The following is a 57,671-nucleotide window of genomic DNA, read 5'->3' as shown; positions in this document are numbered from 1 at the left end:
GAGGCAGTATTGTCGAAGTCGATTATTATAAATGGGTTACCGCTGATGACCCAAGAAGGTATGGGGAGTCAGTGGCACTTCGACGATCTTGACGTCTACTACCAGAACTGTGTGACAGGCGGACCTGGTTCATTCGTAATCCCGGTGCTTGACTAGCAGGGCTTTGCGGAGGCCGTACGACGAAAATTGGTACTGGAAATTGCGTCAGCGCCAGCAACAGGAGAGGTTATGAAGGCGCAATACACCTCACCCTCAGACTATGACTGCCTGATTGGCGAGAAGATCTGGGAACGGAACCAACAAATCTGGAGCGAACCCTAGAAGCGGCCTTTGCATCAACCACCCGAGGCTCGATACAAAAAGCCAGCAGCAATTATCTGAGGAAAACTAGTGTTCTGCGCTTTCAATAGAAATGCACAGATGGTGGTAGATCTTCGACGCAGTGTGAGTAGACAAACTTATTGACATCGATTTGCACGAACCGAGTGAAATTTGCACGCTTATGGTTAATTCGCAATCATAGAACGACAACAGGCTCTTGGGGCTAAACCCTCCGAGAAACTGGGGAGGTTTCGGGGGCATTTTGCGAAGCGCGAAACGAGGACAAAGGACGAGTGAGCACGGGGCATTTCTGACCGCTAGAGAGGCCGCTGCGAGACCACTAGAGACCCGCCCACTGGTGCTGAGACGACCGCTGGCGAGTCTCGTTCCGGGGGCTGACGGGGGTCGCTGGTGCTGGCGGGTTGGGGGTGTCCGCTACTCAAAAATAGACCCGACGCTTGGCCGGGTCAGTTGGTGACGGCGAGGATCGTCACTCCGTAATGTGGTGGTCAATAGTATTCTAGAAAGCGCCTCATTCTGCTTGTTGGGGCTTGCGCCTGACAAAGCGGGAGAAAAGCCGGCCGTCGGTTACAGCAAAGCCAAGGGCAATGATGGCGAACCCGACCCAAGCCTCTGGCTCCATCTTTTCACCCAGGAATGAAACGCCAAGGCCGATAGCGAACGGTGGAATCAGTAAGGTTACCAAAAGAAGGTTGGCAGCACCTGCGCGCGCAAGGATTGCGAAATAGAGAACATAGGCCAGTGCTGTTGATAGTGCGGCCATCCCAAGAAGCGCAGCCCATACGCCAGAAGACAGAGCCAAGTTTGGGGGGCCATCCATCACGAGAACAATCGGGATCATAAGCACTGTGCTGCCGATCAGCATACCAAGCGCATTCACCAGCGGTGGTTGGTCCGAAAGAGCAGTCCTGCCCCATACACCGGCAAATGCATAAGAGAGCGTCGCCCCAAGAATAGCCAGCTGTGCCAGATTGCTCGGATTGAACTCGGTCAATGCGCTTGGCCCCATAATGAAGGCCACCCCCAAAATACCCAGTGCAGCACCTGCTATCTTCTTCGGAGTCAAGGGCTCGTCCTTAAGAAGCAAACCCGCCACGACCGCTGCAAACATTGCTGTCGTTGCATTTAGGATTGAAGCCAGCCCGCTGTCGATTTGCGTTTGCCCCCGGAAGATCAGCGAGAACGGAATGGCATTATTGAGCGCCCCCATTACGAGGTAAGCGCCCCATGCCCGAGGGGTGCGTGGAACACTCAGTCCTTTGAATATGACGATTAGCGCAAGAATAGGAACCGCCCAAAAAACCCTGTGCAATGTAATTGTAAGTGGTGGCACCTCTGACAGGGCTACTTCACCAAAAAAGAACGACCCGCCCCAAACCGCGGCGAGCAAAAGCAGCATGACGCCGGCTGTTAAATCCATTGCTGGCATGGGTTGGTTTGTCATGTCTTCTGAATCCGTCACTAACTATTACCTAACGGATTAGCTTACGTGACCGCGACACCGCGACCCGTTTCTTGCGGAAATCCAATACAAAGCCAACTTTCATCTATCCAATTGTGAACGGCTGCGTTCGCCTATCGGTGGAGTGCCTCAGCAATCATTTCCGCAAGCCTTTTGGGCTGATCTACGCTCGCCCAGTGAGTGGCGTTTTCGAGAATAATCCGATCCATCTTGTTTTCTTCCAGCCACCGGACGGTGCTGTCCGGACAGTTGTCAGGATTGTAGAGATAAATCACATTTGCCGCGCTTTGCAAAAGCTCGCCGGGCACGCAGCCTGCTGAAAAATGCCGTGCGTCGGTGCCGAGTTGCCACAGCGCCAGAGTATCGGCCTTCGATACTTCATTACGATACCGTCGGATGATTGGTGCCGTTTTCGCCATTTCATCAAGCCGCTCAAGAAAAGCTGCACGAAACGCAACCGGATCACTGTAGTCCGCGGCAGTTCCAGAAAAATAGGCATCCTCGGCGGTGATATTACCCTCTAGAGAAATAATGGTTGTCAAAGGACAGTAGGCCCTTTTGGCGGCCAGGGAGGCTATGATTGAAGCAACCGAATGAGCGACAATGATCTCAGCTCCGTGCTTGATCGCTTTGTCGGCGACGGTTTGTGCAAGTGCTTCAAGAGTTGTTGCCTTTGCCAGAGGCTGAGCGCCAAATCCCGGAAGATTGATGGGTAGCAAACGATAGCTGTTGGCGAGGTGGGTGTCAGCCAAACCTTCAAACATGCTCGCATTGTCACCAAAGCCTGCAACACAGAGAATGGCGGGTCTTTCATCGTTCACTTGACTGGGTTGTTTGGTCATTTTGGCTTCCAGAGCATCGTATGCAGACATTAACACGGCTCCGCAGTATTCGACAATTTGGGCTCACTCCCTGGTTTCGCCGCCTGAAGCGCGAACTATGGCTCCTGATTTCCCAACGTCCGTGCATTGAACGACATGACACAAGATCAAAGACTTGCCCCGATCCTCCTATGGCCGGTCTCGATCAGCCGATCACAACGGTATTGCCGCGCGAGCAACGGGCCGAGCTGAGCCCAAAGCGGACTGAAATGTGCTCGCAAAAAATGAAGTGCGGCGATCGACATTCTCTTGAGTGGTCCAACCCATCACTAAATGCATTCACCGCCATCGATAACCAAGGCTTGCCCAGTCATAAAAGCGGATTCATCTGAAGCTAGATAGACGATCCCATGGCCAATCTCTTCAACTGTCGCCCACCGGCTCATAGGGATCGCCTGCTCGATGTAGCTTTCCAGTTTGGCACGGCCACCCATCTGCTTCTCGAAGCCTGCATTGAAGGGGGTGTCCACAAATCCTGGACAAAGGGCATTGAAACGGATTGCATGGACAGCGTAATCGGCTGCCATCTGCCGGACCATCGCAACAGCTGCGTGCTTTGTGGTCGCATAGGCGATCATACCCCGGTCGTATTGAACGCCAGAATTGGAAGCAGTGACGATCACGCTGCCTCCACCTTGTGATTTCATATGGGGGACGGCTGCACGCGCGGCAATGAAGTGGGCGCGGACGTTCAATGCCCAAGAAGCATCCATTCCAACCGGTTCCACTTCTTCCAGCGTTCCTTCGATCTGTAACCCAGCATGAGAGTGCAACACGTCAAGCCGACCGAAGTTTTTAACTGCTTCGTCTATGGTTTTGGTAAGGGCATCGTCATCGGTTACATCAAGCTGTAAGGCAGATGCTTGATTTCCCTGTGCAATGATCTCGGCCACAGTGGCGTCAGCAAGTGTTGCATCGCGATCCGTTACCATGACATGCGCACCCTCTTGCGCCATTGCCATTGAACCCGCCCGACCAATTCCTGATCCCGCGCCCGTCACGAGCGCGACTTTACCTGCAAGCCGCATGTCACTTGGCTCCTTTATTTAACTATTCGATTTTGAGGCGCCTCGGCGCAAAAGAAGTTGCGCTGTAACGAGAAGCAAGAGCGACGCGCCCATAACCATAGTGCCTATGGCATTGATCTCGGGCGTTACGCCGCGCCGGATGGATGAGAATATGTAGATTGGCAGGGTTGTTTCTGAGCCAGCTACGAAGAACGCGATGATGAAATCATCAAATGAGAAAGTGAAGCTGAGCAGGAAGCCCGCCAAAATTGCCGGGGCTATCAACGGCAGTGTCACCTGCCGAAAGGTGCCCCAGGGCGTCGCAAAGAGGTCCGCCGAAGCTTCCATGAGCGCGCGGTCCATACCCGATAGCCTTGCACGTACGATGATTATGACCAGCGCCATTGTGAACATGGTGTGCGCAGCGACAAGCGTGGGCATCCCCATGGAAAGTTGCGGGGGATTTGCTCCATCGGGCCATAGGCTGGCAAGAACTGGGTTAAGCCAGCCGAATACGGTAACCAAGGCAATGAGCGTCGCGATACCGATGACGATACCGGGTATCATTATCGCAACATAAATCATCGCGTCGAACAAAGTTCGGAGCCATCCCTTAACCCCTTGTAAAGCGATGGCAGCCATGGTTCCGAGAGTGGATGCGAGGCAAGCAGTTATGAATGCTGCAAGCAGACTGGTCTCGAGCGCGTCCATAACAAATGGGTTGTTGAGCGCTTTGCCATACCATTGGGTCGAGAAACCCATGAACTGGCTTGCGTGTCGTCCGGCATTGAAGCTGAAAAGCGCGATGATGCCGATGGGAATATAGAGAAAAAGGTAGACGCAAATCGCGTATAAGCGCATCGGATCCTCACATCAGCGAGACATCTTCGCGCTGGCCACCCAGACGCGAGATGAATTTCATGTAAATTGAGACAGTGACAAGCATTACGACAACCAGAGTCATTGCGACCGCCGATCCGTACGCCCAGTTTCGAGACTGCAGGAACAGGTCCACCAGCGCATTTCCGACGAAAAAGACCTTTCCGCCACCTAAGATCGCTGGGATCAGAAACTCGCCCATCAGCAAGATGAAGACCAGCATGCAGCCAGTTGCGATACCAGGTACCGACAAAGGAAGTGTCACCTGACGGAACGTACGCCATGGGGTAGAGCCGAGATCAGCCGAGGCTTCCAGAAGGCGTTTATCCAGTTTGTCCAAGCTTACAAAAATTGGGAAAACCATCAAAGGTAGATACCCATAGACAATCCCCACAAGCACGGCGAACGGCGTATTTATCAGGCGGACATCATCGATGCCGATCGACTCCAGTAAAGCGGGCAAGCCACGCCCCCCAAGGATGAAAATCCATGCGTATGACCGGATCAGGATCGATGTCCAGAACGGCACGATCACCAGGATCAACAGCGAAGTTCTCCACTTTGGTGAACAACGCACCGCAAGAAAGTAGGCGAGCGGGTAGGCAATTACCAACGCAGCGATAGTCCCCAGAGGTGCAAGGATCAAAGTGTTCTTAAACGCCGTCCATCGCGCAGGAAGGTTGGCATATTGTTCCAACGTGAACGCTGGAACATAGCCTCCGGCGGCACCCCGTTCGCCAAAGGAAAAGACGAAGACGACCAGCAGAGGAAGGGCAAGCATTACCAAAAGCCATATTCCTGCCGGTGCCAGCAACAGTGCTTTTCTGCCTCGTTCGGTCATATTGTCCTCGTCTTTTCCGATATTGGCGGCCTTGCCGCTTAGGCCGACTTGAAGCGGGCGAGCAACTCGGCACGGTTTGGATCGGTTAGCGTAGCCGCCGCGCCGAACTCGAGCGCACTCAGAAGGTCAGCTGCCGGATAAAGGATCGGATCTTCCAGCAATTCCTTCGGCAGCAACGCATTGGTGCGAGCATCAGCCGATGGATAGCCATGAGCGAGGACTTCTTTCGCATTAACTTCCGGGTTCAGCAGGAAGTCGATCAAGGCATAAGCGGCATCCATATGGGGTGCGCCCTTAGGAATAGCGTAGTAGTCGGACCAGAGTTCACCGCCCTCAGCTCCCAGAACGTAGGCGATTTCAGGCATGTCGACATTCATCTGCTTGCCGTCACCTGTCCAGCACATCGTCATCCAGGCGTCACCGTTACGCATCGGTGGCTGATAGTCCGACGAGATTGCAAACAGATGCGGTTTAGCATCCAGCAACAATTTCTCGGCATCGGCCAGTTCCTTCTCATCGACCGAGTTGAAGGAGTAGCCGAAGTATTTCAGGGCATTACCGATGGTGGTGAGTTGGTAATCATGCACCATTGTCCGACCTGAGTAACCTTCCATAGTAAGGTCCCAGAACTCTTTCCATGTGGTTGGAGTCGGAGCGCCGTCAAGCTTGCTAGTATTCACTGCAAAGCCGGTCGTGCCCCAGTTTTTCGGCACCGCGTAAAGTTGGCCATCGACAGAGCCGGCATCCGAAAAGCGTTGTTCGAATGAACCTGCGTCGTAGTTTGGCAGTTTGGACGTATCGAGCGGGATGATCAGATCTTCGCCCACATACGTAGTGATCGTGTAGTTCGTCGGTACGAAAACGTCCCAACCAGACCCACCTGCCTGCAGTTTTGCCAACATCTCTTCGTTCGAGCCAAAAACATTGACCTGAACATGAGCGCCAGTGGCTTCCGTGAAGGCTTCGAAGTTCATCTCGTCATGGTAGTTCGGCCACGTGGCGAGGATCACTCGGTCGCCAATGTCTCCGGCAGCAAATGCCGGGCGTGGACGCAACCCAGGCATAGCCGTGCCCAGAACGGCCGTTGCCATCCCAAGACCTGTCACGCCCAAAAAATGTCGCCGTGTGACCGAACCCTTTTGGTACCGGCGAAGCTCTTCCATGAACTTTTGCTTGGAAATAGTCCCATTATCCTTGGTCATTGTGAACCTCTCTGTTGTTGGATTGCGGGATTTGTTAATTTTCCAGGATCAGCAGTGCGCCTTCGCCCCATGAAACAAAGGCCTGCTCTCCCGCATTGAACGTCCCCTCGTTCAATTCCGCTTGCCTTGGCACAAGTACGTGGAAATCACCCAGTGCTTCGTTGCGCGCAAGGTATTCTGTGTGCTCCCCAAGGAAGATCCGATTTTGAATGGTAACTGGCAGAGCGATTTCAGCTGCGGGTAGCGCGCGGGTCAGCGTGATCTGTTCAGGACGGATACTGACGCACACTACCTGCCCTACATCGATTGGGATCTCCGGAGTTCCGTGCACCTTTTGGCCACTCGCTAAACGCACAGTGATTTGCTCGGCTGCTGCGTCAGTTACGGTTGCATCAAAGAAATTCGAGGTGCCTACAAATCCTGCCACATAGCGGCTGCGGGGCATGTCATAGAGTTCACGTGGGCTGCCTACCTGCACAATACTGCCGCCTTCCATCACACAAATTCGGTCGGACATTGAAAGCGCTTCTTCTTGGTCGTGCGTGACGAGGACAAAAGTTATTCCTAGTTGTCGTTGCAGGTTCTGAAGTTCAAACTGCATTTCTTTTCGAAGCTTTCGATCCAGAGCAGCCATTGGTTCATCGAGCAGCAAAAGCTTGGGCTCGTTTACGATCGCACGCGCCAAAGCGACGCGTTGCTGCTGACCACCAGACATCTCCCAGATGCGACGTGGGCCAAATCCACCAAGACGGACAGTTTCCAGCGCTTGCTCAACCTTTGTCGCGATTGTTTGTTTGTCTACGCGTGGTCGTTGTTGGCGCAGGCCGTACGCGATGTTGTCGAACACACTCAGGTGAGGAAAAAGAGCGTAGTGCTGAAACACCATGTTGACTGGGCGATGGTGCGCATCCAAGTCGTTGACGACTTCTCCATCGAGCAACACCTGACCTTCGGTTGGCTTCTCGAAACCTGCCAGCATTCTAAGTGCAGTGGTTTTGCCGCAACCAGATGGGCCTAAGAATGACAGGAACTCTCCTTTCCCAATGGAAAGATTCAGGTCTTTGGCAGCGACCACATTCCCGAAGGTCTTGGTCACTCCTCGGAGTTCCGCAATCGTCTGCATGGTGACGCTCATGTCAAAGCTCATATACTGCCGTTTTCCTTTTGCTTGATTTTTTGGCATTTACTGGCATACCACTCAAACAAGGAAAAAGTAACAATAACTCGGAATAACTGTATATACCACAATTGGGGTATAGGGGTGCTTTTCGAAAATCTGGAGCTGCGTGTGTACGATTGGATGGAGGAGGCCGGCAGGGTCGTGGAGAAGATCGGAACCCCAGAGTTTCCCTGTGTTTTAGCAGATGGCTTACGGCAGGTCGCGCCATTCGATTTTACTGTAGTGTTTGGCCATGTCGGAACCGAAGCACCAATAGACCTTCACGACGATTTCCCCAAAAGCAAACGGCGTATTTTTGTTGAGGACTACCAAGCCGGGCCCTACGTACTTGATCCATTTTTTTTGGCCGCGACAAAACCGATAACACCGGGTCTGTACCGCATGCGCGATATCGCACCGGACAGGTTCTATCAGGGCGAATACTATCGCAGCTATTACAAAAGGACTGGGTTAGCAGAGGAAATTGGCTACTTTATCGATATCCCAGGCGCTGGGATGGTTGTGGTCTCGCTCATGCGAGCAGAGAAGCCTTTTTCCGCCAAGGAAATTCGCCATTTGCACGCTCTATGGCCGCTCGTTCGGGCAGCCTGTTGCAAACATTGGAGTGACTTTCCATCGATGGCCCGCGGCGCCGCAGCGAATGGCGTTAGTCGTCGCGTCGATCTAGCATTCCAGGCATTTGGCGATGGCGTTCTGACACCACGAGAACGAGAAGTTGTTGAGTTCACATTGAAGGGCCATTCGGCAGAAGCTGTCGGCACAATTCTCGGCATCTCTCCAGGCACAGTCCGCATCCACAGACGCAACATTTACGCGAAACTTAGGATCAATTCGCAGGGTGAGCTTTTTTCAAAGTTCATTGAAAAGGCACTTTAAAAGGTTCCTTGAACACCCACTTTGTCCGTATTGTCGACCTTGCTACCGTGTGATCCGGAACGCCCCAACTCTACCTGAGGCGGCAACTGATATCGAAAAGGACGTGGCATTACTTGCTCGGCAGATCAGCAAGTGGGTTGTCCGCTATAAAAATCAGTTCTATCTACCTGAACGTCCCTCACATCCTCTGTCGCAGGCGGAGGCCAAACGTATCTGCTTGGGTAGGATGCGGAGCAACTACCCCACGATGGAGTTTACTCCAGGCCATGTGCGAGCGGTGTTTCAGCGGGCTTTCGAAGAAATCCACGATGATCCTAGCCAGAATGTTCGGATATGGAACGGAACTACGAAATGCCGCCCCGACATCAAAGAGCCGATCATACCTGAGGGCGATACAGTTGCTCTCAACGCTTGGAATGAACCGGCCTATCGCGACCTTGCAGTGGCCGACGCTGACACGACTATGTTCGATCGGTTTCTTGAGCGTATCTTCGGCCACGAGGCTGACCGCCGCGTCGTCAAGGATTGGGTTTCGTGGGGTCTTCAGAATGAGGCTGAGAAACTAGCTTGGGCTTTGTTCTTTTACTCCCGATATAAAGGGACAGGTAAATGCACCCTCTGCACCCTGATCACCAAGCTGTTCGGGGAAGAAAACTCGATCACGCAAAACAGCGTTGCCAAGCTGACCGGGAAGTTCAACAAGCCGATTCTGGACAGTAAGCTTGTGGTATCAGAGGAACTTCAACTGAAGCCGGATTCAGGTCGCTGGTGGACGGGTGAGAGGTTCGGTTGGTTATGACCGCCGTGATAACCTTGAGGATGAGAGTGACCGGCAGGCGAACGGGGTCGATTGGGATATGCTATAGACCCGTGGCTATGCAGAAACCTCGACTTCGGAACAGCTAACCCGTTCCTCCCGCAACGTGGGAGGGGCACCCCCGCAGAACCCGCTATGATTGTTAACGGGTGGTTCGGGTGGCTGGGGCATAAACGGGGGCATTTCTCGGAGGGTTTAGCCCCAAGAGCCTGTTGTCGTTTTATGATCTGATGAACTGGCTGGGGTGGTAGGATTCGAACCTACGATACACAGTACCAAAAACTGCTGCCTTACCACTTGGCTACACCCCAACGGTGAGGCGCTATCTACGATTGTTGTTGGTAGGGTTCAAGAGCTTTCAGGCAAAAAAATTAGGCCAGTTATAAAAAAAATTCAGAGCATCTTTCACGGGTCATGTTAGCAGCACCTCTTCCTGCCCGAAGGTGTTGAACATGGTTTGACGGCAACGGCTGTGAATTGGCTCTTCCGCCAAAGAAGCATGACTCTGCGGACAGATGTTGAACGGCTGGGCCGGGCGAGGATTCGTCTGGCAGGCGGACAGGAAGCAGGTTTTCGATTGGTTTAACGAGGGCGAGTGGCAGTCGCGAATGTGGTCTTTCTGGCGCTGCACCCCTTTGTTGCGCCTCCTGCTTACGTAGGGCCGCCCAATGCCGAAGCAGATAACAAGAATAAGCAAGTTCGAGAGTGGCGGATCGGGAACTTCATTGCCGGTTGCTCTGAGATCAGCGCTACTCGCGAATCTCTGAGGGATCGACGCCCCAAAGGTTGGATTTCAGGGCCCAGCCACGATATCCACCTGCAGAGATGCGACACCACTCGATCGTGCAGGTTCCAAGCCGCGCGACAACGCCGGTTTCAAACCGCGCACTGACCTGCGAGTTTGGGTCCGGGTTGGAATAGACCGGCAGCAAGTCGGATTCGATTAGTACTGTGCGAACGCCAGACAACAAGGCGTAATGGACCCAACCCCCTGCGCCATCGCGGTCCTGAACCTTTCTCCAGTTGCCATATTCCGCCGTCACCTGCAAAGGCATCCCGCGCCGTTTGAACACCCAGTCGATTCGATGCGACAGGGATGGTCCTCTGCGCACGTTTCCCTCGGCCGCTTTCATGGAAACATACCGTGGCAAAGGCAGATTCGTGACTTGGCCGCGCTTATCCTGTGCGCTGGCCACAAAGGGACCAAGCACAAGCAAAATTACTGAAAAAAGCGCGAGAATCCGGCGATTTACTGGTAGGAGAACACTCACTGACAGTCTGCTCTTATGCCTGTTAATTTTGCTTCGAAAAAAGGTTGGATCAATGCCCAGGGGTTCTTGTGCCCCGCCTTATCCTGCGCCACGATGCCATGACGCGCGAAAGTTTGCAAAGCAGTGGGAGTACACAGGTGCCTAGAGAACGTCTGAGTGTTGTCGTTACGCGACGGTTGCCCGAGGCTGTTGAAACCCGATTGAGCGAGCTTTTCGATGTCCGGTTGCGTGCGGACGACGCACCCATGACCCGAGAAGAGCTTGTAGCGGCCGTACAAGAAGCGGATGTACTTGTACCAACGGTTACAGACTCGATTGATGGCGGATTGCTGGGGCGGGCGGGTGAAAGGCTGCGACTGATCGCTAACTATGGGGCAGGGGTTGACAATATCGATGTCGCAACCGCCCGTCAGCGCGGCATCCTTGTGTCGAATACGCCCGGAGTGCTGACCGACGATACTGCGGATATGACCATGGCGCTGATATTGGCCGTGACCCGCCGCATCCCCGAGGGGCTGTCCGTCATGCAAAAAGGGGACTGGCAAGGATGGTCACCCAACGCGTTGCTGGGTGGGCGGATCGGTGGGCGGCGTCTTGGCATTTTGGGGATGGGCCGGATTGGTCAGGCGGTTGCCCGTCGTGCCAGTGCCTTCGGAATGCAGATACATTACCACAACCGTCGTAGGTTGAGACCGGAGACAGAGCAAGAGCTTGAGGCGACCTATTGGGAAAGCCTTGATCAGATGGTCGCACGGATGGATGTGATCTCGGTCAACTGCCCGTCTACGCCTTCGACTTTCCACCTGATGAATGCCCGGCGGCTAAAGCTGATGAAGCCGAGTGCAGTGCTCGTCAATACGTCACGTGGCGAAGTGGTCGATGAAAACGCGCTAACCCGCCAAATCCGGTCAGGCGATATCGCAGGTGCAGGTCTTGACGTTTATGAACACGGAACGAAGGTGAACCCTCGCCTACGGCAGTTGCCGAACGTGGTTCTGTTGCCGCATATGGGATCTGCCACGCTTGAGGGGCGGATCGAAATGGGCGAAAAAGTTATCATAAATATCAAGACATTCGAAGACGGCCACCGACCACCGGACCAGGTTGTTCCGTCCATGTTATAGTACGCGGCTTGGTGGCCGGACGATACAAAGTCAATTTTTCAGGAGGATACTATGAAACGAAGTCTGATTTCGGGATTGCTTTTGGCAACCATGACCTTTGCCGGGCCGTTGGCCTCTCAGGAAGCTGCGGATGCGGTTGCACCTGAGGGTGGTACTGACGGGCAGGTTCAAGGCCTGACCGCAGAAGTCATAGCCTCACTCGAAGCGAAATTGGCCGGTGAACCCGTGACGTCGCAGAACTGGATGGTGGCCGCGGCCAACCCTCTGGCGGTTGAGGCCGGGGCCAAGGTGCTGCGGGCAGGCGGTTCGGCGGCTGATGCGATGGTTGCCGTGCAGGTTGTACTTGGTTTGGTCGAGCCGCAATCCTCAGGCCTTGGTGGTGGTGCATTTCTGGTCTGGTATGATGCGGCCTCTGGCAAACTGACAACACTGGACGGACGTGAATCCGCCCCGCTTGAGGCCACTCATCGTCTGTTTCAGGACGAGAATGGCGAACCGCTGAAATTCTTTGATGCGGTTGTCGGGGGACTTTCTGTCGGCACACCCGGCACCCCGGCTTTGTTGGAAGAGGCGCATCGCCGCTGGGGCCGCAGTCCGTGGCCCGGCCTGTTTTCTGACGGCATTACGTTGGCTGATGAGGGTTTTTTGGTTTCCCCTCGATTGGCCAGCCTTGTTGAGAATGACGCGGAACGCCTGTCGCGATTTCCCGAGACAGCCGCGTATTTCCTGCCGGAAGGACAGCCGCTTGCACAGGGGCAGCGGTTGACGAACCCGGCCTATGCGGAAACGCTGCGCATCATGGCTGCGGAAGGATCAGCTGGATTCTACGGAGGAGAGATTGCCGCCGGGATCGTCAGCGCGGTTCGCAGCGCGCCTGGGAATCCGGGCGTGCTGTCTGGTACAGATCTGGCGCTTTATCAGGTCATCGAACGTGACCCCGTCTGCGCCACCTACCGCGTTTATGAAGTCTGCGGAATGGGCCCGCCATCCTCAGGGGCGCTGACGGTCGGGCAGATTCTGGGCATGTTGAACGGCTATGATCTGGCAGCGTCAGGCCCCGAAGATATCAGATCCTGGCGGCTGATCGGGGATGCTTCGCGTTTGGCTTTTGCCGACCGTGGGCGCTATATGGCTGACCATGATTTTGTCCCGATGCCGACACAGGGGCTGGTCGATCCTGCCTATTTGTCCGAACGGGGCGCGTTGCTGAGCGGTGAGGCCGCATTGATCGACGCCGTTCCGGGGAATCCCGAATTTGACCATGCCTCGAACTGGGCGGATGATATCTCGCTGGAACTTCCGTCGACCTCGCATATTTCGATCGTGGACCAGTTTGGCAATGTGCTGTCCATGACCACGACGATCGAAAACGGCTTTGGATCGCGGCTGATGACCAACGGGTTCTTGCTGAACAATGAGCTGACGGATTTCTCGTTCAAAACCCACAGTGATGGCGTTCCGATTGCCAACCGTCTGGAACCGGGCAAGCGTCCGCGCTCATCCATGAGCCCGACCATTGTGATGCAGGACGGTGCACCGGTTCTGGCCATCGGGTCGCCGGGCGGAAGCCGGATTATCGGCTATGTTGCCAAGTCGATCATCGCCTGGGCAGATTGGGATATGGATGTGCAACAGGCCTTGGCACTGCCGCATCTGGTCAATCGTTTCGGCACGTTCGACGTGGAACAGGGCACCGGGGCCGAAGGGCTTTCGGATGCGCTGACCGAGCTTGGCTATGAGGTCAACGCGCGTGATTTGACATCAGGTCTTCATGCCATCGAGATCGGGGACATGCTGACAGGCGGTGCCGATCCGCGACGTGAGGGCATTGCGCTGGGCGAGTAGTCTAGCGGCCAGTCAGAAAGGGAAAGCATGGTGCAAGCAAAGTCGCTTCGGCGAAACGAGGCGGGGATTGAAACGGTCGTCGGCATTCTGAAACAGAAATTCGGCGACCGTTTGCAAGCGGGTCAGGCGATCCGCGAGCAGCACGGGCATACGACCACATGGATCGAAAACCAGCCCCCTGATGCAGTGGTGTTTCCGCATTCGACCCAGGAAGTCTCGGAAATCGTCAAGGCCTGCGCCACGCATAAGGTCCCTGTGATTGCCTTTGGCACCGGAACCTCGCTGGAAGGGCATGTGAACGCGCCAGCCGGTGGCATTTCGGTCGATCTGTCTCAGATGAACAAGGTACTGGCCGTTCATTCCGGTGATTTGGATTGTGTCGTGCAACCAGGTGTAACGCGAGAGGAGCTGAACACTCATCTGCGTGATCAGGGTCTGTTCTTTCCGATTGATCCCGGTGCGAACGCCTCGCTGGGCGGTATGGCGGCGACCCGTGCCTCGGGAACCAATGCGGTGCGCTATGGCACGATGAAGGACAATATCCTTAGCCTTGAGGCCGTGATGCCGGACGGGCAAATCATCCGGACCGGGCAGCGGGCCAGAAAGTCGTCGGCCGGGTATGACTTGACCCGCCTGATGGTAGGCGCAGAGGGCACGCTGGGCATCATCACAGAACTCACTCTGCGTCTGCAAGGCATCCCCGAAGCGATCACCTCGGCGCGTTGTGTTTTTCCTTCTGTCGACGCGGCATGTCAGGCTGTAATGATGACGATCCAGTACGGCGTTCCCGTGGCCCGGATCGAGTTGTTGGACGAGGTGTCGGTGAAGGCCGCAAACGCCTATTCGGGACTGGCCTTACCGGAAACCCCGCTTTTGCTATTGGAGTTTCATGGATCGACTGGTGGTGCGGTCGAGCAGGCTGAGACATTTGGTCAGATCGCCGAAGAGTTCGGCGGCACAGATTTCGCGGCCACTTCGACAACCGAAGAACGCAACAAACTCTGGCAGGCACGCCATGATATGTATTGGGCCAGCTTGCAGTTGCGCCCCGGTGCGCGGGGCATATCAACCGATGTTTGCGTACCGATCTCGCGACTGGCAGAATGCGTGACTGCGACCCGGAACAAGGCCAAGGAACTTGAGCTTTTGGCGCCGATTGTCGGGCATGTAGGGGACGGTAATTTTCACACCTTGCTGTTGATCGATATGGAAAACGCCGACGAAGTGGCCAAGGCGGACGGGTTTGTTGGGTGGTTGAATGACCTTGCGATCGAGATGGAGGGAACCTGTACCGGGGAACATGGGATCGGGCAAGGAAAGCGGTCATACCTGGCCAAGGAGCTAGGGGCAGCGCTGACCTTTATGGAGGCGGTGAAAAAGGCGCTTGATCCCGACAATATCATGAACCCGGGAAAAATATTTCCGGCTCGGGACGGGTAAAAACCGCGCGGATTATTCCGTATCTAAGCCACAAGGATGCCTCAATTTTCAAAGATTCTGCGCGAAATAAGCAGTGAATGAATATTGAGGTAATTTGATGGACGCGTTGCGGCTGATCGGGTTTGCGCTGATTGTTGGATTGGTTGTCGCCGGGCTGGATTACTACCAGCAGGATAAGAAACACCAAGGTACGCTGTCGGCAAACGGCTATGTGGAAACGCTCAAAACGCGGTTCGCCCTTTATCATGAAGAACTGGATGCCGAAGCGGCAGAACGCGACCGCCAGAAGCGTTGGCGCGCAGGGGGCAAGCCCTATATGCCGGTCCCGGATTCAGAGCTTTCGCGTCGGGCAATAATGGACAGTGACTTCACGCTCGATGCGCGTGAAGGGGGGGGCTTGAAATCAGTCAGTGAGGCCGCGCGCCCGCTTGCCAGTAAGGTGGCTGTTCAAAAAGCTGAAATACAGGCCAAAAAACTGGATAAGGTAAGCTGGGTTTATGAAAAGGCTGGTCACACTTACTGGATTGAGATCAAACTGCGGCAGGAGGCTTCCGCGGATTCACTTGCGGGCAATATCGCAAGATCGATCGACTCGATGGATTTCGGCGCCAGCAACTATGCTCCGTTCGGTGTGATCGGGGGCGTTGCCTATTTTCAGTTCGTCGAAGCAGAGTACAGCCCGATCCATCTCGATGTCCGTAAAGTCTGGTCGATGATCACTGCCAAAGTGACGGATCTGACACAGCCGGTTGGGTTCCAGATCTATACGGGCACCCTGGGTCTTGGTGAGGAAATCCGTGTTGAGATGTACACGGATGCCCCGGAGCAGGATGTGCGCATATTCCTCAGCCAGCTTGACTATGATGGGATGAACGCGTTGCTTAGCCGGCCGGTGCCTGGTGTAGGAAACGAGGCGGTTACCGACCCGGATGGCGGCATTGAGCGCGCCTTGCAAATGGCCGAAGTCCGGGCCGAGTTCACCCGGCTGCGCAGCGAGATTGCTCAGTTGCGGATCGAAAACATCAACGGGTTGGCCTTGCTTGCCAATACAATGGCGGCACAACACGGGTTGCCATCTGATGCTTTCGATCTGACGGCAAACAATATCCAATCCCCGGATGATTTGATCCAGATCGGGTATCGCAAAGGGTTGGCTGGCCTGGAAATTGAAAACGCAGATGCGGATGGATCTGGCGGCAGTGTTTTTGGGCGACTTTTCGGGAAGCTAACGGGTGGGTCGGAAGAAAAAGAGGTCGAACCGAAAAGCTCGAGCGGTTTGTTCGGCGGCCTGAAGTCGTTTTTTAAAGGTTCAGAAACTGCCGATGCTTCTGGGAAACGTGTGAACGAAGCATCCGAGATTCGTGTGAACAAGGGTGGAGCAGGGTCTTCGGGCAAATGCGCCTTCAAAGATGCGCGCAAGACCTGCTCGCTGTCTGGCGGCTGAGAAAGTTCAAAACTTTTAGGAAAAACGACCCCCAGATGTCTGAGGGTCGTTTTTTTTATATCACTGGTCGGATGAATGTCGCGCGGTGGGCGCTGATTGCGCCATATGGTGGCAACAGATTCCAAGGGGAGACACCCGGCTATGAAAACCCAAGTCAAAGCACTGGTCGTTGGCGGCGGCGCCGTCGGCACTTCGATTGCCTATCATCTGGCCAAGGCAGGCTGGGACGATGTCATGCTGATCGAGCGGGATGAACTGACATCAGGCTCGACCTGGCATGCGGCGGGTTTGCTGCCGCTGTTCAACATGTCCTATGCGACCACGCATATCCACAAATACTCGGTCGATTTCTACAAGCAGCTTGAGGATGAGACCGGCCTGAACGCGGGTTTCGCCGTGGTTGGTAACCTGCGCATGGCGCAGACCCAGGAGCGCATGGACGAATACATGCTGTACGCGTCGACCGCCGAAACCTGTGACGTTGCCTATGAATGGTTGACTCCGGACCAGATTAAAGAACGCTGGCCGCTGATCGAGACCTCGGACCTGAAGGGCGCGATATATCACACCGAGGACGGCTATATTAACCCAGCAGACGTGACACAGGCGATGGCCAAGGGTGCGCGTCAACGCGGTGTTGAGATCGTTCGCAAGCTGCAGGCCGATGCCTTCCATTGGACCGGCACTCATTGGGAAGTCACCTGCACCAAAATGGTCGAGAAGGGCGGTAACCTCATTCCGTCGGATGAGCAGGTGGTTATCACCGCCGAGCATGTCGTGACCGCATCGGGCAACCACGCACAGCGGACCGCGAAAATGCTGGGCATCAAGATGCCTGCGATCCCGGTCGAACACACCTTTATCGTCATGGACAAAGACCCCGAGTTGGTCAAATGGCGCGAGGCGGGCAACCCGGAACACCCTGTTGTGCGTGATGCCGACAACGAATCCTATGCCCGCGAAGAACGCGGTGGCTGGATTTTGGGGATCTATGAACATGGTGCGCCGGCGCAGTTCGAACACGGCGTGCCCGATAGTTTCCGCGCAGACTTATTCCCGCTCGATCTGGACCGGATTGCGGATCAGTACATGGCGATGGCCGAGCGTGTGCCGTCCTGTGCTGAATCCGGTCTGAAAGACGATTTCAACGGCCCGATCTGCTACACACCCGACGGTAACCCGCTGGTTGGACCCGCGCCGGGTCTGCGCAATATGTGGCTGGCCGAGGGGTTCTCGTTCGGTATCACCGCTGCGGGTGGCACCGGTTATTATCTGGCCCAGATGATGGTCGATGGCGAAGCCGAGATCGACATGGCCTCTCTGGACCCCAAACGCTATAGCAGCAACTGGATGACCACCGAGTTCGCGGCACGCAAGAATGAAGAGTGCTATGAGCACGTCTATATCCTGCACCACCCCGATGAAGAACGTGCTGCCTGCCGCCCGCTGCGGACTGTTCCGGCCTATGACCGTCAGAAAGCGCGTGGCGCACAGTTTGGCTGGGTTAACGGCTGGGAGCGCCCGAACTACTTCGGTCCGCTGGATGCACCCGAAAACTTCGACCATGATGCCCGCTCGTTCCGCCGCGGTGGCTGGTGGCAGCATGCCGTTGACGAAGCAAAGGCGATCCGCGAAGGCGTTGGCCTGATCGACGCATCGGCCTTCACCAAACATGTCGTCAAAGGCCCTGGTGCGACCCAGTTCCTGGATTGGTTCACCTGTAACAAGCTGCCCAAGGTCGGTCGTATCAACCTGACCTACGCGCTGACATCGCACGGCACCACCCGCACTGAATACACCATCGTTCGCAATGGCGAGAACAACTACTATATCGTCTCTGCCGGCGCATGGACCGAGTATGACGCCGACTTCCTGCGCAAGGCGGCCGAGGACAAGATGGAGGAGTTCGGCTATATCGAGATCCAGGACGTGACCACTCAGTGGGGTGTCTTCGCCATCGCCGGACCCAAGTCGCGGGACGTTCTGAAAGAGGTCATCAAAGACGCCGATCCGGAAACCGCGCTGTCCAACAAGCGTTTCCCATGGCTGTCGGCCCGTCAGATCGAACTGGGCATGTGCCCGGTCAACGCGATCCGCGTGGCCTATACCGGTGAGCTGGGTTGGGAACTTCACCACCCGATCGAAATGCAGAACTACCTGTTCGACCTGCTGGAAAAAGCCGGTGAGAAGCATGGCATGAAGCTGGTCGGTGCCCGCGCCCAGAACTGGCTGCGTCAGGAGAAATCCTATCGCGCCTTCGGCACTGAGCTGGGCCGCGACGCGACCCCGCTGGAAGCCGACCTACCGCGCTTTGTCGACCTGTCCAAAGACTTCTATGGCAAGGCCAAGCTGGAAGAGACTGGCGTGCGCGTGAAATGCTGCACCCTGCTGATCGACGGACCGGAGGATGCCGATCCGTGGGGCCGTGAAGTGTTGTATACGCCGGAAGGTGAACGCGTCGGTCGTCTGACCTCGGGCGGTTATTCGGTGGCGTTCGAGAAATCCATCGGCATGGGCTATGTGAAACCCGACCTGGCGGTCGAAGGCACCAAGCTGAAGGTCAAGCTTCAGGACAAATTGTGGGATGCGGTCGTCACCTGCGACAGCCCCTATGATCCGAAAAACGAGGTCATCCGCAAGGACGGCTGATCTGGATAAGAACGGCGGCACCTTTTTGGTGCCGCCTTCAAATGCCCGCAGCACGCGGGCTTTTTTCATGCACTCAGCTCGTCGAAACAGTCCAGCGCCTTAGAGGCGTACATCATCGACGGCCCGCCCCCCATCTGAACCGCCATGGACAGAACGTCCGAAATCTCGTCACGTGACGCGCCGGCTTTGATCAAAGCTTCGGTGTGCAGCATGATACAGGGTTCGCATCGGTCCGCTACGGATATGCCAAGAGCGATGAATTCTTTGGTCTTGTAGTCCAGCGTTCCGCCTTGCTTGACCGCCGCGCCAAGCGCACCGAAGGCGCGGGCGGTATCAGGGATTGCGCCGTTCAAATTGCGAAGACCTTTTCGCGTGTCGTTGATCTTTTCCTGCCAGGGCATGCTACATTCCATTTAACATCGTGTATTTGGAATATGTTTAGTTGGCCTCGGTCGGGCTTTGATCTGGATCAGGTGTTAGATTTTTCCACGATGAAGGCCAGGTTATTTGCAGGCATCTCCGCGACTTCCAGGATTTTCAGGTCGTGATTGGCCAAAAGCTCAGAAACGTCTCCGTCGTTTTTATATCCGATTTCAGCATCCTGCTGGACCAGAGCCGTATGAAATCGTTGATCCCCTGCGCTGGTCAGGCGATTGTTTCGCATGAAGGGACCATAGAGGACCAACCGACCATTCGCGTTCAGTGCTTGCGCCGCCTCGCCGACAAGCGTTTCCACTTCGGCCCAGCTGATCAGGTGCAAGAGATTGATCAGAACGATCAGATCCCTGCCGCCAAACGGCTGATGCCAACCCTCGATGGTTGCATCCAGAGCGACTGCTTTAGACACATTCGGCAGGCCCGCGGTGTAGGCATTGATGCTGGCCCGCCGTTCGGATTCAACCTCACTGGGTTGCCAATGCATGCCGGGGCGGCACTCGGCAAAGGCTGCGATGTGCTGACCGGTGCCACTTGCCAGTTCCAGCGCTTGTCCGGTCAAAGGGGCGAACTGGTCCAGAAGATCGCACAAAGCCCCGACGTTACGGCTGGCTGCCGGAGCGACCAACTGACCGTTCTCTCCTACAGTCGCGACGCTGGCGTTGGAGGGTAACGGGCGCTTGTTCATCTGTGCAACCTGTCTGGTCTCAGAGAGGCGATGGTCGCCGTGTCCAGACTTGATTGGTTGTCGACTGTCAGATCCGCTACCAGTTGGGATGCAGCAGGGGCCGTCTGAAACCCGTAACCACCCTGACCGGCAGACCAGATAAACGTAGGATCGGTCGGATCGGGCCCCAAAACCAGGCTGCCATCCGGTGCGAAACTGCGCAAGCCCGCCCAGTTGGTTTCGACCCGTGTCACAGGCTCGGTGACCATTGCCTCGTACCGGGCCAAGCCCTCGGCCAGAACCATGTCATCGGCAAATGCATCATGGGCAGCGGTCGGATCGGCATCGGCAGGTGAGACCAGCAATTTGCCCGCGTCGGGTTTAGCATACCAGCTTTCGCCCGCACCCAACATCATGGGCCAGGCGCGCAAGTCATGCCCGCCGGGGGCCGGGATACGGGCCATTGAGCGGCGGCGCGGCTGGATACCAATCGGCGCGATACCGGCCATCGCCGCGATTTCGTCAACCCAGGCGCCGGCTGCATTGACGATGTGTCGTGCCTCAAAGCTCTCGGTGGCCTTGACGATCCAGTGCCTATGTTTGCGAATTGCCGTGACGCTTTGCCGGGTCAGAACGGATCCACCATTCCCACGGATCGTCCGGGCGAAATCCTGCATCATGCGGTCGGTATCTATATCTTGTTCACTGTCGCTGTGCGCCGCGAACCCGACGGTTTCGGGGTTCAGGATCGGGATAAGGGATTGTGCCGCGTCAAAGGAAATCTGTCGGCCGCCAAGTTGATCGGCATCCCGGTGAAACACATCGTGTTGGTCTTTCCCGCCGATCAGAACCCAGCCGCGTGGCGACAGATAGTCATTCGTCTCAAAATGCGCTGCGCTGGCAAGGTTGAGGGCAATAACAGCAGGCGGACCATAGGCGGGTGCAAACATAGCCGCGGACCGGCCTGATGCGTGATAGCCCAGCGCCTCTTCGCCTTCGAGCACGGTGACCTGGCCGCGCTCTGACAACCGCGCGCCCACGCTAAGCCCGGCAATACCGCCGCCGATAATCAGGAAATCTATCATGTCGCCCCTTTGCTGGCCGCAGTCGTGATTTTCTGACGTCGAATGCGTCGTGCACGACCGTAGAATTCTAATTGAGACTTTAAGCAGGGTTGAATTTGCGCATCAACCCATCCAAAGAAGTGGAAAGCAATTAGAGGAGGGCAGGGTGAGCACAGCAGATTTACACCCATTGGCCACGGGGCACATTCCGTCTTACGTGACCCAGGCGGATGGCAGCGATTTTCTTTTGACGGTCATGTTCATTTTCACGGTTGTGGTAATCATCCTGATCGGCGTTGGCTATTTCACCCTGCATTCGATCCCCGAAAAGCTCGCGCATGAATCCAACCACCCGCAGTTTCAGCTTGTGGGAATTCTTGCGCTGCTGGCTTTGTTCACTCATAATGGATTGTTCTGGATTGCAGCCATTCTGGTCGCCGGATTCCAGTTTCCCGACATAGGTGCGCCCTTGCGTGCCATTGCCGATGCGATCCGATCTTTGGCGCCGCAACCGCCTGCTGATCCCGATCCCGTTCCATCCCCCGAACCCGTCGCGCAGCAGGAGCAATAGGACATGCTTGAAACACTGATGTGCGCGCTGGTTACAGTGCTGCCTGATTATCTGTTCCGCCGCTTTGTGCAGGGAAAACGTATCGGGCACGAGATCACATTATTCACCATGTGGTACGAGTTGCGCTGGGGTCTGACAACCTGTGCCATTATGGCGCTGACCGTGATCACCACTCTGTTCTATTTTCACCCGGCCAGCAAAACTGCGGCGTCGTATTTCCGCACGGTAACGATCTTGCCGCAACTGGGTGGGCGAGTGTCCGAGGTCTATGTCTCCAACAACCAACAGGTCGTTGCTGGGCAGCCAATCTTCCGGATCGAGGACTTTACTCAGACTGCAATGGTTGAGGCAGCGCATGCGCAGATCGCGCAAGTTCAGGCGTCACTGAAAGTCGCGGAGACCGATCTGGCCGAGGCCGCCGCCGGGATCGCGGGCGCAAAAGCGGCGCTGGATCAGGCGCTGGAGGACTTGCAACGCAATACGACCCTGCGGGACGAAGGGTCAAGCGCCGTCCGCCTGGCCGAGATTGACCGGCTGGAAAACCTTGTCGCTGAACGAGAGGCCAAGCTGGTTGCGGCTGAATCGCAACGCGCTGCCGTCGTACAGCAAATCGAAGAGCTGATCCCGGCCCAACTGGCCAGCGCCAATGCGAACCTGGATGCTGCTTTGACCGAGCTGGATAAGACTGTGATCAACGCGGGTGTGACGGGGAGGATTGAACAGTTCGGCCTTCAGGTTGGCGATTACGTCAGTCCTTTGCTGCGTCCAGCAGGTATTCTTGTGCCGTCAAATTCCGGGCATGACCGCTTTCAGGCTGCGTTCAATCAGATGTCGGCGCAGGTTATCAAGCCCGGCATGGTCGGAGAGCTGGGCTGCATGACCAAGCCGTTCACGGTTATTCCGGTTGTGGTGGTCGAAGTTCAGGATGTGATCCCATCGGGACAAATTCGCCCGTCAGACGAGCTGAGAGACGTGCAGTCCAACAAGGTGCCGGGCTCGATCCTGGTTTATTTTGAACCGCTTTATAAGGGCATGGCGGATGATATCCCGCCCGGCAGCAACTGTCTGGCGAATGTCTACACCGATAACCACGAGCGGCTGGAGCATGAAGATTTGGGCTTTTGGCACTCTGCTTTCCTGCATGTGGTCGACACGATCGGCGTGGTTCATGCGGCGGGTCTGCGCCTGCGTTTGATCCTGATGCCGGTGAACACGCTGGTTCTGACCGGGCATTAACGGCCCTTACTTAGATCAGAATTTGCCGTTGTCATTCTTCCACTCGCTACGGGGCGCTATGGTTTCCATAGTGCCCCACTGCTCGACGATCACTCCGTCTGCGACCCGAAACAGATCATAAAAGCTGGTATGTTTTCCGTGACTGGCACCTTCGCTCATGCACAGGACGAAATTCCCTTCTGCCAGCACACGATGGACGCGGTGATACTGAACGATCAACTCCGCGTCTGATCTAGCTTCAAGCACCATGCGATAGGCGTCGATGCCGTCAACACCATCGGGATCGTGTTGTATCAGGTTCGCATCAACAAACGCCTTCATCCGCTCGGTTTTCCGGTCTATCAGGACCGTTTGCGAGAAGTTGTCGACCAATTCCCGGTTCTGTTCGGTTCTGTCAATATCCGTGATTTCAGTTGGCCCATCAAGCATGCCGCGTCCCGAAGCGTTTGGGCCGCGCAGGGGCTGAATGTTATCCCAGTGCTCAACAGCTTTGCTGTCTTCAAACCGAAAGACCTCGAACGCGGCCTTAACTTCGGCAAAATCATATTCGTTATGGGCAAAAGCGAATTCGCCATCTTCAAAAACGCGAACAAATTTAACCTTGGGATTTGTTTTCGACAGGCGGGCAAACAACGTGGCCAGCCCCTCGCTGCCTTCATGGGTCTGGGGATTGTGCTGGATGTATTTTTCTTCGTTGACGACGGCTGCGGCCTCGGCATCCCCGGTTTCGATACCTTTCAACAGTTTCTGCAGCAATTCGCGTTTTGAATTCATCTGGTCCTCGTTGATCGGTAGAGCCGCGGATCAATGTGCTTGGCGCTGGTTTCGGGCTATCGAAGATCAAGAGTGGCATAAAACAGGTGGCAAAATCAAAAAAGGCCCGCACATGGCGGGCCTTTCTGCGTTATCCTGTGCCGCCTTACTGCGGAATCTCACCTTGCAAGCCTTCGACATAAAAGTTCATGCCGGCCAGTGTACCGTCGTCTGCAGTCTCGCCTTCGGCCAGCCAGTCACTACCGTCCTGCTTTTTCAGCGGTCCGGTGAAGGGGTGGTATTCACCCGCGGCCATGGCCGCTTTCAGCGCCAGTGCCTCTTCTTTGACGTCAGCGGGAACCGCGTCCGAGATTTCGCCGATTGCAACCATGCCTTCGCGGATGCCATCCCATGTATTGGCGCTTTCCCATGTGCCATCCATGACGGCCTGGGTCCGTGCAATATAGTAAGGCGCCCAGTCATCGATGATCGACGAGACGCGCGGGTACGGAGCGTATTCGCTCATGTCCGAGGCCTGGCCGAAAGTGATGACGTTGCCCGCCTCTTGCGCAGCTGCTTGCGGTGCGGTCGAGTCGGTGTGCTGCAGGATCACGTCCGCGCCCTGTTCGATCAGAACAGTGGCGGCATCTGCTTCTTTCGCCGGATCGAACCAAGTGTAGGCCCAGATGATCTTGAACTCGACATCCGGGTTGACCTTCTTGGCGTGGATATAGGCCGAGTTGATTCCGCGGACCACTTCGGGGATCGGATAGGACCCGATATAGCCAACAATGTTCGACTTGGTCATCTTGCCCGCGATATGGCCCTGTACCGCACGACCTTCATAGAAACGTGCCGAATAAACCGAAACGTTGTCGGCTGTTTTATAGCCGGTCGCGTGTTCGAACTTCACGTTCGGGAATTTCTTGGCCACGTTGATGGTCGGATCCATGTATCCGAACGAGGTGGTAAAGATCAGGTCTGCACCTTCCAGCGCCATCTGGGTCATCACCCGCTCTGCATCCGGGCCTTCGGGCACGGATTCAACAAACACGGTTTCGACCTTGTCGCCGAACTCTTCTTCAACCGCCAGACGGCCCTTGTTATGTTCATAGGTCCAGCCGCCGTCGCCCACCGGGCCGACAAATACAAAGCCGACCTTGGTTTTGTCTTCGGCTATGGCAGTAGTTGCCAAACCCAGCGCCATGGCAGCGCTTGCCAGAAATGTAGTAATTTTCATGTGTTACTCCCCAAGTTGGTTCAGTTGTCCCCGTCTAATGCGAGGCATGGAATATCCGGCCGAGTGAGGCAGGTGCGCTGCTTTTGTCGGCGGAAAGGATCACAAGCACAAGGATCGTGATGATGTAGGGCGACATTGCCAGATACTCGACCGGGATGGCAACGCCCGCTGCCTGCAAATTCAGCTGCAACACGGTGATACCGCCGAACAAATAGGCACCCAGCAGGGCGCGCCATGGCTTCCAACTGGCGAAGACGACCAAGGCCAGGGCGATCCAGCCGACACCGGCTGTCATGCCCTCGGTCCACTGTGGCACCCGGATCAAGCTGATATAAGCCCCACCCAGCCCGGCACAGGCACCGCCGAACAGGATCGCCATGATGCGGATCTTGATCACCTTATAGCCAAGCGCATGCGCCGCATCGTGGTTTTCACCTACCGCGCGCAGGATCAGTCCGACGCGAGTGTATTTAAGCGTAGCCCAGACGGCCGCTGTCAAAGCGATGCCGACATAAAGGATCGGGTCATGCTGAAACAGGATCGGGCCAATCACCGGAATATCGCTGATCACCGGGATATGGATATCGCCCATGCTGGGGGGTTTGACCCCCACGTAGCTTTGACCGAGCAGGGCGCTGAACCCTAAACCAAACAGAGTCAGCGCCAGGCCGCTGGCAACCTGATTGGCCAGCGCCACCTGCGTCAGCAGCACAAACAGCAGGGACAGTACTGCACCGCCTATGGCCGCGGCGACAAAGCCCAGCCAGGGCGACCCAGTCTCGACCGAGATCGCAAAACCGCTGATCGCGCCAACGATCATCATGCCCTCTACGCCAAGGTTCAGAACTCCTGCTTTTTCGACGACCAATTCACCGATCGCGGCCAGAAGCAGGGGAGTTGCAGCCACCATCAGTGACGCGACCAGAAGTACGGGATTAATCTCACCTAGGTCCATGATTACGCCACCTCGCTACGGGCCGCACGGATGCGGTAGTTGGTCAAAAGGTCGAAGGCCAGCAGGAAGAACAGCAGCATCCCCTGGAATACTTGAATAGCCGCGGCAGGAAGACCCATTTGGGACTGCGCAATTTCACCACCGATATAGGTCAACGCCATTAGACCACCGGCTAGCAGGATGCCCACCGGATGCAGTCGACCCAGAAAGGCCACGATGATCGCGGTAAAGCCATAGCCGACGTTAAAGTCGATGCTGACAACACCCGAGGGGCCCGAGACTTCGAACATCCCCGCCAGCCCGGCCAGTGCGCCTGACAGGCCAAGACAGAACAGGATCAGTCGTGCTGGGTTTACCCCGGCGAATTTGGCTGCGCGCGGGGCCTCACCCGTCAGGCGGATGTGAAAGCCCAGCATGTGCCGGTTCAGCAGGATATAGGAAAAGATCACGGCTATCAGTGCGGTCACAACGCCCCAATGCATCCCCGATCCTGCGATCAGCTCGGCATTATGCGCACTCTCATAGGATTGCAGATTGCGTGAACCCGGAAAACCGAACCCTTCGGGGTTTTTCAGTAGTCCCAGCGAGACCGAGGCCATCATCTGTTCAGCCACATATACCAGCATCAGCGAGACCAGAATTTCATTGGTGCCAAAGCGCACCTTCAGAAAGGCCGGAATAGAGGCCCAGAGCCAACCGCCAAGCGCACCTGCCATCACCATGATCGGAAAGACATACCAGGCATCCAGCGGGTAAAAGGCCAGCCCGGCCCCCGCACCAAAGATGGCGCCCATGATATACTGACCCTCGGCGCCGATGTTCCAGATACCGGCGCGGAAGCCTAACGACAGGCCAATCGCAATCAGCACCAACGGCGCGCCCTTCACCAGCAGCTGCGGGCGGTAATAAAAGGCGAATTCACCGAACAGAGGCTCCCAGAAAATGGTGCCGATGGCCTGAACCGGGTTTTTACCCAGGACGGCAAACAATATGCCGCCAAACAGCATCGTCGCCAATACCGCCACAAGCGGGGTCGCATAAGACCACGCCTTGGACGGCTGTGGCCGTTTCTCCAATACAATCATCTGCTCACACCCCCGTCGTCATATTTTGTTTTGCATCAGACATGGGCTACCTCCATGCCATGTGCACCGCCCATCATCAGGCCGATCTCATCCACGGTCAGACCCGTGGTTGTGCGTGGCGCGCTGAGCCTGCCTTCGTTCAGGGCGGCAAAGCTGTCCGAGATTTCCATCAATTCGTCCAGATCCTGGCTGATGCAGACCACCGCCGTGCCCTTGGCGGCAAGGTCCAGAATGGCCTGTCGGATCGACGCAGCGGCAGCGGCGTCCACCCCCCATGTGGGTTGGTTCACGACCAGTACATCGGGGTTCTGCAACACTTCGCGTCCGATCACGAATTTCTGTAGGTTGCCGCCTGACAATGACCGGGCCGCATTCTCGGGCCCTGGCGTGCGCACATCAAAGGCGCTGATGATCTTTTCAGCAAAGCTTTTGGTATCTGCCCATTTCAAGAACCCGTTGCTTTCCAACCCTTCGCGGACCGATCCGGTCAGCAGGGCGTTTTCGGTCAGGCTCATGTCTGGGGCGGCTGCATGTCCCAACCGCTCTTCGGGGGCGGTCAGTACGCCCAGCTTGCGCCGTGCGGTTGGGCCCAGTTTGCCAATCGGCTGGCCATCGAACTTGATCGCATCGGCAGCTGTCTGGATTTCGCCAGACAGGACACCCAGCAGTTCGTCCTGTCCGTTGCCGGCAACACCGCCAATTCCCAGCACTTCGCCTTTGCGAACTGTCATGTGGACATTCTTCAGCGCGGTGCCGAATTCAGACGGTGAGGGCACGGAAAGCCCGCTGACATCCAGCGCGACCTCGCCGAACTCGCGGCCTCCGCGCTCAGGTGTTTGCAGGGTTGAACCGACCATCAACTCGGCCATCTCCCGGGCCGAGGTTTCAGACGGAACGCATTCGCCCACATTCTTGCCCAAACGCAAGATCGTAGCGTGGTCGCATAGGGTGCGGATTTCTTCAAGCTTGTGCGAGATATACAGGATCGATGTGCCTTCAGACCGCAATTTATTCAGCGTTTCGAAAAGGATATCGACTTCTTGCGGAGTCAGAACACTGGTTGGTTCGTCCATGATCAAAAGCTTTGGATCCTGCAGAAGGCAGCGAATGATCTCAACCCGTTGGCGTTCCCCCGCAGACAGGTCGCCGACTGTACGAAAGGGGTCCAGCGGTAGGCCGTAGGTTTCCGAAACTTCCCGAATGCGCGAGGCCAGGTCGCCCATTGGCGGCGGGTTCTCCATCCCCAATGCGATGTTCTCGGCCACGTTCAGCGCGTCGAACAGCGAAAAATGCTGAAATACCATCGCGATTCCGTCAGCACGCGCGGCGCGCGGCTCGGGCGGAGCAAAGGGTTGGCCACGCAACAGCATGGTGCCGCTGTCGGGCTTCACCAAGCCATAGATCATTTTGACCAGCGTGGATTTTCCCGCGCCGTTTTCGCCCAACAGGGCATGAACTTCGCCCTCACCGATGTCAAAGGACACCTGATCATTGGCCACGACGCCGGGATAGGCTTTGGTCAGTCCTTGCAAACTTAGCAGTGGAGTGGTCACGCGCTCAGATCCTTCTTCAAATTGTTTTGCCCGATCGGGCGCAGCAGTTGTGATGCGACGCCCACGGCAATCATCTGCGGGTGCTTGCCCAGGCCCGGGTCGCCAATCGGGCAGGTGATCCGGCTGATCCGCTCGGGCGAGTGCCCCAGCGCTGCCAGCCGAGACCGGAACCGCGCCCATTTCGTAGCCGAGCCGATCAGCCCCGCAAAGCGGAAATCGTGCGAAAGCAGACGGTTGCACAATTCCAAGTCCAGATTGTGTGAATAAGTCAGCACCAGATGTTCAGCATCACGCGGCGCATGCCGAACCAGTTCCGCTGGTTTCGCGGCAGGGACGGCGGTGACTCCGTTCGGTACGGTTTCTGGAAACCGCTTGGATCCTGTATCGACCCAAGTGATTGCGAGATCGGGCAGCGGTGACAGGACATCCACCAGGGCGCGACCGACGTGACCCGCGCCCCAGACCCACAGTGCACGCGCTGGTTTGTGGACCGGCTCGACCATCCAGCCTTCGATCAGCTGTGCCTCTGGTGCAATCCCCTGTCCGCGGGCTTCGGTCAACAGGCGTTTGACCGACAGTGGCATGTCCTGGTTCGATGTTGGGCGCGCGATGATGCTGTCGTCCAGATCGTTGATGTTGTTGCGGTCATAGACCTCGCTTAGCAAGGAAACAGCGCCACCGCAGCACTGGCCCATGTCGGGGCCAAGCGCGTGATGGGTCAGGCGCGATTGGGCGGTTTGTATCCGCGCCGCTTCGGCTGCCTGAAACTCAAGTGTGCCGCCACCGATCGTGCCGGATTGCCCGTCCTGCCAGACCAGCATTGCGGCACCAACCTCGCGTGGGGACGAGCCCTTGATCCCGGCGATGACTACCCGGATCACGCGCCCATGGGTTTTGACCGCCTCCCTCAAAGTCTCAAGGTCAAATCCCATCAGTCGTCCCCCTTCATCCTTTGGACACCATGCCAGACTTCTTCTGCCGTGGCGGGGGCATCCAATGCGGGGTAGCCGTTTCCGCAGGCCGCCACCGCATTCGACAGTGCCAGCCAGGCGGATATCCCAAGCATGAATGGAGGTTCGCCTACTGCTTTCGAGCGATAGATCGTGTCCTCACGGTTTTCAGCCTCCCAAAGCGCAACGTTGAAGATGTCGGGGCGGTCGGAACAAGCCGGGATCTTGTAGGTCGATGGCGCATGGGTGCGCAGATTGCCTGTGCCATCCCAGACGAGTTCTTCGGTCGTCAACCAACCCGCGCCCTGCACATAGCCACCTTCGACCTGACCGATATCCAGCGCAGGGTTCAGCGACGCCCCCGCGTCATGCAGGATATCCGTGCGCAAGATGCGGTTCTCACCGGTTAGTGTGTCCACGGCAACTTCGGTGATCGAGGCGCCATAGGCGAAGTAGAAAAACGGACGACCTTGGCCTTTGATCCGGTCCCATTCGATCTTGGGTGTCTTATAGAAGCCGGTGGCCGAAAGGCTGATGCGGCCCTGATAGGTCAGCGCAGCCGCTTCGGCAAAGGTATAGCGTTCCTCACCAACCGATACATGACCATCCCCGAAGGTGACAGCCGACGGGTCGGCCTGATGTCGCTCGGCCAGATACTCTGCCATCCGGTCGCGGATCGTGTCACAGGCGGCTTTCACCGCCATGCCGTTGAGATCGCTTCCCGAGGATGCCGCCGTTGCCGAGGTGTTCGGCACTTTGGCCGTGTCTGTGGCGGTGATCTTCACCATCTCTAGCGGAATACCAAAGCGTGAGGCGGCAACCTGGGCCACTTTTTGAAACAGGCCCTGGCCCATCTCGGTACCGCCATGGTTCAGGTGCACGGACCCGTCCTGGTACACATGCACCAGCGCTCCGGCCTGATTCAGATGGGTCAGAGTGAAGGAAATGCCGAACTTGACCGGAGAGAAGGCGATGCCCTTTTTGATCACGCTGTTCTCGGCATTCCATTTCTGAATTGCGGCCTTGCGCGCGGCATAGTCGCTGGAATTCAACAAGGCTTCGGTCATGCCGTGAAGTTCGAAATCTTCGACTTCCATGCCATAAGGGGTGGTGTTTGGCGTATCGCCGCTACTGCGATCAGCGGCATGGTCATCGGTACCCGCGGGGGCAGCGTAATAGTTCCTGCGGCGCAGCTCGACCGGGTCCAGACCCAGCTCATGCGCGGCGTGGTCCATGAGGCGTTCGATTCCAACCATACCCTGAGGGCCTCCAAACCCCCGATAGGCGGTGGCAGATTGGGTGTTGGTTTTCAGCCGGTGACTTTCGATCCGCGCATTGGGCAGCAGATACGCATTGTCGGAATGCAGCATCGCCCGGTCCGCGACGGGCAGCGACAGGTCTTGTGCCCATCCGCATATAGCGTGGTGCAGAAAGGACACCCCCTGAATATGCCCGTCCTCATCGAATCCGGCCTTATAGCCAATGCGAAAGGCATGCCGCTTACCGGTGATGATCATGTCGTCATCGCGGTCATAGCGCATCTTGCAGGCCTTGCCGGTTGCCCGCGCAGCCACTGCGCAGGAAACAGCCAGAGCGTTGCCCTGGCTTTCCTTGCCCCCGAACCCGCCGCCCATGCGCCGGGTTTCAACGCGCACGGCATGCATGGGAACGCCCAGAGCCTCTGCCACTTTGTGCTGAATCTCAGTCGGGTGCTGGGTCGAGCTGTGGACCAGCATATCAGCACCCTCATTCGGCACCGCCAGTGCAGCCTGACCTTCCAGATAGAAATGCTCTTGTCCGCCAAGCTCAAAACTGCCTTCGATCACATGCGCCGCGCCTGCGATGGCGGCGTCTGCATCACCTTTGGTGTAGATGCGCGGGCCGTCCTCGAACCGACTGTCGGCGGCCAGAGCCTGCTCAATCGTCAGGATCGCGGTTTCTTCGGCATAGTCGATCTTGCCCAGTCGCGCGGCTTTGCGCGCTGCCAGATGGCTGGTGGCGACAACCAGAAACACGGGCTGGCCGATATAGTGGACGGTGCCGTCTGACAGCAAGGGCTCGTCATGAATGGACGGTGAGACATCATTGGCAAAAGGCAGGTCTTCGGCGGTCATCACCATGACCACGCCGTCGGCCGCCTTGACCGCTGACAGGTCCATCGCGGCAATCCGACCCTTGGCAATCGGGCTAAGCCCAAAGGCCAGATGCAGCGTGCCTTTGGGCGTAGGGATATCGTCCACATAGCGCGCTGAACCGGACACATGCAGCGGCGCGGCGTCATGAGGCAGTGGTTTTGTCACGCTCATGCCGACACCTCCAGCACATTGGTTACTTGGCCCTGATCTTCAAGGAAATAACGCTCCAGCATCGCTTTCGCCGTCTCAAGGCGGTAATGAGCCGAGGCGCGCATATCTGACATTGGCGCGTAATCCTCGGCAAACATCGTCAGAGCGGATTGAACCGTAGCAGCTGTCCATGGCTTGCCGGTCAACGAAGCTTCGACTTGAGTGGCACGTTTTGGAACGCCCGCCATGCCGCCAAATGCGATGCGTGTCTGAGTGACGGTACCTTCTGCAACGGTAATGTTGAAACACCCACAAACGGCCGAGATATCCTGATCAAACCGCTTGCTGAGCTTGTAGCATTTCAACCGATCCGCCTGGCGCGGGAAGCTTACGGCTTCGACGAATTCTCCGGGTACGCGATCCTGTTTTCCATAGTCGATGAAGAACTCTTCCAAGGGCAGCGTTCGCCTTGTGTCGCCTTTGCGCAGGTGCAGGCTGGCGCCCAGGGCAATCAGTGCAGGCGGGTTGTCACCGATTGGTGACCCATTGGCGATATTACCGCCTACGGTTGCGGCGTGCCGCACCTGTACGCTGGCATAGCGGCGGATCATTTCAGCATAAGAGGGGTGCAGATCCCCCAGCGCTTCGCCCATGCGGTTCATATCGACCATGGCACCAAGGCGAATTTCATTGTCAGTAACCGTGATCTGTTTCAGATCATCGCAACCGTTCATGAAGATTACTGTTTTCAGGTCGCGCAACTGTTTGGTGACCCAAAGGCCTACATCGGTCGCGCCAGCGACCAGGGTGGCCTCTGGGTGTTCAGCATAAATGGCGGCAAGCTCGTCCGAGGACCGCGGCAGCATAGGAGACGCGGCGGGTGCTGCGTCAGGCTTGTCCTTGACCCAGACGGGAACAGGGTGCTTTTCGGCGGCTTTGGCGGCACGGATAATCGGCGCATAGCCCGTGCAGCGGCACAGGTTCCCGGCCAGCTGTGTGTCGTGTTCGGTTGCACCATTCGCATGCCCGGCCACCATCGACATTACAAAGCCGGGGGTGCAAAAGCCACATTGCGACCCGTGCAGATCAACCATTGCCTGCTGTACCGGGTGGGCCTTCCCGTCCGGGCTGCTGGCGCCTTCGACGGTGCGCACCGCTTTGCCGTGGAGCTGAGGCAGGAACAGAATGCAGGAGTTCAGAGCTTTGGCTCCCCCCTGATCCGTCACCATGACAGTGCAGGCACCGCAATCACCTTCGTTGCAGCCCTCTTTGGTGCCGGTCAGAGAGCGATCCTCGCGCAGCCAATCCAACAAGGTGACTGTCGGATCGACATTCGCCAACTCCACTGTCTCTCCGTTCAGAAGAAACGTGATATCCATTCGTGAAACCCGTCGCGTTACCGAATTGCGCCTCTGAATGCTCTCCTTCGATGCGACGTAGAAAGAGTGCGGGCGGATAGCTTGCCACTAGATGTTAGAAACAGCGCAGCCAATCTGGCAAGAAAAACCGCGCTTCTGATGTATCATTTCATTGGTCCGATCCTTGTGTTTCATGTGGTTTCGATGTTCATCACATTGAAAATAAAAGGTTTTGCAGCATGTTTCACCCTCAGAGTCCGAAGCACCTTATGGATTTCCCGAACAATCAGCGCCTGTTTTTTTGGCAATCCGAACCTAAGGTTCAGGCTTTTGTACCACCACTGGCTGCGATAGCGTGGGCGGCATGAGCAGCACTCCACGATTCATCCACCTCCGCGTTCACACCGAATATTCCCTGCTGGAAGGCGCCGTGCGGCTGAAAAAGCTGCCTGGTCTGTGTGAAAAGCTTGAGATGCCTGCCGTCGCCGTCACGGACACCAACAGCATGTTCTCTGCGCTGGAGTTTTCGGTCACCGCCAGTGGGGCGGGTGTTCAGCCGATCATGGGGTGCCAGGTCGACCTGACCTACCTGCAGGCGCAACCGGGCGAGAAAGCGAAAGCCCCCGCGCCGCTGGTGCTGCTGGCGCAGTCAGAGGTCGGGTATGAAAACCTAATGAAGCTCAGCTCTTGCCTGTATGTGGACAAGGGCGGGCAGTTGCCGCAGGTGACATTGGATGAACTGACAGAGCGCTCGGATGGTCTGATCTGCCTGTCTGGCGGCCCCGACGGACCGGTGGGTCGCTTGTTGCGGCAAGGGCAGCGCCCAGCGGCCGAGGTCTTGGTGGATCGCCTTGCAACCATGTTCCCGGATCGTCTGTATGTCGAATTACAGCGCCATCCAGGCGAGGGTGGTCAGCCCGAGGCCGAACGTCTGACCGAGCGCGGCCATGTTGAAATGGCCTATGCCAAGAACCTTCCGCTGGTGGCTACCAACGATGTCTACTTCCCGACCACGGACATGTACGAAGCGCATGATGCGCTGATCTGTATTGCCGAGGGCGCTTATGTCGATCAGCAGGATGGCCGCCGCCGTCTGACCGCACAGCATTATTTCAAGTCGCAGCAGGAAATGGCGACCCTGTTCGCCGATCTGCCCGAAGCAATCGAAAACACGGTCGAGATCGCCAGGCGCTGTGCGTTCATGGCCTATCGCCGTGATCCGATCCTGCCGAAATTCGCCGATGACGAGGTGGCCGAGCTGCGCCGCATCGCCAATGAAGGTCTGCAGAAACGTCTGGCCGTGATCCCGCATGCGGTAACCCCTGAAGAGTATCAGAAGCGGCTGGATTTCGAACTGGACATCATCGAGGGCATGGGGTTTCCCGGTTATTTCCTGATTGTTGCCGATTTTATTCAGTGGTCCAAGGATCACGATATCCCGGTTGGGCCGGGGCGGGGCTCGGGCGCGGGGTCGCTGGTGGCCTATGCGCTGACGATCACCGACCTTGATCCGTTGCGTTATTCGCTGCTGTTCGAACGCTTCCTGAACCCCGAACGGGTATCGATGCCTGACTTCGATATCGACTTCTGCATGGACCGCCGCGAAGAGGTGATCCGCTACGTGCAGCAGAAATATGGGCGCGACAAGGTTGGGCAGATCATAACTTTTGGCGCGCTGCTGTCGAAGGCCGCCGTGCGTGACATCGGGCGGGTTTTGCAGATGCCATATGGGCAGGTGGACCGTCTGTCCAAGATGATCCCGGTCGAAGGGGTGAAACCCGTCTCGATTGAAAAGGCGCTTAAAGACGAACCGCGTCTGCGTGAAGAGGCGCGTAACGAGGAGGTTGTGGACCGTCTGCTGACTTATGGCCGGCAGGTCGAGGGGCTGTTGCGAAACGCGTCGACCCACGCGGCTGGTGTGGTGATTGGCGACCGTCCGCTGGATGCGCTGGTGCCGCTGTATCAGGATCCGCGTTCCGACATGCCTGCGACCCAGTTCAACATGAAATGGGTAGAACAGGCCGGGCTGGTCAAGTTCGACTTTCTGGGTCTGAAGACACTGACCGTGATCCAGAATGCGATGGATCTGATCTTCAAATCCGGGCGCGACCTGCACATCGCTGCTGACGGAACCGAGCTGTACGAAGCCGCCGAGGGGGCGGCGAACCAGATTAACGCCATCCCGCTGGATGATGAAGCGACTTACAAACTCTACTCAGCGGCCAAGACCGTAGCGGTGTTCCAGGTGGAATCCTCGGGCATGATGGATGCGCTCAAGCGGATGAAACCGGATTGTATCGAGGATATCATCGCCCTCGTCGCGCTATACCGTCCGGGCCCGATGGAGAACATCCCCAAGTTCTGCGAGGTCAAGAACAAGCTGAGCGAACGGGACACGCTGCACCCTTCCATCGACCATATCCTGGACGAAACCCAAGGCATTATCGTCTACCAGGAACAGGTTATGCAGATCGCTCAGGAAATGGCGGGCTATAGCCTTGGCGGAGCGGATTTGCTGCGCCGCGCGATGGGTAAGAAAATTCAGGAGGCGATGGATGCCGAGCGGCCTAAGTTCCTCAAAGGCGCTGCTGAGAATGACGTGGACGAGGCTAAGGCGACCGAGGTCTGGAACCTGTTGGATAAATTCGCCAACTATGGCTTCAACAAATCCCACGCTGCCGCCTATGCCGTGGTCAGCTATCAGACCGGCTGGTTGAAGGCGAACCACCCGGTCGAGTTCATGGCCGGGGTCATGAACTGCGATATCCATCTGACTGACAAGCTGGCGGTTTACTTCGAGGAAGTCCGCAAAGGGTTGGAACTACCTTACATACCGCCCTGCGTGAACCGCTCGCAATCCACGTTTGACGTGGTGGATCAGCATCTGGTTTACGCGCTGGGCGCGTTGAAAAACGTCGGCGTTGAGGCGATGAATTTGGTAGTAGAAGGACGTGCAGGCAAACCGTTCGTCAATCTCTTCGACGTTGCCCGCCGCGTCGATCTGAAGAAGGTCGGCAAGCGGCCCTTGGAAATGCTGGTGCGTGCTGGCGCGTTTGATGAACTCGACAAGAACCGCCGCCGCGTCTTCGAAAGCCTTGATCCGCTGGTGCAATATTCAGCTGCGATCCACGATCAGAAGAACTCGAACCAGGTATCGCTTTTCGGCGAGGCGGGCGACGACCTGCCCGAGCCACGCCTTTCGCCGACGCCGGACTGGTTGCCTGCCGAGCGTTTGAGCGAAGAGTTCAAGGCCATCGGATTTTACCTGTCCGGCCACCCGCTGGATGATTATATGCCTGCCCTAAAACGCAAGCAGGTACTGACACTGGATGAGGTGATGGAAAAGGCACGCTCGGGTCCGCTGATCGCCAAGATGGCCGGTGTAGTGGCTGGGCGGCAGGAACGGAAATCTGCGCGCGGAAACCGGTTTGCCTTTGCCCAACTTTCTGACCCTACAGGTGCCTATGAGGTCACACTGTTTTCCGAAACGCTGGAGAAATCCCGTGAGTTTCTGGAAACCGGTGCACAGGTGGTGCTGACCGCCGAAGCAACGATGGAGGCCGATCAACTCAAACTGCTAGGCCGGTCCGTCGGGCCGGTAGATGCGGTCGTGGCCGAGGCAGGGGCGACCGGGCTGCGCATTTTTGTTGATCAGCTGCAGGTTCTGCCCACAGTTGCCAAAGTTCTGGAAGATGCCGCTGGCGCAGCCAAGGGGGCTGCGAAAGGGCCTATCCATCTGTGCCTGCTTGATCCTGGCCTGCCGGGAGATGTCGAGATGGACCTTGGCCAGGAATTCCCGATCAACCCGCAGATCAAAGGGGCGATCAAGTCGCTGGACGGCGTGATGTCGGTTGAGGAAATGTAAAGTTCCTTGTTTGTTCAGGGGTTTTGAGCTAAATTCAGCTCATTCACGATATTTGAACTGTTTGGCACTAGAAATGAAGTTGAAAATTGTATTTGAAGTCCATATTGAAGGCTCCACGCGGAGGCGATGATGTTAGAGCTTTATATTGTACTGTTCACGGTCTATCTGATTGCGACTGTAGCGAAAAAAATCTTGCAAAGAAGGTTGCGTATTATCTAACTGATCTTTCAGAAGTTGAAAGATCGTTGGTATGAATAGAACCCTAATTGCGTTGTTGGTTTTCTTTTTTGGTACGACTTTATCCCTCGTGGGAGTGCGAGACTGGATTGCTGCCGAATTCCCAATCGCGGCTCCGTATATATTCCTGTTGAAGTATTTGGGTGTTTCCTTCTTGGGCTTGCTTGCTTTGGTGGCGATTCTCGAGTTGATCTCTTGGATCGTTGAAGCTGGGGCGAGGCTCGCGCCGTCGACACTCGAGTTCCTTGCTCTTCGTGAAGCGAAAGCCGTCGATCTGCCGGTCATTGTGGCTTTGGCCAAACGTCAGATTGGCGAACAAATTACCCAAGGTAATACCGAGCAGCTATATAACCACAATTCACGTTCAATTCGAAAAGTCGTGGATACGCGCGATAACAAGATTGTTGGGTACTTTTGTGTTCTGCCTCTCACCAACAAGGGTGAAGAGCAGGTTAAGGAAAGGGACTTGATAGGTGAATCGCAAGATGTCAGTTGCTTTGCCAAGAGTTTTCGGAAGCGTACACCTGTCTATATAGGGAGTCTTGCTGCAGAAGGATTACGGGCACGTGCCGCTACATTGGAGCTGATGAAAACCTATCTGGTCGGAAAGGAAGTGTCTAAAGCTTATGCTAGACCTGCGACCAAGCATGGCGTCAGACTCGTTAAGCGGCATGATTTTAAGCCAGTTAGTGAGCATGATAGAATCCGCGAAGGAGTTTATGTCATTCGTGTCGCAGACATTGTTTGACTGAATGATCAATAATGCGGCGGGCGTTCGTCTCCGAGGATGATGCCGCCTGATCCTTCTTGTGCCCGTTCACCTTCGCGGCGCATCAGCACCTCAACCCGGCGGGTCAAGTTGTCGATCTCATCCTGCTGCCGCGTGACGATTGTGTTCAGATCTTCGACCGTGCGGGTCAGATGGGCGATTTGCTCTTCCAGATGTTGCATTGGAAACTCCTGTCTCGCGCCGGTCATAACGGCACCGGCTGTGCAAGGCCAGCGAAAGCGCGCCTTGCCCCGAAACGGGCCATGGGATAGACCGCGCGCGGAACACTTAACGCCCAAGGACGCCCCAAATGGCCAAGCCCAAGAAACAGCCCCGCCCCAAGGCCGTAACGCCGAAGGGGTTTCGCGACTATTTTGGCGAGGAAGTCACGCAGCGCACCGAGATGCTGCGGACTATCGCGGGTGTCTATCATCGCTATGGCTTTGATGCTTTGGAGAGCAGCGCGGTCGAAACGGTCGAAGCGCTGGGCAAGTTCCTGCCTGACGTGGATCGCCCGAACGAAGGCGTCTTTGCTTGGCAGGAATTCGATGAGAACGACAAGGGCGATTGGATGGCCCTGCGCTATGACCTGACCGCGCCATTGGCCCGCGTCTATGCGCAGCACCGCAACGATCTGCCGACACCCTATCGCCGCTATGCGATGGGTCCGGTCTGGCGCAACGAAAAGCCAGGCCCGGGGCGGTATCGTCAGTTTTATCAATGTGATGCGGATACGGTGGGTACCGCATCAATGGCGGCGGATGCCGAGATTTGCGCCATGTTGTCGGATACGCTGGAAACCGTGGGCATCCCGCGCGGTGACTATCTGGTGCGGGTGAATAATCGCAAGGTACTGAACGGCGTGCTCGAGGCGATGGGTCTGGGCGAAGACGCTGCCGCCCGTGACAGCGTGCTGCGCACCATCGACAAGTTCGATAAGGTGGGCGAAGCAGGCGTGCGCGAATTGCTGACCAAGGGTCGTCTGGACGCGTCAGGTGCCTTCATCGACGGCGTGGGTCTAAGCGATGAACAGGCAGAACCGGTCATCGCCTTCCTGACCTCCAAAGCTGCAGATACCGCAGGAACGCTGGCCAATCTGCGTGCCGCCGTGGGTGACAGCCAAATCGGTGCGGATGGCATTGGCGAACTGGAACAGATCGGGACCTTGCTGGAAGCCGGCGGCTATGGCGCGGATCGGATCGAGATTGACCCATCGGTCGTGCGTGGGTTGGGCTATTACACCGGTCCGGTCTATGAGGCCGAGTTGACCTTTGATATCTTTGACGAGAAAGGCCGCAAGCGGCAGTTCGGCTCTGTCGCAGGCGGCGGGCGCTATGACGATCTGGTCAAGCGTTTCACTGGACAGGAAGTGCCCGCGACCGGCGTCTCGATCGGGGTTGACCGTCTTTTGGCCGCCCTGCGCGAAAAGGGACGGATCAGCGCACAGGCCAAGGGGCCGGTGGTTATCACCGTGATGGATCGCGACCGCATGGCGGATTATCAGGCCATGGTGGCCGAGCTGCGCAATGCAGGTATCCGGGCCGAGGTGTATCTGGGCAACCCCAAGAACTTTGGCAATCAGCTGAAATATGCGGACAAGCGGAACTCACCCATTGCGGTCATCGAAGGTGGCGACGAAAAGGCGAATGGGATCGTGCAGATCAAGGACCTGATCCTTGGTGCAAAGATCGCCGAAAGCGCCACGCTTGAGGAATGGAAAGAACGCCCAAGCCAGTTCGAAGTGCCGCGCGGTAATCTGGTCGCCAAGGTGCGTGAAATTCTGGACAATCAGGACTGAGCCATGGCCAACCGTACTCAGATACAGACGCGCGCCGCGATGATGCGGGTGCGTTTCGAGACCGCAGGTGCCCGGGTTGTTGATCCGCCTCTGTTGCAACCGGCTGAAACGTTGCTGGACCTCTATGGGGAAGACATTCGCGCCCGTGCTTACGTTACCTCGGATGCGCTGCATGGTGAACAAATGCTGCGCCCGGATTTCACGCTGCCGGTGGTGCAGATGCACATGTCCGACGGTGCCGAACCGGCGCGCTATACCTATTCGGGTGAGGTGTTTCGGCGGCAGGAACACGATCCGGATCGCGCGAATGAATATATCCAGGTCGGGTATGAGGTGTTTGATCGCACCGATCCGGCCAGTGCCGATGCCGAAGTGTTTTCGCTGTTCGCGTTGCAACTGCGTGGGTTGCCCCTGCGGGCGGCAACCGGCGATATCGGTATTCTGACCGCTGCTGTCCAGGGACTGAGGACTTCCGACCGGCGCAAGGCGGCGCTGATGCGCCATCTGTGGCGGCCCCGCCGTTTTCGCGTCTTGCTGGACCGTTTCGCTGGGCGCAAGCCGGGGCCTGAAGGACGCAAGACCTTACTCGAGGCTGCTGACCCTTTGGCAACCGACGCGCCTATGATCGGCAAGCGCCGCGCCTCTGAAATTCAGGCACGGATCGAAGCCCTGCGTGAGGATCGTGATACCCCACCGATTTCCGACAACGAACTGGCCGGGTTGGAAACCCTGCTGAACGTCCGCGAAACCATGCCCTTTGCGCTTGAACAGCTGCGCGACGTGGCGGTGGACTTGCCGCAGATCACCCCGGCACTGGACCGGCTTGAGGCGCGGATCGCGGCCTTGCAAGCGCGCGGCGTGGATGTGGACAGGTTGGATTTCGAAGCGTCTTATGGCCGGACCTCGATGGAGTATTATGACGGGTTTGTCTTTGGTTTCTACGCCGAGGGCCGGCCGGATTTGCCGCCCATTGCCACTGGGGGGCGCTATGATGCACTGACCCGCCACTTGGGCAAAGGGGCAGAAATCCCCGCAGTTGGCGGCGTGCTGCGCCCGGACCTGATGCTGGAGATTGAGGAGGAGGCGCAATGAGCCTGAAACTGGGCGTGCCTTCAAAGGGCCGGTTGATGGAAAAGACCTTTTCGTGGTTCGAAAAGCGCGGCATCACCCTGTCTCGCAGCGGATCGGACCGCGAATATGCCGGTAAGGTGGAAGGGATCGAGGGTGTCTCGCTGATCCTGTTATCGGCGGGGGAAATTCCGCGTGAACTGGCCGCTGGTCGCATTCATCTTGGCGTCACCGGAATTGATCTGGTGCATGAAAAGCTGCCGCGCTGGGAACAGCAGGTCGAAGAAGTATCTCCGCTTGGGTTTGGCAAGGCCGATCTGATCATCGCTACGCCAGCCTGCTGGGTCGACGTGGACACGCTTGATGACCTTGACGCGGCGGCGGCGGCTTTTCGCAAGACCCACGGCCACCGCCTGCGGATTGCCACCAAATACCACCGGTTGGTGCGTGAATTTCTGACAGATGCGGGCGTGGCCGATTATACGCTGGTCGACAGCCAGGGGGCGACCGAAGGCACGGTAATGAATGAAACCGCCGAAGCGATTGCCGATATCACGTCAACGGGGGAAACCCTGCGCGCCAACCATCTGAAAATCCTGACAGACGGGCTGATCCTGCAATCGCAAGCAACCCTATGGCGCAGCCGGGTGGCCAAGTATACGGACGAAGACAAGGATGTTCTGACTGAGGTGCTCGACCGTCTGGCCTGATTACAGCACGCCGATATCCGCCAGCGCGCGGTTTAGATCATCGGGCAGGGCATCGTCCTGCGCGCGGGTTTTTGGCAGATCGGCGGGGGTGTCCTCGGGCTTGAGATAACGCCACCCCTGAAAGGGGCGCTTCAGGGCGTTCTGGGTGCGATGAACCTCAGGATCCAGAATAATGGCGCAGCGGCGAATGCCGTCATCCCCGATCACTTCGTCCATTCGTAGGATGCGCTGACGGCATTGCACAACGCCTTTGATCACCCAATAGATTGATCCGCCATTCAGAATCTCTGCCTCGCGTTTGGGCCACATGCGTGTCACGTGGCGCGGCAATCCGTCCTCGTACAGAGGCATGCGACTCTCCTGCCATGCGATCAGCGTGTCGACGCTTTCTGATCCGACGGACAGTTTTATAAGGTTTACGTACTTATCCACAGCTTTCCCACAGAGTCGTCCCAAGGCTACCTTTATATTGTAGTCTTCTGCACCGCTTCATCAAGGTGTTGTGGTGAAGGTGCGAATTGGGCTAATCTGGATACCTCTTTCAAGACAGGGAATCACCAATGAGCCGCTTTGCCGCCCCCATCGCCGAGCAGATCTGGGACATGAAATACCGCTTTAAACAGGCGGATGGAACGCCCATAGACCAAACGGTTGAAGACAGCTGGCGCCGTATCGCTCGCGATCTGGCCCGCGTGGAACAGGACCCTGCTCATTGGGAAGACAAGTTCTTTGAGGCGTTGGAGGATTTCAAATATCTGCCCGCCGGACGCATCACCGCCGGTGCGGGCACTGCACGCCGGGTGACCCTGTTCAACTGTTTTGTCATGGGAACCATACCAGACAGCATGGGCGGTATTTTCGATATGTTGAAAGAGGCCGCCCTGACCATGCAGCAGGGTGGGGGGATCGGCTATGATTTCTCAACCATTCGTCCGCGTGGGGCGGATGTACACGGGGTGGCGGCGGACGCCTCGGGGCCGCTGAGCTTTATGGATGTGTGGGACGCGATGTGCCGGACGATCATGTCTGCGGGGTCGCGCCGCGGGGCGATGATGGCGACCATGCGCTGCGATCATCCCGATATCGAACAGTTCATCACCGCCAAATCCGACCCGGCCCGTCTGCGCATGTTCAACATGTCGGTTCTGGTGACAGATCCGTTCATGGAGGCAGTCAAGGCCGATGGCCCGTGGGAACTGGTGTTTGATGGCAAGGTCTATCACACCATCCAGGCCCGCGATCTATGGAACAAGATCATGCAGGCCACTTACGACTATGCCGAGCCAGGTGTGATCTTCATCGATCGGATCAATGCGGCCAACAACCTCAGCTATGTCGAGACCATCGCGGCGACGAACCCCTGCGGCGAACAGCCCCTGCCGCCTTATGGCGCCTGCCTGCTGGGCTCGATCAACCTGGCGCGTTTGGTGACCGGACCGTTCGAGGATGCCGCTCATCTGGATGAGGCCGCGCTGCAAGAGCTGGTCGCCACCGCCGTTCGCATGATGGACAATGTGGTCGACGCCTCGAAATTTCCGCTGGCCGAACAAGAGGCTGAGGCGCAAGACAAACGCCGCATTGGTTTGGGTGTCACCGGGCTGGCCGATGCACTGTTGATGCTGGGTCTACGCTATGGCTCTGACGAGGCGGCGCGTCAGACCGAGCGCTGGTTGCACGCAATCGCCCGCGCCGCGTATCTGGCGTCGGTCGATTTGGCAAAGGAAAAGGGGGCGTTTCCCTTGTTCGAAGCCGAGAAATACCTGGCCAGCGGCACAATGCTGCAGATGGATGACGACGTACGCGATGCGATCCGCGAACACGGCATCCGCAACGCGCTGCTGACGTCGATTGCCCCGACGGGGACGATTTCCCTGTACGCGGGCAACGTCTCTTCGGGGATCGAGCCGGTCTTTGCCTATGCGTATACGCGCAAGGTCCTGCAAAAAGATGGCTCGCGCACCGAAGAAGAAGTCGTGGATTACGCCGTTCAGATGTGGCGCGACAAGTTTGGTGATAAGGACCTGCCCGACTATTTCGTCAACGCGCAGACGCTGCCTCCGTCTGATCATGTCAAGATGCAGGCGGCGGCACAGAAATGGATCGACAGCTCGATTTCCAAGACGATCAACTGCCCCGAGGATATCAGCTTTGACGCTTTCAAAGATGTCTACATGCAGGCCTGGGATCAGGGCTGCAAAGGGTGCACGACCTATCGCCCCAACGATGTGACGGGGTCGGTTCTGACCGTATCAGAGAGTGCCGACAAAGCTCCTGGAGAAAGCGCGGATGCGCCGCACGAGGTTGATGGCGGCGATGTCATCTACATGTCCGAACCGCTGGACCGCCCACAATCGCTTGAGGGGTCAACATATAAGTTGAAATGGCCCGACAGCGAGCATGCGATTTACCTGACCATAAATGACATTGTCATTGGCGGCCGCCGTCGTCCGTTCGAGGTATTCATCAACTCCAAGAACATGGAGCATTATGCATGGACGCTTGCGCTGACCCGCATGATCTCGGCCGTGTTCCGTCGGGGCGGCGATGTGTCCTTTGTGGTCGAGGAACTCAAGGCGGTGTTCGACCCGCGTGGCGGGGCCTGGGTGAAAGGCAAATACATCCCCTCGATCCTGGCCGCGATTGGCGGAGTGATCGAGCAGCACCTGATCAATATAGGCTTCCTTGAGGGCGAAGGGATGGGGCTGAAATCCGACCCTCAGGCGCAAGTGGTCAACCTCGACGGCCCCCGCGGCAAAGCCTGCCCGTCCTGCGGTCAGTTCGACATGGTGATGATCGAAGGATGCATGACCTGCCGTAGCTGCGGTCACTCTAAATGCGGGTGAGCTGAAGTAGTGGATTCTGTTGTTGGTACACCAAGCAATTGAGACCCAAATCAGCGATTTTTTCGCCCAAAGACAAGGTCTTTGTCGGCCTAGTATCAAAATCCCCTTGTTATCATAGGGGTGGGAAAGCGTTGATTTTCTTAACAGATGCTTTCTCAGCCAGTATCAATAGTACGAAGGTATTGACGTGCGTCCGGCAATAGGGCTGTTTCATTCTATGACGACATCACAGCATATCTTTCTCATACGATTTCTCTGATCTGCCCCTGTTAGTGCCGACCGTTGGCTGCTTCTCAATTCTACTCTTCTTCGCACGTTGTCGGTCGGTTTTTCTCACTGGATAGATGAGGGAACTGCTATGAAGACCATCAAACTCCTACTCGCCACTGATCCCAATTTTAAAAAAGATGCTCTTACGCATCGGTTCACTGAATATTTGAAGAAATAGCGCAAAACGCGGCTGGCCAGAGAATTCATCGGAGACGATGAACATTCGGTCGATCTCGGCGGAGATGATTTCGATAAAGTTGCTCGCGAACTATCGGATGGTGTCGCGCTAACTTGAGATGACAAGCGGCGCATCAAAAATCTAGTTCAGCGCATCCCAAAACACAGGGCTGAAGCCTCAGGTCTTGGGCATCTTTCGGAGAAAGAAATCTAACGACTGCGCCCACTAATGAATGAGGTTCGCTTGGTGGAGCCGAGAGACGAGCACTGGGTGGACGAGACAGTATCTTCTTTACATGAAGAAATGCCGTGGATGTCTGCCGACACCAATGAGGGCTGGCACGCGTTGCGGCGCATCTCTAGTATCAAAGATACAATCTCGTTGCCGAAGGACAGGCCCGTGTACATATAGTCGGTGAGAAAGCTCCATTTCCCGTTACTGGCGGCAAAGGCTCCCATAAAGGCAAAGTCCAGATTCTCAAGCGCGTCGCCAAACATGAGTGCGCCCTTGATCTGCCCTGCGGGTGTATCGATTGCGGTTTTGGTCTCGGGCGCGAACAGGTAGATCGTTGCCTCGTAGTTCCAGTCAGTATTCTGAGCAGACGCGGGCCCGGATGCCGGCAACTGCCGGCGCGATTGCGGTCAAGATCGTTTTCATAGGCAGTGCCTTTTGAGCTAACGTTTCATTGTGTGCCGGGTGGCTTCAGAGATAGCAGAAGCTGAGCAGCTCAGCGGTCCGCTCTGAGGTTCCGGATTCTGGCAAGAGCAGTCACTCGCTATCTCCTTGCAGTGCAGGTTTTCCTTCCAGCTCTGCCTGTGTGGCCAGAAGTGCGGGATGTTCCGGATTGGCTGACAGAGCTTCTGCCACAACCGCGGCGGCAGCAACGCGTCCTTGGGTTGCCGCTGTGATCCTGGCCAGCATCATCCATGCATCCAGCCGTTGCGGATCCAGCCGCACCACCTCGCGGAACGCGGATGTGGCCATGCCCATGTTGCGCATGGTCAGTGCCACACCGCCCAGTTGGAGGTGGGTTTCAGGAAAATCGAGCCGGTTTGCCATGGCATCCTGCCATTCAGCCATGGCGGCTTGCAGCTCTCTGGCGGTTCCATTCTGGAGGCCGTTCTCCGTATCACCCAGCATCGCGCGGGCAGCGGCCATGCGCACATTGCGGGCAGGGTCGGCAAAGACATCGGCCAGGCGCTTGCCCCTTTCCTGAAGCGGTGCAAGGCGCTGCAGAGAGGCCGCGGCAGCGCGGACAAGCGGATCCGGGTCCCGCAGCAGGTCCGTCAGCCTAGCGGCGAACAGCGGGTCGTTGGACTGCTCCAGAAGCCAGAGCGCAGTGGCCCGCACGATGCCCGGCTGGCTGGTATTCTGCGCAAGCGCTGTCAAGTCGCCGGCGGCCGCTGCCGCATCGGCACGCCCCCGCGCCAGCACCTCCCCGTAATGTCGGCCACGATTTCTGTCGTCCGGGTACCAAGCGGAAATCTGTGCAGCTGCCCAGGCTGCGTCCTGGCCGCGGTGGCAGGCGGTGCAGGCATCCGGTGCTCCCGTCACCGGCGAAAGATCCGGCCGGGGAATGCGGAAGGAGTGATCGGCGCGCCAGTCGTTGCCCATGTAGACGCGTTCTGGCATGTGGCAGGACTGGCACTTCGCTCCAGCGCTGCTTTCCGGGTGGAAGTGATGTGCAGGGCTGTCGTAGTCTGCTGCTGTGAGTGTTGGGAAGTCCGGATTGCCCGCCGGGCTGTGGCATTGGGTGCAAAGGCCGTTGCCTTCTGCCTTCAGGTCCAGACTGTGTGCGCCGTGGCAATTCAGGCAAGTCACGCCCCGAGCGTGCATCTTAGATTGCAGAAAGGAGCCGTAGACATAGACCTCGTCCTGGATCTGCCCGTCCGCGTGGTAAAGTCCTGGGCGCAATAGTGCGAGCGTATAGGCATCATGAAAACGCGTGCCTGGCACCGGGTTGCCGTCCAAGTTGGCTTCGCGTCTGGAATGGCACGTCGCGCATTGTTCGACTGCCTGCCGAGGATCGGCGAAATCCACAGGAAATCCATGGTTTGCGGGCGGCGGTGTCCTTGTCGTTTCCCATGTATCAGCCCAATCAACGTGGTCCTTTCCCGGTCCGTGGCAGGCCTCGCAGCCAACGCCTATTTCGACCTGGGTTGATGCATAGCTTAAACGGCTTGCGTCGTAGTTTTTGCGGAACCCGGTGGCGTGGCACTCTGCACAGCGCGCATTCCAGGTCTTGTAGGGACCTGTCCAATGCAGACCATCCAACGGAGGCAGGGTCTGGTCCGGATAAAGGTGGAACCACTTCTCCTCTTCGGTGTCCCAGGCCACGTCAAAACTCTGCAGTTGCCCCGGTTCGGTCTCGAGAAGATATTGCTGCAGCGGTTCGATCCCCGCAACCGAATGCACTTTGTATTCCGCCTGCGATCCATCCTTTTCGATCACCTCGACGTAGTATCCGCCCTCAGCTCCTGTCTGAAACCGGGCGGTCATACCGTCATGGTGAAAGGCCGTTCCGCCGAAGTCACCTGCGACCGTCTCCCGCGACGGCGTTGTCCAGGCCTGAGCGTGATGCGATCCTGCCCAGCCTGCGGCACTGTCCTTATGGCAACCGGTGCAACGATCCGACCCCAAGTAGCCGTCAAGGCTCTGGGCCATCGCTGGCAGACCCAGCAGCAAGAGAAGGATCAAGACTACAATCTGCATTTTCAGAGGGCCATCCGATTTTCTGGGTCGTTCATGCACAGGGATGGTGCAGGGCTTCATTCGCGGCTCGGCCAGATCCGCTCCCAATCACGGGCCATGTCGATTACCAGCCAACCGCGGCTGGCTGCTTCATCAAGTCCGCGTGCAAGCTGCCCGATATGGCTTTCACGGCCGTAAGCGTATTCGCGTTCGCTGTCAGTATGGTGCAGCAGGATGCCCAGCCGCCCACCATCGCCCGCAGTAGTCCACTCAAGCATCTGGAAATCTCCATCGGAATTTCCCACTGCGATCACCGGACGGCGCCCGATGCGGGCCTCGATAGCAACGGGCTTACCTGCCTTGTCGTCGATGAAGAATAAACCGGGGTCCTTCATCACCCGCGGCGGTCCGTCCCCGGCGGAATAACTGCCATTTCCGATGGACCCGATGACCTGCTCGGGCGGAATGTTATAGGCGCTTTCAGAGAACACCCGGATGAAATGCAGGCCGCCGCCTGAGGCGATGTAGGTACGGAAGCCTTCATCGCGTAGATAGGTCAAGAGCTCCAGCATGGGTTGATAAACCATTTGGTCATAGGCCAGGCCTGTGCCGGAATGCCTGGCCGTGTCCAGCCAGCTGCGCACGGCGGCTTGGAACTCGTCCACCGTCAGGCCGGAGTGGGTGGTGGAGACGATTTCCAACAGTCCCTCAGTGCCCGAGGCGGCCACTGTCTCCATGCCGCCTTCGACTGCGGCCCGCAGCACGTCAGACGTGAGCACCCCGGGATCAGCAGCGGCCATTTCTTTCAATCGGTCGATGGCAAATAGCAGTTGAAAGTAGACCGGCTGTTCTGCCCAGAGCGTGCCGTCATTGTCGAAGGTCGCAATACGCGCGGCCGGGGTGACATAATCAGGTGAATCCGGGTCTGTTATGCCTTCGACAAACGCAATGATCCGATCCTTGGTGGCCGTATCCGTCCAAGACGGCAAAGGGTCAGCGAGCGGAGCTGATGCAAACAGAATTGTCAAAGGAATTGAAATTAGCAGAGCACGCATAGGGACAACCTCCGCAAATGCAGGGAAAGGGATGCCGAGGCAACCGGAAAATTAGGCGCCCCGACGGAATACTCCGTCGGGACGAAGTGGGATGAGTCTACTGCGAGCCGCCCGGCTGCGACAGCTTCTCCATTACCTTGTCGAGGCTGAACGAAGCCGCCTCCTGCCGCGGTGGGTATTCTTCGAAGGTTGCCAGGAACTGCCCAACATAAGCCTGGGCCGGTACCAGCATGAAGGCATGGTCGAGCAGCCAGTCGTAATAGGTGTTCGACGTCCGGTAACCACGTTCATAAGGGTCGCGGCGCAGATTGAAGATCAGCGGCACGCGCAGCGGCGTCAGCGGCTCCATCCAGGCCCGGAGAGTTCCCCAGGCCTTCTGCTCGAGGAAGGTGATCTTCCAGTTGTTGAGCCGGATCGCCGCGAGGTCGCCGTCATCAGTGAAGTAGAAGATCTCATTACGCGGGCTCTTGTCCGTGTCACCCTTAAGCATTGGCAAAAGGTTGTAGCCGTCGAGATGGACGCGATACTCGCGGCCTGCCATTTCCGGAACGGTGATGCCTTCGAGCAAATCTTCCTTGATGGTTTCATTGCCTGCAGCGGCCAGGAATGTTGGCAGCCAATCCATGTGATGCACGATCTCGTTCGAGATCGTTCCGGGCGCGATATTACTGGGCCAGCGGACCATAGCAGGCACCCGCCAAGCGCCTTCCCACTGGGTGTTCTTCTCGCCCCAGAACGGGGTCATTCCGGCATCCGGCCATGTGTTCATATGGACGCCGTTATCAGTGGAATAGAACACGATGGTATTATCGGCGATGCCGAGCTCGTCAAGCTTTTCGAGGAACTTGCCGATATCCATGTCGTGTTCGATCATGCCGGCAGTGTATTCGTCAGCTTTTTCGCCATTGTATAGCTCATCCGCGAGCGCGCGGTTCTCTTCGCTGACGTGGGTACGGAAATGCATCCGTGTGCCGCTCCACCACAGGAACCACGGGGTGCCGGCGTTGGTCTGTTCTTCCATCCAGGCAATTGCAGCATCTGATGTCTCGTCGTCCACAATCTCCATCCGCTTCCGGGTCAGTGCCCCGGTATCCTCGATATTCTGGGTGATTTCATTTTCGCCGTAGGTCGCGGTCACGTTCAAAACACCACGCGGACCGAACCGTTCAAGGAACGTCGTGCCGTCTGCCAACACCATATCCTTCGGGTAGTCCTCGTTTTCCGGCTCTTCTTCGGCGTTCAGATGGTAGAGATTTCCGAAAAACACATCGAAACCGTGGTTCGTCGGAAGGTGTTCATCCCGGTCTCCCAGATGGTTCTTGCCGAATTGACCGGTGGCATAGCCTTCGGCTTTGAGGAGGCCGGCAATGGTGGGATCTTCGATCTGCATACCTTCCTTGGCACCGGGCAGGCCGACCTTGGAAAGGCCGGTGCGGAAGACCGACTGGCCCATGATAAAGGATGACCGGCCAGCCGTGCAGGATTGTTCACCGTAGTAGTCGGTGAAGATCATACCTTCTCTGGCAACCCGGTCGATATTCGGCGTTTGATAACCCATCAACCCCATTGTGTATGCGGAGATATTGGACTGGCCGATGTCGTCGCCCCAAATGACGAGAACGTTCGGCTTGCCGCCCGCGCTGCCTTCCTGGGCAAGCGCCGGCGCAATCCCAATGCTTAAAATCAGGAACCCGGCCGCGACGGCCCTGTTCAAATACGAAACTGGCATAATCGGTCACTCCCTCACATTCGCTAACAGTGAAACTTGAGTTGGTAGCAGACAAGCACCAAGCGAGAGGCTTTGTCCGCCCGTAGAACATTTCGAGTGGGATCAACTATCCATAAGTTGAATGTATGGCGCAACACTTTCTTTTTTTTGGGCAATCTTTCGGTTGTCGGCCATTGTGTCTAGGCCGTTGCGGACCGGCACGTCATCAGGAACTGCCTTGGCCTGCAAGCGGAGTCCTTGGCGCACAAGCCGGAGGCCCACGCGCACAGCAGGCTTTCCGGTCATCTTTGCCGATAAAAGTCAGGACACAGACCCGGCCTTTGTGGATGCGCTCCGCGAAGTGGCGCAGGCGGTTTCACTAGGCTTCTGTCTCGGCTTCTTCGGCGATCCGGAGCAGAAAATTTACATGCAAGGTGCCGGACAAATTCCGCCTGAAGAGGGATGGGAGATGTCTGACGTCAGCGCCAACCTGACGTTGACGTATTACAATATCATCGAATGCAGCGTTTGCTTCGATGGCCGCTATGAGCCGATTGTGTTGAAAAACTCGAGTATCTGACGGCTGCATTTGCGTCGCCGCTGGCGACATACACGCCTCCCAGAGCAATGTGCCCCCACGCAAAATCCCGGTCGAGCGTCATCCGAATGCCGTGACGGGGGACTAGACTTCTGAAAGTGGCGCATCCTTCCAGTCGCCCGAATGGCAGATTTCGGGATCAGCCGAGAAGATCGAACCTTTGGCTCAACTGCAGCTTTGGGCGGCACTTTGACGATGGAACCATCCAAAGAACGATGCAATGTCTGGCTGCGTGTCCGGCTAACCAACTTTTACGACCATCTTTCCAAAGTTTCCGCCGGCCAGCAGTTGATTGAATGCTTCCGGAGCATTTTCCAGCCCCTCAACCACATGTTCCTTGTAGCTTATTGAACCGTTTTTGAGCCAAGCCGTCATATCGCGGACAAACTCCTGATACACGTCGGCACCAAAGTTGTCGAAGATTATGAAACCCTGCATTCTGACTTTCATCCGCAGGATCGTGCCCATGATCGCAGGGCCCATATCCGGGCCGTCCGGTAGGCCGGGCAGGTTGTACCAGGATACAATCCCGCAGACGGGCACCCGTGCAAACGGGTTCAAGAGCGGCAATACGGCATAGAGAACTTTGCCGCCAACGTTTTCGAAATACACGTCAATTCCACTTGGACAAGCCTCGCGCAGTTGCGCTGCCAGATCATCAGATCGATGGTCCAAACATGCGTCAAATCCAAGGTTTTCGACTACATGAGCACATTTTTCAGAACCGCCTGCGATGCCCACTACGCGACATCCTTTTAGCTTTGCGATTTGACCGACTGTTGCGCCTACCGGGCCGGCTGCGGCAGCCACAACAACTGTTTCACCGGCTTTTGGCTCCCCGATTTTCAGAAGCCCGGCATAAGCCGTGTAGCCTGGCATTCCGAGAATTCCGAGCGACCAAGACGGGTTGTCCGGGGATTTCCCCAACTTAACGACCTGCGTTCCATCTGAGACAGCAAAATCCTGCCACCCGCTTGTATTGAGCACATACTCTCCGACGTCGTATCCTTCGATGTTGGATTTGACCACCTGCCCGACGACCTGCGCCGTCATAACACCGCCAATCGGAACGGGTTCGGCATAGGATTTTGCGTCATTCATTCGGCCACGCATGTAAGGATCCAACGACAGGTACACCGTACGTACCAGCATTTCGTCTGGTCCAGGTTCAGGAACGCTCGTGGTTTCCAGGCGCAATGTATTCTCGTCCAGTTGTCCGGCTGGGCGATTGGCGAGAACAATACGACGATTGGTGGCGGATGCTTGGGGCATTGTGACCTCTCATAAGACGGCTTTCTTGCAACAGAGACCAAATTCCGCTGCAGAGCAACACGACAGCACCAACGAGTTCGAAAAACCTATAGACTTGGCCCAATCACGCACGATCTGCGCATTGAAATGCCCAAACGCTCATGGAAACGCCCTGCTAAAAAGTAATCAAACCCGACCCTAGTTTTGTCTTCCATTCACCTCTCGACTGAGTTCTGGTTCCTTCAAGAATCTCGAAGTGGAGGGGTCTCCGAGTCTTGCTTTGCAGGTCTGAAGCTTGCTCATGGATCTGACCAGAAGCCATGACATCATAGACTTCAATCGTGACCAAGCCACAGCCGCACAATTTACTGTCGATGGCCATATCGAAGAGAGCGAGATCGCGATGGTTAGCTGCGAGCGCACGCAGTGTCTCAAATGCAGTGCGAGAGGAGAATCTGGTGTTGCTGTTCAGCGGAAGGGGTAACCATTCATGCAGACGGTAGCGGCGATTAGTGGTCGAATTTACAGATCGCAGGACAAAGCCAACTGTTGTCTCTATTGACCAAATGACTGGTTTTGGCCCAAGCAGTTAGGTCAGACCTGTGGGCTTTTCCGAATGCCATTATCCGTTGCTTTGTATCAAAAGCAATTCTCGCAATAGCGATGGCTGGCCAATAATCACCAAGTAATCCGTATTGGCGACATCGCCCAGACCATTGTGGCCTCTTTGTCAGTCCGGTTGCGGAACCGATGCGCGATCATTGAAGGGTAGGAAAAGCTGTCGCCTTTGCGAAGAACTATGATTTCTTCACCAAGGCGCAGCTCCACTTCGCCACTCAAGACGATCGCATGTTGCTCGCCCTCGAAGGAATAGCCTTCCTGGGGTTCGGGCGGTGTACCGGCCCCTGGGCGAAACCGGGACAGGATCAGATAGCATTGTCCGGATAGTGTGCTGGATAGCAGTTCGTCTTCGAATCCCAACTCCTGGGTTGTACGCGTGTACATGTTGGAAAGCGCCCTGCGATTTTCTTTGCGTACGACATGTTTGCGCTCCAATGGTCCGGCACCCGATTGCTTGGGAAAGAACCAGTTGGGATCGACCGAGAGCGCTTCACTGATCTCTCGCAGAAGCTCCGCCGATGCTTTTGCTGATCCCAGCTCGATCCGGCTCAGATACGCCGTCGAGCAGGATACCGTTTCCGAAAGGTCTTGTAACGTCAGGCCACGCGCCTTGCGCACTTCGCGGATTTCGCTGCCAAGCCGTTGAGTGTCAGTATCAGTAACGTTGCTATTCATGCATTCGGGATAAGAGATTTTTGTTGATTTTTCGAGTAAAATTCAACTTAGTTGAAAATAGGGTAAAAATTCAACTTATCATATCTGTCCGGGAGATCGCTATGCGCTTTGATTTGATTGCCAATTTCAGTCCTGGTGAGACGATTCCCTGGACCCGGACATTGGAGATGATCCTCGAACAATGTTCGCTGGCAGAGCAGGCTGGATTCACGACCGCCTGGTTCACAGAACATCACTTTGCCCATAACGGCTATATGAACGCGCCGCCCAACCCGATCCAGATGGGTACGCATGTGGCTGCTCATTGCACAAAACTGCGGGTTGGAACGGCGCCCATCATCTTGCCGGACTGGCACCCATTGCGCGTGGCCGAAGACGCGGCGATGCTGGATAACATGTCGCTGGGCCGGTTCGATTTTGGTGTCGCCAAGGGCATCAATGAGCGCTCGACCATCCAGTTCAACTCGGATGCGGATCGGCGCGACAACGCCAAGGTGATGCGCCTCTATCAAGAGAGCCTGGATATTATTCTTAAGGCGTGGACCAACGAGGCCTTCACCCATCAAGGTGAGTTCTATGAGTTCCCAGTTCCAGGCTGGAAAGAAGCCAACCGTTTTTTTGAACCGCTGGACCCGCGCTATCACGACGAGAATGGCGAGTACAAAGCGATATACGTGCATCCACGCCCGTATTCTGATCCGCACCCGCCGGTCTGGCTCATGTCGAATGCGCCTCCCACATTCAAGCTTGCTGGTGAAAAAGGGTGGGGTGTGATCTCGATGGCCGCTGGACCCAAGGCGACACTGGCCTGCTGGGAACCCTACCGCGAGGCGCTGTCCAAACGTGAAGGGCGCGATGTGAAACCAGGAGAAGGCGTTGGCGTCTGCACGGCCTTCTATGTCGGTGAAAGCATGGAGGAGGCGGTGAACACCATTCGTGGCCCGATCAATGCCTATTACGAATTCCTCGGCGGGTCGCGCCCCAAGGGCGAGTGGACAAAACATGGCTATCTTGATGTCGGTGAAGAGATGACTTCTGAGGACGAAGAGATGGATTGGTTCGATTTCCTCAATAAACGCGGGATCATTGTGGTTGGTGACGCCGAATATGTAGCGGATCGTTTTGCCGAGCGGCAGGAAACCATCGGCCTCGACCACCTCATGTTGATGCAGCAATACACTGGCGTTCCCTATGAGAAAATCCTGTCCAGTTGGCATCGACTGTTTGAGCATGTCGTTCCAAAATTCGGGGCACAATCCATCGCGCAGAAAAGGATGTTGGAGCATGCTTGAAATTTGGGGGCGGCCCTATTCATCAAACGTTATTCCGGTGATTTGGACAGCCAATGAGTTGGGATTGGACTATACGCTCCAACTGGCCGGGGGCAGCTTTGGCAAGCTCGACACTGATATGTACGCGCAGATCAATCCCAACAAAATGATCCCGGCGATCCGCGATGGGGATTTCGCGCTTTGGGAAAGCCTCGCCATTGTGCGGTATCTCTGCGACCGGTACGGCGCGGGAACGTTTAGCCCCTCTGACCTACAGACCCGCGCCATCGCGGATCAATGGATGGAGTGGTCCGCCAGCCGCGCCTTCGGGCCGGTGATTTACCTGTTTTTTGCAACTGTGCGCACCCAATCCGACCAACGGGACCAGGAACAGATCGCCAAACTTCGCGATGAGGCGCATGAAGCGCTGACCATTCTGGATCAGCACCTTGCGGATAAGGCCTATGTCTGTGGCGACAGCTTTACCATGGCGGATATTCCGCTGGGTTGCGTGGCGTATCGCTATTTCAATGTCGAGGTCGACCGCCCACCGTTGCCCAATGTCGAAGCGTGGTACGAACGATTGGCGGAACGCCCCGCATACCGGGGTCACGTCATGCGTCATTTCGGCACAAACCCGGATGAGTGGGCCGCCCTTGAAAAGGCCTGTGTCAGCGAAGGACTTCTGTGATGGACCTGCATGACTTTCGCCGTGCGCTTGGCGCTTTTCCGACAGGGGTTACAATCGTGGCCACTTATGACCCCGAGGGCATGCCATGGGGCCTGACCGCCAACTCCTTCACCTCGGTCTCACTCGAACCGCCTGTGATCTCTGTCTGTGTCGCAAAATCGGGTCGCGTGTTCCCGACGCTGTCCAGGTCAGATCATTTCGCGGTCAACATCCTGTCCGCGGATCAGAAAGCTTTGGCGTTGCATTTTGCCAGCAATGTGGAAAACCGGTTTGCCGATACGGAATGGACTCCTGGGGCCAAGACGCCTTTGGTCCCCGGTGCATCTGCGTATCTGGAATGCACCGTGCACAACCGGGTTGATGCGGGTGATCATGAAATCCTCTTGGGACGTGTCGTGAACTATGCCCATGCACCCGTTCCTCCTCTGGTCTTTTGTCGCGGCGCGTTCTTTTCCGCGCCCCAATCGGAGGCAGTATCATGAGTGATCACCTGACTTTCCACACTCGGTTCAGCCCTGACGAATTCGACGCGCAGTACAATTTGCGGGCTGGGCGGCCGGACTATGAAGTGACCGTCATTCCCGGGTGGAGCCGCGACAGCGCGCACGCGCGTGCAACATCCGATTGCAGCCTAGATATCCGCTATGGAGAAGGCGAAAAACAAAAGCTGGATGTCTTCCGCTGCGCGGACACTGCCGCACCGACATTGGTCTATTTCCACGGCGGCTATTGGCAGCGTGGCGACAAATCGATCTACAGCTTCATTGCGCCGCCGTTTGTTGAGGCGGGGTTCAATGTTGTTGTCATCGGATACGATCTTTGCCCGTCTGTGACCATCACGAGAATTTCGGAAGAAGCGCGTGAGGCCATGTCCTTTGTCTGGCGCAACGCGGGCGCATTGGGCATCAATCCAGACCGTTTCTGCGTCATGGGCCATTCCGCTGGCGGCCATATTACCCAGATGATGATGGCGACCGATTGGCCGGCATTTGACGATGACTTGCCAACAGACCTGATTAAATCTGGCATTCCGGTCTCACCGCTCAGCTATCTTGAGCCGGTCCGCCTGACCGAGGCTTTGAATGCGGGCATCCGAATGGATCCGGCAGAAGCCCAGGCCGAAAGCCCGATGACCAAGCACCCTCCGGGTACCAATGCCCCTCAGCTGGTCGTCGTCGGCGGCGCGGAAACCGATGAGTTCCACAGGCAGGCACGAATGTATGTCGAAAAATACGAAACAGCAGACCGCAAGATGGGCCTCTATTTCGTGCCCGATGTGGATCACTTTGACGAACTGAATGTGCTGGTCGACCCGGCGAGCCCCTTCTTCAAACACACTTGCGATATGCTTCAAGGAAAAGGACCGAAATCATGACCGCTTTGACCCGGGACCTAGTCGACTCTGTCGGTGACGCGTTTAACGCCAATGACATCGATGCCGTAATGAGACACTTCGCAACCGACGCTACATTTGATCACGCTGTTGGCCCCGAAGAACATGGCGTGCGTCTGGAAGGAGCCGAAACCATTCGTGGTGCTTTTGCAGCCCTGTTCGAAAAGGTCGCGAACGTGCATTGGGAAACGCTCGACTGCGCTATTTCCGGCAACAAGGCTTATTGCGAATATCGCCGTACAGCCGTGCACAAGGATGGTTCAAAAGAAGAGTTTCTAAGCGTTGACATCCTGACCTACCGAGACGGGCTGATTGTCCATAAAGACACGTATTACAAGCAACGTACAAGCTGACCCGACAGCCTTTGATGCAGCCAAGCACGCAGCAGTTTTGTAAGAGGGAACCTATCTCGCTTTGACAAACCGCTGCGTCGGCAATCAAGTTTCGTTTCGCGCAATCCGTTATTGCGTAATGAAAAGATGCGAAAACATCTAGGGTCAGGACCCATTGATTTCCGTTTTGCGGCGTGATTCACGGTTCAAAAACGAGCGGTGAACATGTCTGATC

Annotated in this window: 49 protein-coding genes and 1 tRNA gene (1 of these 50 running past the window's edge); 22 read left to right on the top strand and 28 right to left on the bottom strand. The window is 56.7% G+C overall.

Annotation, left to right across the window (positions count from 1 at the left end):
* Positions 1-156, top strand: partial view of a DUF1194 domain-containing protein gene (locus AC2FHW_RS18510; protein WP_496679451.1) — the 3' portion only. Its footprint begins 36 nt before the window's first position; only the last 156 of its 192 coding nucleotides appear in the window; its start codon lies beyond the left edge, outside the window; it ends in the stop codon at positions 154-156.
* A 697-nt stretch (positions 157-853) separates the two neighbouring features.
* On the opposite strand, the gene AC2FHW_RS18505 is transcribed toward AC2FHW_RS18510, so the two are convergent.
* The 7 genes from AC2FHW_RS18505 to AC2FHW_RS18475 all read right to left on the bottom strand — a co-directional run bounded on the left by AC2FHW_RS18505 (position 854) and on the right by AC2FHW_RS18475 (position 7,749).
* Complete coding sequence (locus AC2FHW_RS18505) at positions 854-1,762, bottom strand: DMT family transporter (protein WP_496822424.1); 909 nt, start codon at positions 1,760-1,762, stop codon at positions 854-856.
* 155 nt (positions 1,763-1,917) lie between these two features.
* Complete coding sequence (locus AC2FHW_RS18500; protein ID WP_271952768.1) at positions 1,918-2,676, bottom strand: alpha/beta fold hydrolase; 759 nt, start codon at positions 2,674-2,676, stop codon at positions 1,918-1,920.
* A gap of 278 nt (positions 2,677-2,954) precedes the next feature.
* Positions 2,955-3,713, bottom strand: coding sequence for an SDR family NAD(P)-dependent oxidoreductase (locus tag AC2FHW_RS18495; protein WP_142638985.1), 759 nt, complete (start codon positions 3,711-3,713; stop codon positions 2,955-2,957).
* A gap of 18 nt (positions 3,714-3,731) precedes the next feature.
* Positions 3,732-4,553: an ABC transporter permease gene (locus tag AC2FHW_RS18490; RefSeq protein WP_142638984.1), complete on the bottom strand. Its 822-nt coding sequence runs from the start codon at positions 4,551-4,553 to the stop codon at positions 3,732-3,734.
* Positions 4,554-4,560: 7 nt separating this feature from the next.
* The gene (locus tag AC2FHW_RS18485) at positions 4,561-5,412 is read right to left on the bottom strand and encodes an ABC transporter permease (RefSeq protein ID WP_142638982.1); all 852 of its coding nucleotides are present in this window, start codon (positions 5,410-5,412) and stop codon (positions 4,561-4,563) included.
* 38 nt (positions 5,413-5,450) lie between these two features.
* Positions 5,451-6,614: an ABC transporter substrate-binding protein gene (locus tag AC2FHW_RS18480; RefSeq protein ID WP_142638980.1), complete on the bottom strand. Its 1,164-nt coding sequence runs from the start codon at positions 6,612-6,614 to the stop codon at positions 5,451-5,453.
* A 34-nt stretch (positions 6,615-6,648) separates the two neighbouring features.
* Positions 6,649-7,749 (bottom strand): ABC transporter ATP-binding protein, encoded by a 1,101-nt coding sequence (locus tag AC2FHW_RS18475; RefSeq protein WP_246097278.1) that lies wholly within the window; start codon positions 7,747-7,749, stop codon positions 6,649-6,651.
* A gap of 165 nt (positions 7,750-7,914) precedes the next feature.
* On the opposite strand from AC2FHW_RS18475, the gene AC2FHW_RS18470 reads away from it, so the two are divergent.
* Together AC2FHW_RS18470 and AC2FHW_RS18465 are read left to right on the top strand one after the other, a co-directional pair.
* A complete protein-coding gene (locus AC2FHW_RS18470; RefSeq protein WP_246097276.1) occupies positions 7,915-8,670 on the top strand; it encodes a helix-turn-helix transcriptional regulator in 756 nt (251 codons plus the stop codon).
* A gap of 247 nt (positions 8,671-8,917) precedes the next feature.
* Positions 8,918-9,469, top strand: coding sequence for a primase-helicase family protein (locus tag AC2FHW_RS18465; RefSeq protein ID WP_142638976.1), 552 nt, complete (start codon positions 8,918-8,920; stop codon positions 9,467-9,469).
* A gap of 254 nt (positions 9,470-9,723) precedes the next feature.
* Here the strand turns inward: AC2FHW_RS18465 and AC2FHW_RS18460 are convergent.
* A tRNA-Gln gene (locus AC2FHW_RS18460) sits at positions 9,724-9,798 on the bottom strand.
* Positions 9,799-10,236: 438 nt separating this feature from the next.
* A complete protein-coding gene (locus AC2FHW_RS18455) occupies positions 10,237-10,758 on the bottom strand; it encodes an SH3 domain-containing protein (RefSeq protein WP_142638974.1) in 522 nt (173 codons plus the stop codon).
* Positions 10,759-10,895: 137 nt separating this feature from the next.
* Here AC2FHW_RS18455 and AC2FHW_RS18450 point away from each other — a divergent pair, with 137 nt between their 5' ends.
* The 5 genes from AC2FHW_RS18450 (at position 10,896) to AC2FHW_RS18430 (ending at position 19,260) form a co-directional block, all read left to right on the top strand.
* Positions 10,896-11,882 carry a 2-hydroxyacid dehydrogenase gene (locus tag AC2FHW_RS18450; RefSeq protein WP_281973630.1) on the top strand — a complete coding sequence of 329 codons (987 nt, stop codon included), beginning with the start codon at positions 10,896-10,898 and terminating at the stop codon, positions 11,880-11,882.
* A 51-nt stretch (positions 11,883-11,933) separates the two neighbouring features.
* On the top strand, positions 11,934-13,727 hold the full coding sequence (gene ggt / locus AC2FHW_RS18445) for a gamma-glutamyltransferase (RefSeq protein ID WP_271952571.1): 1,794 nt from the start codon (positions 11,934-11,936) through the stop codon (positions 13,725-13,727).
* Between the two features lie 27 nt (positions 13,728-13,754).
* Positions 13,755-15,167, top strand: coding sequence for an FAD-binding oxidoreductase (locus AC2FHW_RS18440; RefSeq protein WP_496708354.1), 1,413 nt, complete (start codon positions 13,755-13,757; stop codon positions 15,165-15,167).
* Positions 15,168-15,264: 97 nt separating this feature from the next.
* Positions 15,265-16,611, top strand: coding sequence for a hypothetical protein (locus AC2FHW_RS18435; protein WP_271952567.1), 1,347 nt, complete (start codon positions 15,265-15,267; stop codon positions 16,609-16,611).
* A gap of 141 nt (positions 16,612-16,752) precedes the next feature.
* The gene (locus AC2FHW_RS18430) at positions 16,753-19,260 is read left to right on the top strand and encodes a GcvT family protein (RefSeq protein ID WP_271952565.1); all 2,508 of its coding nucleotides are present in this window, start codon (positions 16,753-16,755) and stop codon (positions 19,258-19,260) included.
* A gap of 65 nt (positions 19,261-19,325) precedes the next feature.
* Here AC2FHW_RS18430 and AC2FHW_RS18425 read toward each other — a convergent pair whose 3' ends face one another.
* The 3 genes from AC2FHW_RS18425 to AC2FHW_RS18415 form a co-directional block, all read right to left on the bottom strand.
* Positions 19,326-19,661 (bottom strand): carboxymuconolactone decarboxylase family protein, encoded by a 336-nt coding sequence (locus AC2FHW_RS18425; protein WP_271952563.1) that lies wholly within the window; start codon positions 19,659-19,661, stop codon positions 19,326-19,328.
* Positions 19,662-19,729: 68 nt separating this feature from the next.
* A complete protein-coding gene (locus AC2FHW_RS18420; protein WP_271952560.1) occupies positions 19,730-20,383 on the bottom strand; it encodes a DUF938 domain-containing protein in 654 nt (217 codons plus the stop codon).
* Positions 20,380-21,447: an NAD(P)/FAD-dependent oxidoreductase gene (locus tag AC2FHW_RS18415; RefSeq protein ID WP_496822422.1), complete on the bottom strand. Its 1,068-nt coding sequence runs from the start codon at positions 21,445-21,447 to the stop codon at positions 20,380-20,382. Before AC2FHW_RS18415 ends, AC2FHW_RS18420 begins: the two co-directional genes overlap by 4 nt.
* 145 nt (positions 21,448-21,592) lie before the next feature.
* Between AC2FHW_RS18415 and AC2FHW_RS18410 the strand changes: the two genes are divergently transcribed.
* Together AC2FHW_RS18410 and AC2FHW_RS18405 are read left to right on the top strand one after the other, a co-directional pair.
* Positions 21,593-21,997, top strand: coding sequence for a hypothetical protein (locus AC2FHW_RS18410; protein ID WP_142638956.1), 405 nt, complete (start codon positions 21,593-21,595; stop codon positions 21,995-21,997).
* 3 nt (positions 21,998-22,000) lie between these two features.
* Positions 22,001-23,233, top strand: a complete 1,233-nt coding sequence (locus AC2FHW_RS18405; RefSeq protein ID WP_142638954.1) for an HlyD family secretion protein — start codon at positions 22,001-22,003, stop codon at positions 23,231-23,233.
* A 15-nt stretch (positions 23,234-23,248) separates the two neighbouring features.
* Here the strand turns inward: AC2FHW_RS18405 and AC2FHW_RS18400 are convergent, their stop codons facing one another.
* The 8 genes from AC2FHW_RS18400 to xdhA form a co-directional block, all read right to left on the bottom strand.
* Complete coding sequence (locus AC2FHW_RS18400; RefSeq protein ID WP_271952556.1) at positions 23,249-24,007, bottom strand: nuclear transport factor 2 family protein; 759 nt, start codon at positions 24,005-24,007, stop codon at positions 23,249-23,251.
* 145 nt (positions 24,008-24,152) lie between these two features.
* Complete coding sequence (locus AC2FHW_RS18395; RefSeq protein ID WP_271952554.1) at positions 24,153-25,226, bottom strand: BMP family ABC transporter substrate-binding protein; 1,074 nt, start codon at positions 25,224-25,226, stop codon at positions 24,153-24,155.
* Positions 25,227-25,260: 34 nt separating this feature from the next.
* Positions 25,261-26,181: an ABC transporter permease gene (locus AC2FHW_RS18390; RefSeq protein WP_142638949.1), complete on the bottom strand. Its 921-nt coding sequence runs from the start codon at positions 26,179-26,181 to the stop codon at positions 25,261-25,263.
* A gap of 2 nt (positions 26,182-26,183) precedes the next feature.
* A complete protein-coding gene (locus tag AC2FHW_RS18385; protein WP_142638948.1) occupies positions 26,184-27,266 on the bottom strand; it encodes an ABC transporter permease in 1,083 nt (360 codons plus the stop codon).
* A 35-nt stretch (positions 27,267-27,301) separates the two neighbouring features.
* Complete coding sequence (locus tag AC2FHW_RS18380; RefSeq protein WP_142638946.1) at positions 27,302-28,819, bottom strand: ABC transporter ATP-binding protein; 1,518 nt, start codon at positions 28,817-28,819, stop codon at positions 27,302-27,304.
* Positions 28,816-29,751: a xanthine dehydrogenase accessory protein XdhC gene (gene xdhC, locus AC2FHW_RS18375; RefSeq protein WP_271952550.1), complete on the bottom strand. Its 936-nt coding sequence runs from the start codon at positions 29,749-29,751 to the stop codon at positions 28,816-28,818. Before xdhC ends, AC2FHW_RS18380 begins: the two co-directional genes overlap by 4 nt.
* Positions 29,751-32,075: a xanthine dehydrogenase molybdopterin binding subunit gene (xdhB, locus tag AC2FHW_RS18370; protein ID WP_496822420.1), complete on the bottom strand. Its 2,325-nt coding sequence runs from the start codon at positions 32,073-32,075 to the stop codon at positions 29,751-29,753. Before xdhB ends, xdhC begins: the two co-directional genes overlap by 1 nt.
* Positions 32,072-33,433 carry a xanthine dehydrogenase small subunit gene (gene xdhA, locus AC2FHW_RS18365; protein WP_496814604.1) on the bottom strand — a complete coding sequence of 454 codons (1,362 nt, stop codon included), beginning with the start codon at positions 33,431-33,433 and terminating at the stop codon, positions 32,072-32,074. Before xdhA ends, xdhB begins: the two co-directional genes overlap by 4 nt.
* A gap of 343 nt (positions 33,434-33,776) precedes the next feature.
* Between xdhA and dnaE the strand changes: the two genes are divergently transcribed.
* Both dnaE and AC2FHW_RS18355 read left to right on the top strand, forming a co-directional pair.
* Complete coding sequence (gene dnaE / locus AC2FHW_RS18360) at positions 33,777-37,277, top strand: DNA polymerase III subunit alpha (RefSeq protein WP_496822419.1); 3,501 nt, start codon at positions 33,777-33,779, stop codon at positions 37,275-37,277.
* A 250-nt stretch (positions 37,278-37,527) separates the two neighbouring features.
* A complete protein-coding gene (locus tag AC2FHW_RS18355; RefSeq protein ID WP_496822417.1) occupies positions 37,528-38,262 on the top strand; it encodes a hypothetical protein in 735 nt (244 codons plus the stop codon).
* Positions 38,263-38,270: 8 nt separating this feature from the next.
* Here AC2FHW_RS18355 and AC2FHW_RS18350 read toward each other — a convergent pair whose 3' ends face one another.
* A complete protein-coding gene (locus tag AC2FHW_RS18350; RefSeq protein ID WP_142638896.1) occupies positions 38,271-38,465 on the bottom strand; it encodes a SlyX family protein in 195 nt (64 codons plus the stop codon).
* 128 nt (positions 38,466-38,593) lie between these two features.
* Between AC2FHW_RS18350 and hisS the strand changes: the two genes are divergently transcribed.
* Genes hisS through hisG form a run of 3 tightly spaced genes read left to right on the top strand, consistent with a single transcriptional unit; the run spans position 38,594 to position 41,859 of the window.
* Complete coding sequence (hisS, locus tag AC2FHW_RS18345; protein WP_496729266.1) at positions 38,594-40,081, top strand: histidine--tRNA ligase; 1,488 nt, start codon at positions 38,594-38,596, stop codon at positions 40,079-40,081.
* Between the two features lie 3 nt (positions 40,082-40,084).
* Positions 40,085-41,173 carry an ATP phosphoribosyltransferase regulatory subunit gene (locus tag AC2FHW_RS18340; protein ID WP_271952537.1) on the top strand — a complete coding sequence of 363 codons (1,089 nt, stop codon included), beginning with the start codon at positions 40,085-40,087 and terminating at the stop codon, positions 41,171-41,173.
* Entirely contained in the window at positions 41,170-41,859 is a 690-nt protein-coding gene (gene hisG / locus AC2FHW_RS18335) for an ATP phosphoribosyltransferase (RefSeq protein ID WP_271952535.1), read from the top strand. The genes AC2FHW_RS18340 and hisG overlap by 4 nt, the downstream gene beginning before the upstream one ends.
* On the opposite strand, the gene AC2FHW_RS18330 is transcribed toward hisG, so the two are convergent.
* Positions 41,860-42,291, bottom strand: a complete 432-nt coding sequence (locus tag AC2FHW_RS18330) for a DUF1489 family protein (protein ID WP_281973647.1) — start codon at positions 42,289-42,291, stop codon at positions 41,860-41,862.
* A gap of 128 nt (positions 42,292-42,419) precedes the next feature.
* Between AC2FHW_RS18330 and AC2FHW_RS18325 the strand changes: the two genes are divergently transcribed.
* The gene (locus AC2FHW_RS18325; protein WP_271952531.1) at positions 42,420-44,702 is read left to right on the top strand and encodes an adenosylcobalamin-dependent ribonucleoside-diphosphate reductase; all 2,283 of its coding nucleotides are present in this window, start codon (positions 42,420-42,422) and stop codon (positions 44,700-44,702) included.
* Between the two features lie 657 nt (positions 44,703-45,359).
* On the opposite strand, the gene AC2FHW_RS18320 is transcribed toward AC2FHW_RS18325, so the two are convergent.
* The 4 genes from AC2FHW_RS18320 to AC2FHW_RS18305 all read right to left on the bottom strand — a co-directional run bounded on the left by AC2FHW_RS18320 (position 45,360) and on the right by AC2FHW_RS18305 (position 50,625).
* Complete coding sequence (locus AC2FHW_RS18320) at positions 45,360-45,773, bottom strand: hypothetical protein (RefSeq protein WP_496822415.1); 414 nt, start codon at positions 45,771-45,773, stop codon at positions 45,360-45,362.
* Positions 45,774-45,918: 145 nt separating this feature from the next.
* The gene (locus tag AC2FHW_RS18315; RefSeq protein WP_496822413.1) at positions 45,919-47,862 is read right to left on the bottom strand and encodes a multiheme c-type cytochrome; all 1,944 of its coding nucleotides are present in this window, start codon (positions 47,860-47,862) and stop codon (positions 45,919-45,921) included.
* A gap of 56 nt (positions 47,863-47,918) precedes the next feature.
* Positions 47,919-48,896 carry an HAD family hydrolase gene (locus AC2FHW_RS18310; protein WP_496822411.1) on the bottom strand — a complete coding sequence of 326 codons (978 nt, stop codon included), beginning with the start codon at positions 48,894-48,896 and terminating at the stop codon, positions 47,919-47,921.
* Positions 48,897-48,993: 97 nt separating this feature from the next.
* Positions 48,994-50,625, bottom strand: a complete 1,632-nt coding sequence (locus tag AC2FHW_RS18305) for an arylsulfatase (protein ID WP_271952628.1) — start codon at positions 50,623-50,625, stop codon at positions 48,994-48,996.
* A gap of 322 nt (positions 50,626-50,947) precedes the next feature.
* Here AC2FHW_RS18305 and AC2FHW_RS18300 point away from each other — a divergent pair, with 322 nt between their 5' ends.
* On the top strand, positions 50,948-51,184 hold the full coding sequence (locus tag AC2FHW_RS18300) for a hypothetical protein (RefSeq protein WP_281973652.1): 237 nt from the start codon (positions 50,948-50,950) through the stop codon (positions 51,182-51,184).
* 258 nt (positions 51,185-51,442) lie between these two features.
* Here AC2FHW_RS18300 and curA read toward each other — a convergent pair whose 3' ends face one another.
* Entirely contained in the window at positions 51,443-52,474 is a 1,032-nt protein-coding gene (gene curA, locus AC2FHW_RS18295; RefSeq protein WP_496679355.1) for an NADPH-dependent curcumin/dihydrocurcumin reductase, read from the bottom strand.
* Between the two features lie 657 nt (positions 52,475-53,131).
* On the bottom strand, positions 53,132-53,749 hold the full coding sequence (locus AC2FHW_RS18290) for a helix-turn-helix domain-containing protein (protein ID WP_142638879.1): 618 nt from the start codon (positions 53,747-53,749) through the stop codon (positions 53,132-53,134).
* Positions 53,750-53,850: 101 nt separating this feature from the next.
* Here AC2FHW_RS18290 and AC2FHW_RS18285 point away from each other — a divergent pair, with 101 nt between their 5' ends.
* Genes AC2FHW_RS18285 through AC2FHW_RS18265 form a run of 5 tightly spaced genes read left to right on the top strand, consistent with a single transcriptional unit; the run spans position 53,851 to position 57,457 of the window.
* Positions 53,851-55,041, top strand: a complete 1,191-nt coding sequence (locus AC2FHW_RS18285) for an LLM class flavin-dependent oxidoreductase (protein ID WP_496708359.1) — start codon at positions 53,851-53,853, stop codon at positions 55,039-55,041.
* Positions 55,034-55,711, top strand: a complete 678-nt coding sequence (locus AC2FHW_RS18280; RefSeq protein WP_271952623.1) for a glutathione S-transferase family protein — start codon at positions 55,034-55,036, stop codon at positions 55,709-55,711. The genes AC2FHW_RS18285 and AC2FHW_RS18280 overlap by 8 nt, the downstream gene beginning before the upstream one ends.
* The gene (locus tag AC2FHW_RS18275; RefSeq protein ID WP_271952621.1) at positions 55,711-56,193 is read left to right on the top strand and encodes a flavin reductase family protein; all 483 of its coding nucleotides are present in this window, start codon (positions 55,711-55,713) and stop codon (positions 56,191-56,193) included. Before AC2FHW_RS18280 ends, AC2FHW_RS18275 begins: the two co-directional genes overlap by 1 nt.
* The gene (locus AC2FHW_RS18270) at positions 56,190-57,086 is read left to right on the top strand and encodes an alpha/beta hydrolase (protein WP_496708360.1); all 897 of its coding nucleotides are present in this window, start codon (positions 56,190-56,192) and stop codon (positions 57,084-57,086) included. The genes AC2FHW_RS18275 and AC2FHW_RS18270 overlap by 4 nt, the downstream gene beginning before the upstream one ends.
* Positions 57,083-57,457 (top strand): nuclear transport factor 2 family protein, encoded by a 375-nt coding sequence (locus AC2FHW_RS18265; protein ID WP_271952617.1) that lies wholly within the window; start codon positions 57,083-57,085, stop codon positions 57,455-57,457. The genes AC2FHW_RS18270 and AC2FHW_RS18265 overlap by 4 nt, the downstream gene beginning before the upstream one ends.
* The last annotated feature ends 214 nt before the right edge of the window (positions 57,458-57,671 follow it).

The sequence above is a fragment of the Ruegeria sp. YTSA108 genome (assembly GCF_059610185.1).
The sequence above is the reverse complement of the archived record's forward strand: the minus strand, read 5'-3'. Positions and strand labels throughout refer to the sequence as shown.

What these genes read in the sequence shown, in the direction of transcription:
- AC2FHW_RS18505 (WP_496822424.1), bottom strand. Translation starts at nt 1,762, where the DNA reads ATGGATTTAACAGCCGGCGTCATGCTGCTTTTGCTCGCCGCGGTTTGG.
- AC2FHW_RS18500 (WP_271952768.1), bottom strand. Translation starts at nt 2,676, where the DNA reads ATGTCTGCATACGATGCTCTGGAAGCCAAAATGACCAAACAACCCAGT.
- AC2FHW_RS18495 (WP_142638985.1), bottom strand. Translation starts at nt 3,713, where the DNA reads ATGCGGCTTGCAGGTAAAGTCGCGCTCGTGACGGGCGCGGGATCAGGA.
- AC2FHW_RS18490 (WP_142638984.1), bottom strand. Translation starts at nt 4,553, where the DNA reads ATGCGCTTATACGCGATTTGCGTCTACCTTTTTCTCTATATTCCCATC.
- AC2FHW_RS18485 (WP_142638982.1), bottom strand. Translation starts at nt 5,412, where the DNA reads ATGACCGAACGAGGCAGAAAAGCACTGTTGCTGGCACCGGCAGGAATA.
- AC2FHW_RS18480 (WP_142638980.1), bottom strand. Translation starts at nt 6,614, where the DNA reads ATGACCAAGGATAATGGGACTATTTCCAAGCAAAAGTTCATGGAAGAG.
- AC2FHW_RS18475 (WP_246097278.1), bottom strand. Translation starts at nt 7,749, where the DNA reads ATGAGCGTCACCATGCAGACGATTGCGGAACTCCGAGGAGTGACCAAG.
- AC2FHW_RS18470 (WP_246097276.1), top strand. Translation starts at nt 7,915, where the DNA reads ATGGAGGAGGCCGGCAGGGTCGTGGAGAAGATCGGAACCCCAGAGTTT.
- AC2FHW_RS18465 (WP_142638976.1), top strand. Translation starts at nt 8,918, where the DNA reads ATGGAGTTTACTCCAGGCCATGTGCGAGCGGTGTTTCAGCGGGCTTTC.
- ggt (WP_271952571.1), top strand. Translation starts at nt 11,934, where the DNA reads ATGAAACGAAGTCTGATTTCGGGATTGCTTTTGGCAACCATGACCTTT.
- AC2FHW_RS18440 (WP_496708354.1), top strand. Translation starts at nt 13,755, where the DNA reads ATGGTGCAAGCAAAGTCGCTTCGGCGAAACGAGGCGGGGATTGAAACG.
- AC2FHW_RS18435 (WP_271952567.1), top strand. Translation starts at nt 15,265, where the DNA reads ATGGACGCGTTGCGGCTGATCGGGTTTGCGCTGATTGTTGGATTGGTT.
- AC2FHW_RS18430 (WP_271952565.1), top strand. Translation starts at nt 16,753, where the DNA reads ATGAAAACCCAAGTCAAAGCACTGGTCGTTGGCGGCGGCGCCGTCGGC.
- AC2FHW_RS18425 (WP_271952563.1), bottom strand. Translation starts at nt 19,661, where the DNA reads ATGCCCTGGCAGGAAAAGATCAACGACACGCGAAAAGGTCTTCGCAAT.
- AC2FHW_RS18420 (WP_271952560.1), bottom strand. Translation starts at nt 20,383, where the DNA reads ATGAACAAGCGCCCGTTACCCTCCAACGCCAGCGTCGCGACTGTAGGA.
- AC2FHW_RS18415 (WP_496822422.1), bottom strand. Translation starts at nt 21,447, where the DNA reads ATGATAGATTTCCTGATTATCGGCGGCGGTATTGCCGGGCTTAGCGTG.
- AC2FHW_RS18405 (WP_142638954.1), top strand. Translation starts at nt 22,001, where the DNA reads ATGCTTGAAACACTGATGTGCGCGCTGGTTACAGTGCTGCCTGATTAT.
- AC2FHW_RS18400 (WP_271952556.1), bottom strand. Translation starts at nt 24,007, where the DNA reads ATGAATTCAAAACGCGAATTGCTGCAGAAACTGTTGAAAGGTATCGAA.
- AC2FHW_RS18395 (WP_271952554.1), bottom strand. Translation starts at nt 25,226, where the DNA reads ATGAAAATTACTACATTTCTGGCAAGCGCTGCCATGGCGCTGGGTTTG.
- AC2FHW_RS18390 (WP_142638949.1), bottom strand. Translation starts at nt 26,181, where the DNA reads ATGGACCTAGGTGAGATTAATCCCGTACTTCTGGTCGCGTCACTGATG.
- AC2FHW_RS18385 (WP_142638948.1), bottom strand. Translation starts at nt 27,266, where the DNA reads ATGATTGTATTGGAGAAACGGCCACAGCCGTCCAAGGCGTGGTCTTAT.
- xdhC (WP_271952550.1), bottom strand. Translation starts at nt 29,751, where the DNA reads ATGGGATTTGACCTTGAGACTTTGAGGGAGGCGGTCAAAACCCATGGG.
- xdhB (WP_496822420.1), bottom strand. Translation starts at nt 32,075, where the DNA reads ATGAGCGTGACAAAACCACTGCCTCATGACGCCGCGCCGCTGCATGTG.
- xdhA (WP_496814604.1), bottom strand. Translation starts at nt 33,433, where the DNA reads ATGGATATCACGTTTCTTCTGAACGGAGAGACAGTGGAGTTGGCGAAT.
- dnaE (WP_496822419.1), top strand. Translation starts at nt 33,777, where the DNA reads ATGAGCAGCACTCCACGATTCATCCACCTCCGCGTTCACACCGAATAT.
- AC2FHW_RS18355 (WP_496822417.1), top strand. Translation starts at nt 37,528, where the DNA reads ATGAATAGAACCCTAATTGCGTTGTTGGTTTTCTTTTTTGGTACGACT.
- AC2FHW_RS18350 (WP_142638896.1), bottom strand. Translation starts at nt 38,465, where the DNA reads ATGCAACATCTGGAAGAGCAAATCGCCCATCTGACCCGCACGGTCGAA.
- hisS (WP_496729266.1), top strand. Translation starts at nt 38,594, where the DNA reads ATGGCCAAGCCCAAGAAACAGCCCCGCCCCAAGGCCGTAACGCCGAAG.
- AC2FHW_RS18340 (WP_271952537.1), top strand. Translation starts at nt 40,085, where the DNA reads ATGGCCAACCGTACTCAGATACAGACGCGCGCCGCGATGATGCGGGTG.
- hisG (WP_271952535.1), top strand. Translation starts at nt 41,170, where the DNA reads ATGAGCCTGAAACTGGGCGTGCCTTCAAAGGGCCGGTTGATGGAAAAG.
- AC2FHW_RS18325 (WP_271952531.1), top strand. Translation starts at nt 42,420, where the DNA reads ATGAGCCGCTTTGCCGCCCCCATCGCCGAGCAGATCTGGGACATGAAA.
- AC2FHW_RS18315 (WP_496822413.1), bottom strand. Translation starts at nt 47,862, where the DNA reads ATGCAGATTGTAGTCTTGATCCTTCTCTTGCTGCTGGGTCTGCCAGCG.
- AC2FHW_RS18310 (WP_496822411.1), bottom strand. Translation starts at nt 48,896, where the DNA reads ATGCGTGCTCTGCTAATTTCAATTCCTTTGACAATTCTGTTTGCATCA.
- AC2FHW_RS18305 (WP_271952628.1), bottom strand. Translation starts at nt 50,625, where the DNA reads ATGCCAGTTTCGTATTTGAACAGGGCCGTCGCGGCCGGGTTCCTGATT.
- curA (WP_496679355.1), bottom strand. Translation starts at nt 52,474, where the DNA reads ATGCCCCAAGCATCCGCCACCAATCGTCGTATTGTTCTCGCCAATCGC.
- AC2FHW_RS18290 (WP_142638879.1), bottom strand. Translation starts at nt 53,749, where the DNA reads ATGAATAGCAACGTTACTGATACTGACACTCAACGGCTTGGCAGCGAA.
- AC2FHW_RS18285 (WP_496708359.1), top strand. Translation starts at nt 53,851, where the DNA reads ATGCGCTTTGATTTGATTGCCAATTTCAGTCCTGGTGAGACGATTCCC.
- AC2FHW_RS18280 (WP_271952623.1), top strand. Translation starts at nt 55,034, where the DNA reads ATGCTTGAAATTTGGGGGCGGCCCTATTCATCAAACGTTATTCCGGTG.
- AC2FHW_RS18275 (WP_271952621.1), top strand. Translation starts at nt 55,711, where the DNA reads ATGGACCTGCATGACTTTCGCCGTGCGCTTGGCGCTTTTCCGACAGGG.
- AC2FHW_RS18270 (WP_496708360.1), top strand. Translation starts at nt 56,190, where the DNA reads ATGAGTGATCACCTGACTTTCCACACTCGGTTCAGCCCTGACGAATTC.
- AC2FHW_RS18265 (WP_271952617.1), top strand. Translation starts at nt 57,083, where the DNA reads ATGACCGCTTTGACCCGGGACCTAGTCGACTCTGTCGGTGACGCGTTT.